46 protein-coding genes and 1 tRNA gene are annotated in these 44,647 nt (G+C 33.8%); 24 read left to right on the top strand and 23 right to left on the bottom strand.

The genetic code is table 11. The features are described from left to right. Positions 1–7: 7 nt before the first annotated feature. Positions 8–112, top strand: coding sequence for an IS3 family transposase (locus tag IPZ78_RS17385; RefSeq protein ID WP_225554781.1), 105 nt, complete (start codon positions 8–10; stop codon positions 110–112). 44 nt (positions 113–156) lie between these two features. Here IPZ78_RS17385 and IPZ78_RS14880 read toward each other — a convergent pair whose 3' ends face one another. Together IPZ78_RS14880 and smc are read right to left on the bottom strand one after the other, a co-directional pair. Continuing rightward, positions 157–450, bottom strand: a complete 294-nt coding sequence (locus IPZ78_RS14880) for a hypothetical protein (protein WP_225554780.1) — start codon at positions 448–450, stop codon at positions 157–159. A 144-nt stretch (positions 451–594) separates the two neighbouring features. Continuing rightward, positions 595–4,134 (bottom strand): chromosome segregation protein SMC, encoded by a 3,540-nt coding sequence (gene smc / locus IPZ78_RS14875; RefSeq protein WP_225554779.1) that lies wholly within the window; start codon positions 4,132–4,134, stop codon positions 595–597. Between the two features lie 175 nt (positions 4,135–4,309). On the opposite strand from smc, the gene IPZ78_RS14870 reads away from it, so the two are divergent. After that, a complete protein-coding gene (locus IPZ78_RS14870) occupies positions 4,310–4,945 on the top strand; it encodes a peptidylprolyl isomerase (protein WP_225554778.1) in 636 nt (211 codons plus the stop codon). Positions 4,946–4,981: 36 nt separating this feature from the next. On the opposite strand, the gene IPZ78_RS14865 is transcribed toward IPZ78_RS14870, so the two are convergent. The 5 genes from IPZ78_RS14865 to IPZ78_RS14845 all read right to left on the bottom strand — a co-directional run bounded on the left by IPZ78_RS14865 (position 4,982) and on the right by IPZ78_RS14845 (position 8,617). Further along, on the bottom strand, positions 4,982–5,545 hold the full coding sequence (locus IPZ78_RS14865) for a DUF4287 domain-containing protein (protein WP_225554777.1): 564 nt from the start codon (positions 5,543–5,545) through the stop codon (positions 4,982–4,984). A gap of 62 nt (positions 5,546–5,607) precedes the next feature. Beyond that, positions 5,608–6,225 (bottom strand): deoxynucleoside kinase, encoded by a 618-nt coding sequence (locus IPZ78_RS14860; protein WP_225554776.1) that lies wholly within the window; start codon positions 6,223–6,225, stop codon positions 5,608–5,610. A gap of 8 nt (positions 6,226–6,233) precedes the next feature. Next, positions 6,234–7,232, bottom strand: a complete 999-nt coding sequence (gene trpS / locus IPZ78_RS14855; protein ID WP_225554775.1) for a tryptophan--tRNA ligase — start codon at positions 7,230–7,232, stop codon at positions 6,234–6,236. A gap of 86 nt (positions 7,233–7,318) precedes the next feature. After that, positions 7,319–7,744, bottom strand: coding sequence for a putative signal transducing protein (locus IPZ78_RS14850; RefSeq protein WP_225554774.1), 426 nt, complete (start codon positions 7,742–7,744; stop codon positions 7,319–7,321). Positions 7,745–7,768: 24 nt separating this feature from the next. Then, entirely contained in the window at positions 7,769–8,617 is an 849-nt protein-coding gene (locus IPZ78_RS14845) for a restriction endonuclease (protein WP_225554773.1), read from the bottom strand. 115 nt (positions 8,618–8,732) lie between these two features. Here IPZ78_RS14845 and IPZ78_RS14840 point away from each other — a divergent pair, with 115 nt between their 5' ends. Together IPZ78_RS14840 and IPZ78_RS14835 are read left to right on the top strand one after the other, a co-directional pair. Then, the gene (locus IPZ78_RS14840; RefSeq protein WP_225554772.1) at positions 8,733–9,035 is read left to right on the top strand and encodes a YgaP family membrane protein; all 303 of its coding nucleotides are present in this window, start codon (positions 8,733–8,735) and stop codon (positions 9,033–9,035) included. Between the two features lie 68 nt (positions 9,036–9,103). Continuing rightward, the gene (locus IPZ78_RS14835) at positions 9,104–9,793 is read left to right on the top strand and encodes an SIR2 family NAD-dependent protein deacylase (protein WP_225554771.1); all 690 of its coding nucleotides are present in this window, start codon (positions 9,104–9,106) and stop codon (positions 9,791–9,793) included. A gap of 189 nt (positions 9,794–9,982) precedes the next feature. Here IPZ78_RS14835 and IPZ78_RS14830 read toward each other — a convergent pair whose 3' ends face one another. Together IPZ78_RS14830 and gdhA are read right to left on the bottom strand one after the other, a co-directional pair. Continuing rightward, positions 9,983–10,228 carry a hypothetical protein gene (locus IPZ78_RS14830; protein ID WP_225554770.1) on the bottom strand — a complete coding sequence of 82 codons (246 nt, stop codon included), beginning with the start codon at positions 10,226–10,228 and terminating at the stop codon, positions 9,983–9,985. A 148-nt stretch (positions 10,229–10,376) separates the two neighbouring features. Continuing rightward, positions 10,377–11,708: an NADP-specific glutamate dehydrogenase gene (gene gdhA / locus IPZ78_RS14825; protein ID WP_225554769.1), complete on the bottom strand. Its 1,332-nt coding sequence runs from the start codon at positions 11,706–11,708 to the stop codon at positions 10,377–10,379. Between the two features lie 184 nt (positions 11,709–11,892). Between gdhA and IPZ78_RS14820 the strand changes: the two genes are divergently transcribed. Beyond that, positions 11,893–12,891, top strand: a complete 999-nt coding sequence (locus IPZ78_RS14820; protein ID WP_225554768.1) for a D-cysteine desulfhydrase family protein — start codon at positions 11,893–11,895, stop codon at positions 12,889–12,891. Between the two features lies 1 nt (position 12,892). On the opposite strand, the gene IPZ78_RS14815 is transcribed toward IPZ78_RS14820, so the two are convergent. The 4 genes from IPZ78_RS14815 to IPZ78_RS14800 all read right to left on the bottom strand — a co-directional run bounded on the left by IPZ78_RS14815 (position 12,893) and on the right by IPZ78_RS14800 (position 18,224). Beyond that, on the bottom strand, positions 12,893–13,798 hold the full coding sequence (locus tag IPZ78_RS14815; RefSeq protein WP_225554767.1) for a cation diffusion facilitator family transporter: 906 nt from the start codon (positions 13,796–13,798) through the stop codon (positions 12,893–12,895). A 502-nt stretch (positions 13,799–14,300) separates the two neighbouring features. Next, a complete protein-coding gene (locus IPZ78_RS14810; RefSeq protein ID WP_225554766.1) occupies positions 14,301–16,817 on the bottom strand; it encodes a TlpA family protein disulfide reductase in 2,517 nt (838 codons plus the stop codon). A 478-nt stretch (positions 16,818–17,295) separates the two neighbouring features. Then, entirely contained in the window at positions 17,296–17,778 is a 483-nt protein-coding gene (locus IPZ78_RS14805) for a hypothetical protein (RefSeq protein WP_225554765.1), read from the bottom strand. A 5-nt stretch (positions 17,779–17,783) separates the two neighbouring features. Further along, entirely contained in the window at positions 17,784–18,224 is a 441-nt protein-coding gene (locus IPZ78_RS14800; RefSeq protein ID WP_225554764.1) for a MarR family winged helix-turn-helix transcriptional regulator, read from the bottom strand. A gap of 119 nt (positions 18,225–18,343) precedes the next feature. On the opposite strand from IPZ78_RS14800, the gene IPZ78_RS14795 reads away from it, so the two are divergent. From IPZ78_RS14795 to IPZ78_RS14765, 7 genes are all read left to right on the top strand, one after another. After that, a complete protein-coding gene (locus IPZ78_RS14795) occupies positions 18,344–18,673 on the top strand; it encodes an ArsR/SmtB family transcription factor (RefSeq protein ID WP_225554763.1) in 330 nt (109 codons plus the stop codon). Between the two features lie 28 nt (positions 18,674–18,701). Continuing rightward, entirely contained in the window at positions 18,702–19,169 is a 468-nt protein-coding gene (locus IPZ78_RS14790) for a DUF6428 family protein (RefSeq protein ID WP_225554762.1), read from the top strand. Positions 19,170–19,180: 11 nt separating this feature from the next. Further along, the gene (locus IPZ78_RS14785) at positions 19,181–19,804 is read left to right on the top strand and encodes a low molecular weight phosphatase family protein (protein ID WP_225554761.1); all 624 of its coding nucleotides are present in this window, start codon (positions 19,181–19,183) and stop codon (positions 19,802–19,804) included. Between the two features lie 445 nt (positions 19,805–20,249). Next, on the top strand, positions 20,250–20,618 hold the full coding sequence (gene rpsF, locus IPZ78_RS14780) for a 30S ribosomal protein S6 (RefSeq protein ID WP_225554760.1): 369 nt from the start codon (positions 20,250–20,252) through the stop codon (positions 20,616–20,618). Then, the gene (gene rpsR / locus IPZ78_RS14775; RefSeq protein ID WP_149915452.1) at positions 20,618–20,881 is read left to right on the top strand and encodes a 30S ribosomal protein S18; all 264 of its coding nucleotides are present in this window, start codon (positions 20,618–20,620) and stop codon (positions 20,879–20,881) included. Before rpsF ends, rpsR begins: the two co-directional genes overlap by 1 nt. Positions 20,882–20,895: 14 nt before the next feature. Next, a complete protein-coding gene (gene rplI / locus IPZ78_RS14770; protein WP_225554759.1) occupies positions 20,896–21,339 on the top strand; it encodes a 50S ribosomal protein L9 in 444 nt (147 codons plus the stop codon). Between the two features lie 87 nt (positions 21,340–21,426). After that, entirely contained in the window at positions 21,427–21,756 is a 330-nt protein-coding gene (locus IPZ78_RS14765; protein ID WP_225554758.1) for an LPXTG cell wall anchor domain-containing protein, read from the top strand. 35 nt (positions 21,757–21,791) lie between these two features. On the opposite strand, the gene IPZ78_RS14760 is transcribed toward IPZ78_RS14765, so the two are convergent. Both IPZ78_RS14760 and IPZ78_RS14755 read right to left on the bottom strand, forming a co-directional pair. Continuing rightward, positions 21,792–21,950: an Arc family DNA-binding protein gene (locus IPZ78_RS14760; RefSeq protein WP_225554757.1), complete on the bottom strand. Its 159-nt coding sequence runs from the start codon at positions 21,948–21,950 to the stop codon at positions 21,792–21,794. Between the two features lie 27 nt (positions 21,951–21,977). Next, complete coding sequence (locus IPZ78_RS14755; RefSeq protein ID WP_225554756.1) at positions 21,978–22,844, bottom strand: SPFH domain-containing protein; 867 nt, start codon at positions 22,842–22,844, stop codon at positions 21,978–21,980. 127 nt (positions 22,845–22,971) lie between these two features. Here IPZ78_RS14755 and IPZ78_RS14750 point away from each other — a divergent pair, with 127 nt between their 5' ends. Further along, entirely contained in the window at positions 22,972–24,123 is a 1,152-nt protein-coding gene (locus tag IPZ78_RS14750) for a serine hydrolase domain-containing protein (RefSeq protein WP_225554755.1), read from the top strand. 8 nt (positions 24,124–24,131) lie between these two features. Here IPZ78_RS14750 and IPZ78_RS14745 read toward each other — a convergent pair whose 3' ends face one another. Next, the gene (locus tag IPZ78_RS14745; RefSeq protein ID WP_225554754.1) at positions 24,132–24,422 is read right to left on the bottom strand and encodes a hypothetical protein; all 291 of its coding nucleotides are present in this window, start codon (positions 24,420–24,422) and stop codon (positions 24,132–24,134) included. Between the two features lie 95 nt (positions 24,423–24,517). Here IPZ78_RS14745 and IPZ78_RS14740 point away from each other — a divergent pair, with 95 nt between their 5' ends. The 3 genes from IPZ78_RS14740 (at position 24,518) to IPZ78_RS14730 (ending at position 27,341) form a co-directional block, all read left to right on the top strand. Then, the gene (locus IPZ78_RS14740) at positions 24,518–25,177 is read left to right on the top strand and encodes an HAD family hydrolase (RefSeq protein WP_225554753.1); all 660 of its coding nucleotides are present in this window, start codon (positions 24,518–24,520) and stop codon (positions 25,175–25,177) included. 64 nt (positions 25,178–25,241) lie between these two features. Next, the gene (locus IPZ78_RS14735; RefSeq protein WP_225554752.1) at positions 25,242–25,943 is read left to right on the top strand and encodes a sulfite exporter TauE/SafE family protein; all 702 of its coding nucleotides are present in this window, start codon (positions 25,242–25,244) and stop codon (positions 25,941–25,943) included. A gap of 27 nt (positions 25,944–25,970) precedes the next feature. After that, positions 25,971–27,341: an exonuclease domain-containing protein gene (locus IPZ78_RS14730; protein ID WP_225554751.1), complete on the top strand. Its 1,371-nt coding sequence runs from the start codon at positions 25,971–25,973 to the stop codon at positions 27,339–27,341. On the opposite strand, the gene IPZ78_RS14725 is transcribed toward IPZ78_RS14730, so the two are convergent. Continuing rightward, positions 27,318–27,989, bottom strand: coding sequence for a TraX family protein (locus IPZ78_RS14725; RefSeq protein WP_225554750.1), 672 nt, complete (start codon positions 27,987–27,989; stop codon positions 27,318–27,320). The two genes, IPZ78_RS14730 and IPZ78_RS14725, sit on opposite strands and share 24 nt — an antisense overlap. 102 nt (positions 27,990–28,091) lie before the next feature. On the opposite strand from IPZ78_RS14725, the gene IPZ78_RS14720 reads away from it, so the two are divergent. After that, on the top strand, positions 28,092–28,904 hold the full coding sequence (locus tag IPZ78_RS14720) for a metallophosphoesterase (protein ID WP_225554749.1): 813 nt from the start codon (positions 28,092–28,094) through the stop codon (positions 28,902–28,904). A gap of 40 nt (positions 28,905–28,944) precedes the next feature. Here the strand turns inward: IPZ78_RS14720 and IPZ78_RS14715 are convergent, their stop codons facing one another. The 3 genes from IPZ78_RS14715 to IPZ78_RS17270 form a co-directional block, all read right to left on the bottom strand. Then, entirely contained in the window at positions 28,945–30,444 is a 1,500-nt protein-coding gene (locus IPZ78_RS14715) for an acyl-CoA dehydrogenase family protein (RefSeq protein ID WP_225554748.1), read from the bottom strand. Positions 30,445–30,595: 151 nt separating this feature from the next. Beyond that, the gene (locus IPZ78_RS14710) at positions 30,596–31,465 is read right to left on the bottom strand and encodes a helix-turn-helix domain-containing protein (protein WP_225554747.1); all 870 of its coding nucleotides are present in this window, start codon (positions 31,463–31,465) and stop codon (positions 30,596–30,598) included. A gap of 319 nt (positions 31,466–31,784) precedes the next feature. Continuing rightward, a complete protein-coding gene (locus IPZ78_RS17270) occupies positions 31,785–31,916 on the bottom strand; it encodes a hypothetical protein (protein WP_262903883.1) in 132 nt (43 codons plus the stop codon). Between the two features lie 57 nt (positions 31,917–31,973). Between IPZ78_RS17270 and IPZ78_RS14705 the strand changes: the two genes are divergently transcribed. Beyond that, on the top strand, positions 31,974–32,882 hold the full coding sequence (locus IPZ78_RS14705; RefSeq protein WP_225554746.1) for a hypothetical protein: 909 nt from the start codon (positions 31,974–31,976) through the stop codon (positions 32,880–32,882). An 11-nt stretch (positions 32,883–32,893) separates the two neighbouring features. Here the strand turns inward: IPZ78_RS14705 and IPZ78_RS14700 are convergent, their stop codons facing one another. Beyond that, entirely contained in the window at positions 32,894–33,052 is a 159-nt protein-coding gene (locus IPZ78_RS14700) for a hypothetical protein (RefSeq protein WP_225554745.1), read from the bottom strand. Between the two features lie 230 nt (positions 33,053–33,282). Here IPZ78_RS14700 and IPZ78_RS14695 point away from each other — a divergent pair, with 230 nt between their 5' ends. The 3 genes from IPZ78_RS14695 (at position 33,283) to IPZ78_RS14685 (ending at position 39,768) form a co-directional block, all read left to right on the top strand. Next, entirely contained in the window at positions 33,283–34,914 is a 1,632-nt protein-coding gene (locus IPZ78_RS14695; protein ID WP_225554744.1) for an ABC-F family ATP-binding cassette domain-containing protein, read from the top strand. A gap of 220 nt (positions 34,915–35,134) precedes the next feature. After that, entirely contained in the window at positions 35,135–38,266 is a 3,132-nt protein-coding gene (locus IPZ78_RS14690; RefSeq protein WP_225554743.1) for a SusC/RagA family TonB-linked outer membrane protein, read from the top strand. 83 nt (positions 38,267–38,349) lie between these two features. Beyond that, positions 38,350–39,768 carry a SusD/RagB family nutrient-binding outer membrane lipoprotein gene (locus tag IPZ78_RS14685; RefSeq protein ID WP_225554742.1) on the top strand — a complete coding sequence of 473 codons (1,419 nt, stop codon included), beginning with the start codon at positions 38,350–38,352 and terminating at the stop codon, positions 39,766–39,768. A 64-nt stretch (positions 39,769–39,832) separates the two neighbouring features. Here IPZ78_RS14685 and IPZ78_RS14680 read toward each other — a convergent pair whose 3' ends face one another. After that, a complete protein-coding gene (locus IPZ78_RS14680; RefSeq protein WP_225554741.1) occupies positions 39,833–40,552 on the bottom strand; it encodes a class I SAM-dependent methyltransferase in 720 nt (239 codons plus the stop codon). Positions 40,553–40,698: 146 nt separating this feature from the next. On the opposite strand from IPZ78_RS14680, the gene IPZ78_RS14675 reads away from it, so the two are divergent. Together IPZ78_RS14675 and IPZ78_RS14670 are read left to right on the top strand one after the other, a co-directional pair. Further along, positions 40,699–41,940 carry a PQQ-dependent sugar dehydrogenase gene (locus IPZ78_RS14675; protein WP_225554740.1) on the top strand — a complete coding sequence of 414 codons (1,242 nt, stop codon included), beginning with the start codon at positions 40,699–40,701 and terminating at the stop codon, positions 41,938–41,940. 157 nt (positions 41,941–42,097) lie between these two features. Then, a complete protein-coding gene (locus IPZ78_RS14670) occupies positions 42,098–43,324 on the top strand; it encodes a PQQ-dependent sugar dehydrogenase (protein WP_225554739.1) in 1,227 nt (408 codons plus the stop codon). Between the two features lie 28 nt (positions 43,325–43,352). Here the strand turns inward: IPZ78_RS14670 and ispE are convergent, their stop codons facing one another. Then, positions 43,353–44,162 (bottom strand): 4-(cytidine 5'-diphospho)-2-C-methyl-D-erythritol kinase, encoded by an 810-nt coding sequence (gene ispE, locus IPZ78_RS14665; RefSeq protein WP_225554738.1) that lies wholly within the window; start codon positions 44,160–44,162, stop codon positions 43,353–43,355. Between the two features lie 160 nt (positions 44,163–44,322). Here ispE and IPZ78_RS14660 point away from each other — a divergent pair. Next, a tRNA-Ser gene (locus IPZ78_RS14660) sits at positions 44,323–44,407 on the top strand. Positions 44,408–44,647 lie beyond the last annotated feature (240 nt).

Raw genomic sequence — 44,647 nt, 5'->3', positions numbered from 1 at the left:
AAAGGAAATAATAAGTTATATCAATTACTATAATAAGGTTAGAATTAAATCAAATTTAAAAGGAATGAGCCCGATAGAATACCGAGCTCATTATTTCAAAAAGATTGCATAAATTCGTCTAACTTTTTGGGGGCAGTCCAATTAAGATCGCCTTTTTTATTTAAGACTATTGATGTCTCGTTGCTCTTTTAATTTCTCAACATTATTTTTCTCACCAAACTCTTCAGTTTTGTTTTGGAAGTCATCAAGAATAGATTTTATTGCATCCGCATTTTGAGCTGTTCGGGAATAAATTTCTGGAATTTCACTTTCTATTAATTTATCTCCCAATTCAATATTATCTACTTCTATTTTACCTATTTTTTCCAAAACAGCTTGTTGGCTGTTTCTAACATCTTCAAGTTCTCGAGTAATCTTAGCCATCAATTCAAATTTTTTCAATTTATCCATAGTTCTTATATGTTAGTGATATTAAAACAACAAGCCGGCATGGATATTGTTTATCCTTTAACATTATTTAACCCTCCATCAAAAACACAAAAGCCTTTGTTTAAGTAAACAAAGGCTTTTATATGAATTTATAATCAATTAATACTAAGCAACTTCCCGCAAATCAACAGGTACTACACGTGAAATACCTTGTTCGACCATAGTCACGCCATAAATTATATCCGTACTTGCGATCGTACGTTTATTGTGTGACACTACTATAAACTGAGACTGATTAGAAAACTGTTTAATGATGTTATTAAACTTATCAATATTTGTATCATCCAACGGTGCATCTACCTCATCGAAGATACAGAATGGAGCTGGCTTAAGTAAGTATAACGAGAATAATAGGGCAGTAGAAGTCAATGTTTTCTCACCACCTGATAGCTGATTGATAGACAACGGACGTTTACCTTTTGGTCTAGCGATAATATCAATATCTGACTCTAATGGATGACTTGGATCTGATAAGATCAAATCACAACTATCTTCTTCATTAAATAAAGAGCGGAATACTTTAATAAAATTCTCTCGAACAGTATTAAAGGCATGCATAAATTTTTCATTAGCGCTGCCGTCAATTTCTTCAATAGTTGACATCAACGTAGCCTTGGCTTCTAATAAGTCATTTTTCTCTTTGTTGATAAAATCGTAGCGTTGCGTAATCTCATCATACGCTTCTTTGGCCATCGGATTTATTGTACCATATTCATCCAATTGCTTTTTAAGACGTGTACACAACGAGCCTAATTCCTCTTGTGTTTGCTCAATTTCTGGAAGGTCACCTTCCAATAACTCTTTAATATCAATATTAAATTCTACAGAAAGACGCTCTTTCAATGAGTTTAAATCGATTTGCAAAGTTGTCTTTTTATCTTTTACTTCAGTGATTAAGAAATCGAGTTGGTCTTTCGATTTACGCAAAGTAGCAACCTCTTCTTCCAAATCATTCAAACGCTTACGAAATGCATAGAATTCTTCTTCCATATCATGAAGTGCCTTATCTAAGGCTTCACGTTGTTCGTAAAGTTCTTTCAAATCGTTATCATTACTATCCGTAAAAGTCAACGCATCTTTCATATCCACCTTGATTTGTTCCATCTCAGCGTTATTTTTAGAGGTACGTAACTCTAAAGCCTCTTTTTGACTTTCGCGGTATTCCAAATCTTTCTGAATACCCGAAACTTTATTTTGTTGTTGATGAAGACGAATATTTTCTTGATTGTACGTTGTTGATTTCTCTTGTACAATCTCATTCAATTCTTGATAAGCAGATTGTAAGTCCGCTAATTGTTTTTGACGTTCATCAACTTCAACTTTTAAGATCTTCAGTTCTGGCTCTGCTTTCGTGAGCTCATCTGAGATTTCATTAAGACGTCTTTCAATATCTTGTTTTCGATTTTGTGAGTTAGAGATGAAAGCTTGATATTGTTCTTGCTTTGTTTTTACAGAAGTCCATTCATTCTGAATACGTGCCAATTGAATACGTATTTCATCAATGATTTCTTTCTGTGACTGCAATTTCAAAGAAGTGATTTTATCGACTAATTCAGCTTCTGTGTGCTGTAATTCAGCGATTCGCTCATTTAAATCTTTGATCTCTTTAGCTAAGCTTTCTAAATTTTTAGCGCGACCAATGCGCTTGCCCTCAAACAGACCTACAGAACCACCACTAATACCCAATTTATGCTTACTGAATTTTCCTTCATGATGAAGTATAATCATATCTTCATGAGGTAGTTCAATATCTAAAGCCTTCGCATCGTCTGATTTTAATAAATAAACATTACTTAATAATTGAAGACATAGCTTCTCATATTTTTTATCTACTTTGATAACCTGCATCGCAGGTACCATATTTTCAGGAACTATAAAATTATTACTTTTATTATCTATAACAGATTCTAAAACAAAGAAATTAGCACGCCCTCTTGAAGAATCACTTAATAACTGAATAGCCTGTACAGCATCTTGCTTAGTATCGACCACATAATGATTCATAACTGATTCCAGGTAGTTTTCAATAGCTACACGATATTCTTCTTGACAAAATAAAATATCAGAGAATAAAGGGTAGGATTTCGGCCAACCAGCATTCTTACGTAAGAATTTAATAGATTCAGGGAAACCTTCTAAGTTATCCACCAGCGATTTAGTCAAGTTGTACTCGTTTTGTTTGGCATCCACCAAACGAGATTCTTTACTCAATAAAGCACGAGTCTCTTGCAATTGAGATTCTGATTGATCGATTTGACGATTCAAATCATTTTCAATTCCAATAGCTTCATCGTAATGTTGTTGTTGAGTGTCTAATTTACCTTGCAATTCTGCAACCGCAATATTAAATTGAGACAATTCTTCTGCTTTGGATGAAGCATCTGAAGCATTGCGAAGTGACTCCTGTTCTAATGATTCCTTCTGAATATTTAGAACAGCGATATCTTTTTCTACTTTATAAATTTTGTTTTGAAGCTCATTGTTATCCTGAACAAATCTATCCAATTTGTTTTTCGCGGTCTGCTGCTGCCCTTTAAGCTCTTCGACCTCAGTTTTGTTTTTTTGTATATCATCCTGAGCTACATCTAGTTTAGCTTGCTCTTCATAAATTTCTTCATTAAGCCTTTTGATGGTATACTCAACATTAGTTAACTGCTGTTTATCTAAATTAAATTCGGCTGTAATACGTGACTCACGCTCTTTAAGATGGTGTAGACGTTCGTTTTTAATTTTCTTTTCAGACTCGTATGCACGAATTTTATTATTAAACTCATTCGTAGTTTTTTGTTGCGCGCCTAAGCTCTTTTCTTTGGAAAGAATCTCTTCACGACCAGCACGAAGTTCTTTCTCTTTAATATCTATTTGTTCGAGTGTAGTTCCTAACGATTGCTGTAAATCCTTCTCCTTATCCGCTAAGGCTCCTAAATCAGAGCTAAAGCTATCCAAACGATAATAAGCCAATCCAATACTAGATTGTTTGTATTCTTCTTTTAATTGGAAATATTTATCTGCTTTCTTGGCTTGATTTTCTAAAGATTTAAGGTTTTTCGTAATCTCGAATAACAAATCATCAACACGTGATAAATCTGCTTCGGTATCTTTTAACTTGCTAAGTGTTTGTTTTTTACGGACTTTATATTTTGAAATACCAGATGCTTCCTCAAATAATGCACGTCGAGAATTATCCTTGTTCGCAATAATCTCGTCAATCATCTTGAGCTCAATAATAGAGTAGGTGTCCGCACCAATACCTGTATCCAAGAATAAATCAGTAATATCCTTTAGACGACATTTCACATCATTTAAACGATATTCAGACTCACCTGTACGATACAGTTTGCGTGTAATCGATACAGTCGTAAATTCTGTAGGTAAGATATTTTTATTGTTGTTGAATGTTAAAGAAACTTCAGCAAGATTGGCTGGTTTACGTGTTTTCGTTCCGTTGAAAATAATGTTTTCCATCTTTTCCGAACGAAGATTTTTTGTGCTTTGTTCACCCAATACCCACCGAATTGCATCCACCACATTGGATTTACCACAGCCATTTGGCCCTACAATAGCAGTAACACCTTCATTAAAATTTATTGTGATTTTATCACCAAAACTTTTAAATCCTTTGATCTCAAGTTTAGTTAGTTCCATTCACTTAGCTTTTGTTATAACGTACGAAAATAAGGATAAAAAAAGAGATTGTACGGGTGAGTTTTTGCACATTTTTAGAGATTTCCACATTTCCTTAAGAACTAATGATTTATACTTTCAGCGACACATTTTTACGAATATAAATTTCTATCTTAGAACAGTCTAAACACTATATATGCGACTAATTTATCTATTTACTATCTTCGTTATTACTTGTCAATTTTCAAATGCTCAAACACACAAAATAGCCTTTAAAACAGATTATGGAATATTTAAAGTTTTGCTTTATGATTTCACACCAAAGCACCGGGACTTGATGTTGAGATCCATAGAGGATTCGACATATCAAGGAGCTTTATTCAATCGTATTATTGAGAACTTTGTCGTGCAAGGAGGTGAACATGACGTCGATATTGAAAGGCGAGAAGCTACTGATCCGACAGGGAAGAAACCAAGATTAAAAGGAGAATTTGATTCGCGCGCATTTCATAAAATTGGCGCATTAGGTCAAGGACGTGATGATAATCCTGACAAGGCTTCTTTTTTGAACCAAATCTATTTTGTTGCTGGAAAGAAAGTTACAGAACAGGATTTAGAAGCTTTAGAAATCAAGAAAGGAATTAAGTTTACTCCAGAACAACGTAAAGAATATTTGAAAAATGGCGGTCTTCCTCGTTTGGATGGCGACTATACAGTATTTGGAGAAATTTATGAAGGTTTAGAGATCATTAACGCAATTAGTCGATTCAAGACTGACAAAGCTGATTATCCAACTTCTCCTGTCAAATTTTCTATTCAAATTATAGAATAAAAAAGCAAATGATGTCTCAACATTAATCTTGAGACATCATTTAAATGCGTTACTATAAGACATTGTAATCCAAGTCAACAACTCTTCATCAATATCTTCAATTTTTGACAAATTAACTTTATGCGTACACATTGCATCTTCCTTCTCCGCAATTAATCGTTCTGTTGCTGGAAAATTTTTCAAGAATAAACCAACTTCAAATCTAGTCTTCGTAGCAGGCCCTATAAGAACAAATTGTTTAGCTCGTCGAAAACTAACATTCGCTTTCTTGGGAGCAATTTCAATATCATTTCCTAAACCTAAAACCTTTACTTTCAGCGCTTCGTAAATAGGCCTTAATGCTTCTTTTCCTTTATATTGTTGCGCTATCAAATCGTCTTTATCAGGTGCTGAAGCAGCGTCAGATGATTTACTTCGATGACCAATTAAATTTGCATAGCCATGTGTAAGTTGATGCTGTTCTTTCAAAAATTTAACTATTTCACCATGCTTATTGAAATTTTCATTCTTTACAATCGTTATCCATTCATCTAATGTTTTGCCCGTAATCTTATACAGATTCTCAATCATAGATTCAAAGGCTTTATCTATTTTATCCATAGCTTTTCAATACGTAAAAACTAATTTAAACAAAAAATGCTCAACTGAATGAGCATTTTTTGTTATTTAAACAATCCGTATAATTCGGCATCAATTTTTTCTTTTATAAAACCCAAATCTTCAGGATTATTAGCAAAATCAAGATTATCCTTGTCCAAAATCAACAATTTACCATCTGTATAATTGTTAATCCATTTGTCATACTTATCGTTTAATTTTGATAAATAGTCCAGGCGAATAGCTGATTCATAATCACGACCACGTTTTTGGATATTGTTTACTAACGTCGGTACTGAAGCTTTCAAGTAAATCAACAAATCCGGCGGTTTGATATAGTGAATAATACTTTGAAAAATATTGCTATAATTATCGAAATCACGTGCACTCATTAATCCCATATCGTACAAGTTTTCTGCAAAAATGTAAGCGTCTTCATATATTGTACGATCTTGAATCATATTAGTACCCAATTTTTGTTGCTCTACAATATGTCTAAAGCGACTATTCAAAAAGAATATTTGCAGATTGAAAGCCCATCTCTTCATATCGCTGTAAAAATCCTCTAAATATGGATTATTGTCTACCGCTTCGAATTGCGGTTCAAAATTTAAATGTTGTGCCAATAATTTTGTCAAAGTGGTTTTACCAGCTCCTATATTCCCTACAATTGCAATATGCATATCTAATTCTAATATAGTTTTTTAAGTCCTATTATCTCTCTTACTTCTTTAATTGTTTTTTGTGCACTAGCTTGTGCCTTTTCAGCTCCCATTTTGATGACTTTTTTTATGTATTCCTCATCGTTTTCGATTGATGCAATACGTGAACGAACAGGCTCTGTAGCTAGCACCATATCTTCCGCTAATTGCTTTTTAAAGTCACCATAACGAATCTCGCACTTATTATATAATTCATCAAAATGTGATAATGTATCAGGAGTGGAGACAACATTCATCAAATCAAATAAATTCTGAATAGACTCGGGTTTTTCTTGATTTGGTTCTGTCGGTCCTGAATCTGAGACGGCACGCATGATCTTTTTACGAATTACTTCTGGCGCATCTGATAAATAGATACAATCGGCTTCACCATTGGATTTACCCATTTTTCCTTGACCACTTAATCCTGGAACTTTTACTAATTTATCTGAATAACTGAATGCAAAAGCTTCTTTAAAATATTCTGTTTGGTATAAGTGATTGAAACGGTTTCCAAACGTACGTGTCATTTCCAAATGCTGCTCTTGATCCTTACCAACTGGAACTTTAGTTCCGTGATGAAGTAAAATATCACAAGCCATCAAAACTGGATAAGTTAATAATCCAGCGTTTACATTGTTTGGATTTGAACGTATTTTATCTTTGAATGATGTGGAGCGCTCTAGCTCACCCAAGTAAGCATTCATATTCATATACAGATATAGCTCCGCAACTTCTGGAACATCTGACTGAATGTATATAGTTGATTTCTCAGGATCGATACCAGCTGCCAAATATTCTACAACTACATTACGTACAGTAGCCTGTAGATCGTGTGGATTAGGGTGAGTAGTCAGTGAATGCAAATCCGCTATAAAAAAGTAGCAATTGTATTCATTTTGCATTTTCACAAAATTACTCAATGCTCCGTAATAGTTTCCTAAATGTAATTTTCCGGTACTTCTGATACCGCTAACAACAGTTTCCATATGTTGCAAAATTACACAATTATTCTTTAATATAGGAAACTAAAAAAGCCATCACTTATAGCATTCTTAGGTTTTTAGCTACAATATTAATATTCAATATCAGTTCTATTAAATTCCAAATCGCACGCATTACACTTACATTTGCGCGCGAAGTATATGGGATAAACCATAAAGACTATCGATGCAAAAAACGACACTATACCTGATAAATTTTTGAAATCCCTATAGTTAGTATTTACATCCTCTGAATCACAGCTAAGACATTTTAGAATATCGCGAGTATCACTATAATATTGATTTGAATTTATAGCTTGCAAAACCAAATTCGCCTGATCCAAATCATTTTCTGCAATTTTAACCTTAATACCACCAATTGCATTACTATACAACGGATTCAAACCAATGATATGCTCATCATAAATATAGGCTTCAATATCTTCAGCTTCTAATCTATTTCTAAAATTATGCGCTTCAATGGGATTATCAAAAGTTTTGAAAGTAATAAGTTTCATTGGAATTGGTTTAATTATGAAAATCTACAATTCGGTATGCTCCAAGGGGCTCGCTATTAATTCCTCCGCTTCTTGCAAAATTTTCTTTTGTTTGGTAGCGTCAGTTTGAATAGATAATAAAAATTTAGGATCACGTAGTATATCTTTAACCAATATACATTGTGCTTTCAACAATCTAGCTTTGTCATCTGAATTTAAGGTCGTCAAGCAAGTGATAGGATACTCTCCGTTATTATCTACAATTACTTTAATGCTTTTATCTTTTGGATAATCCCACGCTAATAAGTTCATTTTATAATGTTCACCAAAAGTTTTGGAGTCTGATGTTAAATAAGCATTGGTCACCAACCATCCTTGAGTAACATGAAGTGTTTTATTGAAAAAAGTAAAAGGCTTGTTACTAATATCTCTCACTCTAGACATAAAATACATTGGTGTAGTAACTGATATTTTAGCATCTATATCATTTCTGAATTTACATTCAATAGCTAAAAGTTCATTCCCTTTAGCAGCAATGACATCAATTTCGTGGGTGACAGCATGCCCCTGTATAGTCTGGCTAGTTATCGCTTTGTATCCATCTTCCTGAAAAATTCGAGCTATCCATTTTTCAAAATAGAAACCTTCAGGACCTAAATCTCTTAAAGCTTTTTTAAGACTATAGCGTGCTGCGTATGTATTTCGAACTAATTTTAATTCATCAAACGCAACTTGGTACAGTTCGCGTGTTGAAATACCGTCGTATAATGATGGTTGTATAGAATTAAATACTTTATCTACCTCATCACTAGAGGCCCCAGAACGCGATAATGAATGACGTAAACTTGCTGGATTGAAATCAACTAATTCTCCTGAATGCTTTTTAACTCTCATGTTGTATCGAATAGACATTAAAACAAATGTATAGTCTTTAAATATCAAAATAATTATTTGCTATTAAAAACAAAATATAAAATCAACTGTTTTATTCTGTATAAAATATATTACTATGAACACACTCGTAAATTATGCTATAGATAAAATTAAAAGGAATGTTGATGAAGACTGTAAAGATGGTAATGTAGGTACATCCGAACGTATACTTTCCGTAATCGCAGGTGGTCTCATTCTTAGCGTGGGGATTAAACAGCTCGTAAAACATCCTATTACAGCTATATCTGGTGTAGGGCTGGGAGGCGCTTTAGTATACCGAGGTATAACGGGCAAGTGTACAATTAAAGCAGCTGTAGAGCAAATTTCAAAAGAAAAGGACGAAGTAACAGTAATTGAACATCGCTATTTTGTTAAATAGGTTAATAATCAATTCTTATTGGATAATGGTCGGAAATTTCTAATTTTCGACCATTATTATTTACGGGTATGAAGAGACAAAAAATAGTGGTATTTACAGGTGCTGGTATATCAGCCGAAAGTGGTTTGCAAACTTTTAGAGGTACCGATGGATTATGGGAAGGGCATCGGATAGAAGACGTCGCTACTCCTGAAGCATGGGCAAAAGACCCAAAGACTGTTCAGCGTTTTTACAATATTCGCCGGGCTACATGCCGCAATGCGTCACCTAACACTGGGCATTTGGCCTTAGTAGAATTAGAAAAATATGCTGATGTACAAATTATAACTCAAAATATAGACGATTTACATGAGCGCGCTGGCAGCAAGAGTGTTTTGCACCTTCATGGTGAAATAATGAAATCACAGTCGTCAAAAAATCCAGAATTGGTGTACCCAATAGAGGGGGACGAAATCAAAATAGATGAGAAATGTGAAATAGGTTCACCTTTAAGACCTCATGTGGTTTGGTTCGGTGAGGCAGTACCAAATATGTCGATAGCTAGTAGGATTGTTAAGTCTGCCGATGTGCTTTTAATTGTTGGCACCTCATTGCAAGTTTACCCAGCTGCAAATTTACTCCATGATGTCTCTCCCTTATGTAAAATAGTTTTAATAGACCCTAATTCGAATTCTTTACCAATAAGTGGTAATATAGAGCAGATTACTGGTAAAGCTGCTACAGAGCTTCCTAAATGGATTAAAAGATACGCCGAATAATATTCTGAAAGAAAATGCATTTAATTATATATCAATGATATATATGTTTTATTTAAATAAAAAGTTTAAAATAAACTAGTTTTAGGTAAAAAAAAAACAAAGGTAGCCAAATATAATTCGGTTACCTTTATTTTTAATATATAAATAATTAATTTACAAGTGTTTAATAAAAATAGGTGAATGAAAAGTTTAATTATAATTATTGTACGTATTGATAAAGCAAGTACGCATATCGCTAAAAACATTAAGAACCTTGTTAATAAACTCTTCATCCAATAGTTCGAAAACACCATTCACACCATTCAAAATATCAGCCTTCGCTATCTTATAGGTTTGCTCCAAATTGCCTTGTTCAAACTTTATTATATACTTCTGATTCATTCCAAAAATAGTAATCTTGCATTCTGGATGTGGTAATTCTGCTAATGTTCTCATATATTGTATAACACGTATTTTAATGACGCAAAATAAGTAATTTATCCTTATAAGTAAGTATTGGCCAAAGATACTTTATTGTATAAAAAAAGAACAATAGCTATTTGCTATTGTTCCCTTATATGAATTTTTAAATCTTTGTTTTTCCTTATAATACACCTTGTGCTTTCATTGATTCAGCAACCTTGATAAAGCCTCCTAAGTTTGCACCTTTTAAGTAGTTAATATAACCATCAGATTCTTTTCCATAACGCAAACATGTCTTGTAGATATTTTGCATAATTAGTTTTAATCTATCATCTACTTTAGAAGATGACCATTGTTGACCGATTGAATTTTGAGACATTTCTAATCCAGAAACAGCTACGCCGCCTGCATTTGCCGCTTTACCAGGAGCATATGCAATTTTAGCATTATGAAAGACTTTTACGGCCTCTGCAGTAGAAGGCATATTTGCTCCTTCAGCAACACATATGCAACCATTTTGTATTAATGTCGTAGCATCGCTTTCATCCAATTCATTCTGCGTCGCACATGGTAGCGCTATATCACAAGCAAATTGCCATGGTTTTTCACCAGCATGAAAAGTCGAAGATGGAAATTTAACACAATAATCCGCTAGATTTCTACCTAATTTTGCTATATGAGCCAACTTCTCATGTGTAAAACCGTCTTTATCGTAGATAGTCCCTGTGCTATTTGATAACGTGATAACTTTCGCACCAAAGTTAATAGCCTTTTCAGCTGCATAAAATGCAACATTACCAGCTCCAGAAACTGTTATTACCTTGCCTGCAAGTGTATCTTCATTGTGCTCAAAAATATTTTGAACAAAGTATAATAAGCCGTATCCTGTTGCTTCAGGACGTATGTATGAACCGCCCCATTGCACACCTTTACCCGTTAATACACCCGTAAAGTTATTTTGAATTCTTTTGTATTGCCCAAATAAATAGCCTATTTCACGCCCGCCAACACCAATATCTCCCGCAGGAACGTCTGTTTCGGAACCAATGTGACGATACAATTCGGTCATAAAAGCTTGACAAAAACGCATGATCTCGTTGTCAGATTTGCCTTTAGGATCAAAATTTGATCCACCTTTACCGCCGCCAATAGGTAAACTTGTTAATGCATTCTTGAAAACTTGTTCAAATGCTAAAAATTTCAAAATACTAAGATTCACAGTGGGAGAGAAGCGTAATCCACCTTTGTAAGGACCAATTGCACTATTCATTTGCACCCTATAGCCTCTATTTACCTGAATATTATTCTGGTCATCTAACCACGCTACACGAAAGGACACCACACGCTCAGGTTCTACCAATCTTTCTAAAATTTTAAGATAGGCATATTCAGGATGATGCTCGTTGATATATGGAATTAAGTCTTCTACGACTTCCGTGACCGCTTGTAAAAACTCCGGCTCATTAGGATTTTGTTTCTCTACGTAATCAATAAAGTTTTTAAGATTTAGCATTTTCTATTAACAGAATTGTATTGTTTTGACATAAATTTTAACAAATATAAAATTTTTTCCCTTAATCACAGGTTTTATTCTAGTATTTTTGTTTAAAAATCTAATTTACATTAGCGAAAACACGTATTTTGATAAAAAATTGGAAATATTAGATAAATCAATATTTTACTATAAAGGACATTGTATGACAAGAATAAGTTTGAAAAAGCACCCTAAATTAAAGCTAATAGAATATCCATCAGCTATATATTTTTTGCGTAACATAAGTAATCTTTTAGGTGTAGACTTATACATCAAGCGTGATGATTTGTTTTCCTTAGGCTTTGGAGGAAATAAACTTCGAAAATTAGAGTATCTATTAGGTGAGGCTCAAAAGAAGAATGCTACGCATATATTCACCATAGGTGCGCTACAATCCAATCACGCACGCATGACTGCTATAGCATCCAAAATGCATGGATTCGAAATTGAATTATTCTTAAAAAAATCCGTTCCTGTGACTGAGCAAGCTTATTTTAGTAATGGAAATAAAATACTAAACAATATTATCGACGCAACGATTCACCAAGTTCAAGACAACAACAGTGCATATCAAGCTATAGCTGAACGAACTATACTGTTGGAAAAAGAAGGAGCGAGGCCATACGTCATCCCCGTGGGGGGCTCGAATGCTTTGGGTACATTGGGTTATGTTGATTGTTATTTCGAAATATTGCAACAAGCTAACGACTTGGGTATTCGTTTTGATTTGATCACATCTGCTTCAGGCTCAGGGGGAACACACGGAGGTCTAGTAGTTGGAAATGCATTGTCTTCATCTAAAACAAAAATTAAAGCCTATAATGTTGAGCCTGATGAAGGTCAGCTGGCAGGACACACACTTAAAATTGCCAATGAAGCATTAGCACTATGTGGTGAAAAACCCAACCTAACCCTTGAAAATATTGTACTATCGAATGAATACTCTGGCGCAGCGTATGGTGTTCCAGAAGAATATCATATTGATACCATCAAATTTTTAGCAAAAAATGAAGGCATATTTTTAGATCCTGTATACACATCAAAGGCTTTTACAGGGGTAATTATGGATATACAAAATAATGTAATCAAAAAAGGAGAGAAGGTGCTATATATCCATACCGGAGGTATACCCGGTATATTTGCCTATCCACAATACTTTTAAATTATTGATTGGATAATGATTCATAAACTTGTGGATTAAATGGCTCAATATGGACGAAAACATTTGAAATTTCGGGTATTTGTTGCATCAAATAATCTTTCAATTGATGTGCGACATCGTGGCCTTCTTTTACGGTAAGGTCTCCTGGAACAATAGCATGAATATCTACTAAAAAGAACATGCCATTTTTACGAACGAAACACTTTTCTGTATCCATAACTCTCTTTACATCAAGAGACTTAAGCTTTATTAAATCAACTATGTCGTCATATAGATTTTCATCCATAATTTCACCCAAAGCAGGCCTAAAAATACGATAGCAATTATATAGAATAAATCCTGAAGCGAATAGGGCAGCCCAATCATCAGCACTTTGGTAGCCATCACCCAACAGAAGAGCCATTGAAATACCAATAAACGCTGCGATAGAGGTGATCGCATCGCTTCGGTGATGCCAAGCATCTGCTTTTAAGGAGCTGCTATTTAATTGTTTTGCACGACTCATCACTACATGATAGCTAATTTCTTTCCAAACAATTATTAAACCTAATACGATTAAAGTCCATGACTTAGGTGGCTCATGAGGAGTTTGGATATTAATTAAACTTGTATAAGCGATAATAGTCGCTGAAATAACTAAGAAAATAACGACTATAAAAGTTATTAAAGGCTCAATACGACCATGCCCGTATGGATGTGTTTTATCTGCTGGTCGCTCAGAATATTTAATTCCTAGCAATACCAAAATGGATGCAAAAATATCTGATGTAGATTCTATAGCGTCTGCAATTAGCGCAAACGAATTTCCGAAAAAACCAGCGAACCATTTGATAGTAGCTAATCCAAAACTTCCAAGGATGCTAAAATAGATTGTTTTTTTTGCTTTCTGTGATTGCGGCGTTGACATACTTTTTTAGTTGTGTAGCAAAAGTAAACCAATATAATAGGAATATACCATTAAAGTTTTAAACATGATAATTTGATGGTGAACCTAATGAATAAAGGAGAGTGTAAAATTATCTATTTAACATAATATAAATTATAAGACACAATGAGGGGTAGATATTGCGCCGTTCTTTGAAATATGGATTTTTTATGATTTTCGATAAGCGTTTTAGGTCTTAACAAAAAACATAATATTCCAGTGATTTTTTTTTTCGTCGAATTAGTAAAAGTATTTACCAAAACCTCTGATCTAAGTTGGAGCGACCATATCATTATGGAAATTTATCGCGTTCTGAAAAAACTTTCGCTTAGTGAAGAAAAAGGATTTGGTTTGGAACGTGTTCCGCTCAATGTCCCAACCACTCAAAAAATCAATCTTAAGCGATTGAATTAATTCAAAGCAAAAAGCGTCGGTAGAGTTCCTCTACCGACGCTTTTTGCTTTGAGACTATTAATGTTTCGATTTATTTAGTTAATAACTGATCTATTTCCTTAGTCAAAGCAGCCAAGTCACTAGGTCTTGGTGCTTGCTTATTTACTAAATTCCCTTGTTTATCAAATAACATATATGTCGGGAAATGTGGAACCTCTAACCTACGCTCTACCATAGACTGTTGTTCGTTTGGAAGATTATAGTGATAAACATTTTTACCTTCTAAAGCCTTAGCTTTGATAAAATTCTCCCATGCTGATTTGGAAGTTCCATTGGCTAAATAAATAAACACGACATCTTTGTCTTCCATCGCTTTCTTTGCTGCTGGTGCATAAGCCATCTCCGCTACACAGGGTCCACACCAGGTACCCCAAAAATCCACATAAACGACTTTCCCTTTGTGTGGCGTCAAAATTTCAGCGATAATCTTGTCTGCATCTTTGGATTCTTTCAGGTGATCAGTATTTTTTAAATTATCAGCGTATTTAAATTTACCAGAACTAATTTTTTCTAATTTATGATTTTCCTTATTGATAAATTCTTTCAAGAACTCATTTGATAGACTACCTAACACCTGTTCCAAAAAAACCTTAGATAAAGGGTTTGGATTAGTTTTAAATTCATTCATCATATTTCTTGTATGAAAAACTTCTGCAATGGTAGTATTACCAAATTTTTTATAAGATTTCATTGGATCTAAAACTCTTGCCTTTAAATATATATACGGTTCTATCAATAATCTATTATCAGATAGAACATCATTGAATTCTTTAGATACACCTGAATATTTTTTCTCTATCTCATCAGCTTTAATTCCATTACCTGACCGAATAGCATTTTTATGAAATAAGGCATATTCTTTTACTCTTTCAGACAATTTTAACAAACCTAAATCATTAAATGACAAAAGAACCTCACTTAATTGAGGAAATACTGTGCTATTATGATAATCTAGATAATCTTTCAAAAAAGTATTATTATCACGAACCAACGTTATCGGAGCTACTCCATTCTCATAGAATTTTTGTTTTACAACAGACATATACTTATCCGAAAATTTCTCTTTCTTATTATAATCTAACTGAAATTTTTTCTGCATCAAATCGCTTGCAATACTATAATCAGTAAACTTATTGATAAAATATTTTGTACGAGCTGAAACATTTGATTCTTTTAGAAAATTCTGATCTATATTTTTCAAACTATCTAGTTGCGCTAATTTGAGGTTTAGATATACGGTATCCTTTAGCGAACGTTCGTATTGATATTGCGCTTGATATTCAGCATTTGTTTTAGGTCGAATATTATTCTTGTTTGTATAATCATTATATTTCACAACCTCATTATGTAGTCTTTCATTATCACCTAAAAACAAAGTCTCCCCAGTTGCTAAATCCTTAAAGACAAAATATTTTTCGCCAGGAGTCAATACGTCTATAAAACTAGCTCGACGCCAATCTATAAAAGCTTGTGAAGTATTATATAAGGGCACCTTGACGGTAAAAAAACCTTGCTCATCGATATCACCGTAGAAATTTTCTGCTTCACCGGTCATCCAATTGTTAACACCAACCGTAAAAGGATCTTTCGAAGTATTATTACGCAGGTACCCGCTAATAATAGCCGTATCCATTTTAGAAAATTTGGAATCATGGAAGACTGTCAAATCTTCACCTTTATAAGCTGGAAGAAACTTATTCACCTTTGCGTAAGAATCCTTACCAACAATGACCTTCTCATCTTGAATTTTAAATTTCAGCTTAGACTTTTTATTCGTACCTGCATCAATTAAAGTAATTTCTACATCATTAGCCTTTTTTTTCATCGTATCGTAAGTAAAAACTTTTCCGTTGATGATGGCAAAATCCTCAAAGAAGCCATACTTCCACTTATTCGTTGTCTCATCAAACCAATTTCCGAAGAAACTATACACGAAATCAAATTTTGACTCCTTGGTATAGAAATTTGGTTTCATATCATAAACTAGTTTTAGTTGGCTACCATTTGGGCTGATATAGAACATTTTGTGTTCACCATTACGATTTACTAATGCACGATATTCATTATTTAGCTTATATTTCCCTATCCAATCTACATTCCAATTCTCCTCACCTATAGATAAAGAATTATTAGATACAGATAGACGAGGAAAACCTTCCTGGGAAAGTCTCCAATTATTCCTCAACAAATCGATTGAATTTAGAGCCATGAGCTCGATATCGGGATCTGACTTCAACTGAACAGCTTGAATCGTATCCTTTCTGACATTGAATTTGAATTTACCTTTTGTATCCGCTAAATCAAAAACCGTCAAAGAAATCGGTTCGGCTTCATTTTCTAGTACGATTCGAATTTCACTTCCTTGTTGATCTACAGTTTGCACTTTATAGATTTTATAGAATAATTCGACATAATTTTCACCTATATGAAAAGCATTCCAATTACCGGGTTTATCTACATGAAATTGCCAAAAACCATGAAGTGATTTGGGGACCTGTGCTTGCAATTGTACACAAAAAAATAGAAATAATAAGGTTAATACTCTCATTCTTTTATTAGGATTGGTTAGTTTATAATTAGAAACTAAAATTATAAAATTTTTCTAAAAACGCAAATCAACAAGCTAATTATTAACATTTTATAACACATCAAACCTCTTTCACTTTTATCAAATGAATGAGGTTTTTGTGTAGCCTTTCCATTTTTTTTGACCTCCCTGATCTCCCTCCTAAAAATCGGACGATTTAAGATTAGAGAAATCCTATTGATTAACTAATTTTAAACTAGGAGGAAAACGATGAAAAGATCGAAATTTACAGAAGCTCAGATTGCGTTTGCGAAACAGGGAAGTCTACCAAACAATTTATGCATGCGTAAAAGATAAATTTTATTTTCTCATCAAATGTTATAACAACTCACATAAATGAAAAAGCCAAATACATGGCATGTGCACAAATGACTGTTTATAACAAGATGAGCCCAATATCATATTGAGCTCGTCTTAGTTAACTTAATCATAGTGATGATTATTTTTCACTTACTATTGTTCCTAGCGGAAACAGTTTCCTGAAAACGAATCCAACTAACGGCGCTGCTATTAATATTTGTAATGGATAAGCCATAATAAAGTTTCGCGAAATTGTTATTATTAGTTCTGAAAACCAATTTTTATTAAATTCATTAAACAGTAATGATCCAATTAAAGACATTAGAATTACCATTTGTGCCACAAAGCAAAAAGCACTAATAAAGATTTTTTTTGGCAATGTATCATTCTGTTTTATTAATTTATTAATTAGTGCAAAAGCTGTTTTACTAACGAAAAACCATTCTACAATAAAAGCTATCACAAAAGTTAATGGGAAAATCAACCATGCTTTTCTTATACTTTCGACAGAGATCCCCTCCTTCCATGTGACATTGTAAGTTGTCATGACAGCAGCCATGACAATTACCATCAAAAATGTGTAAACTAAATTTTCCTTTTTGTTTACTGGCAACATACTCATATAATTTATTTTGAAATTAAAATTTTAGCTATTTTTTGAATAGAGTCTAACGCCTGGAAAATCTCGCGAATCTCGTCTGTTGTCAACATTTTAATTTTTTCATTAAAATGTAATCTCATACTATCTTCTACGATTTTGGCCAGCTCCTCTCCTTTTTCTGTAAGTTTCAGAAAAACTTTTCTTTTGTCTGATACTTGTCTCACACGTTCCAATAGTTGCATCTCTGCTAGTTTATCTACGGTTTGTGAAAATGGTCCTTTTTCCAATCCGATAGCTCTAGCAATAGTCACCATGGTTAGGTTACTTGAATTTTTTACTGTCATTAAAATCCTTTCTTGTGTAAGATTTAAATGAGCGATTTCTTTTGGAAAATTATAATCTTTAAAAAGCGCGTGTTTTAATAAATCCACGCCATTTAGTTCAATAGCAATATTTTTTTTATCCATATAGTTATATATATAACTATTGCAAAGGTAATAATTTTCTGTGCTTTTGGAGATTATTTTAACACGAATTTGTAACTCACTATTTAATATCGTAATATTGCGATGTTATTTAAATAATAATGGGAATTACAAAAAAGGAAAGATTTACAGAAGAACAGAATAGACTTTCTGTACTATTCAAAGTGTTAGGTCATCCAGCACGGCTAGCTATTTTGGGGTACATTCAACAACAAAATTCATGTATATGTACAAGTTTAGTAGATGAAATAGGGCTAGCGCAAGCTACTATATCTCAACATCTAAAAGAGTTAAAACAGGCTGGATTAATAAGGGGCACCATCGAAGGTAAATCTGTTTGCTATTGTATTGATGAAGAGGTCTGGGTGAACGCAAAAGATATAATAAATACTTTTTTAAATCAAACTATTCAATTAAATACCTGTTGCTAAATGAAATCTAAAATAAATTAATAAGAATATGAAACTATCACAAATAAAATCCATTTTACCTACCTTAGATAATGTTGAATTTCAACTAGAAAACGGAAGCTTTGTTCCGGAGCATTTTCATGTGACTGAGGTTGGTGAGGTCACTAAAAAATTCATTGATTGTGGAGGAGTTATTCGTCTTGAGAAAATTATTAATTTTCAACTGTGGAATGCTGATGACTATGAGCACCGATTGAAACCTGGCAAACTGCTTAGTATTATCGAGCTATCTGAAAGTAAATTAGGAATAGAGGATGCGGAAATTGAGGTAGAGTATCAATCCACTACTATTGGCAAATACGATTTAGATTTTAACGGCACACACTTTTTACTAAAGAATAAACAGACAGCATGTTTGGCTGAAGATCAATGTGGTATCCCCTCTCAAAAAACTAAGATCCAATTAGTGAATTTATCAAGTCAAAATTCTTGTACGCCAGGCTCAAGATGTTGTTAAATTAGATTGACATGTATGAAAAGTTACTAGATACCATAGCTATAATCCAAGATTTCACTGTCATCTCAGCAGAAAGAAAAATTATTTTGCAGCCTTTAATTGATTATATACAATTGAATATTCATGTTAATCAAGCGACTAATTTAAATTTCATTTGTACACATAATAGCCGTAGAAGTCATTTAGCACAAATTTGGGGGCAATGTGCTGCATACTACTATATAATTCCGTCTGTTTATTGTTATTCGGGTGGCACAGAGGAAACATCTTTATTCCCAATGGTAGTAAAGACTATTCAAAACCAAGGTTTTATGGTGTCTGCGCTAACTAAAGATGATAACACAGTTTACGCCATAAAAATGGATAAAAACACGATGCCCATTATAAGTTTTTCAAAAAAATATAACCATAGCTTTAACCCTGCTGGAAATTTTGCTGCTATTATGACTTGTTCTGAAGCAGATAATGGCTGTCCATTTATCGCTGGCGCAGAAATCCGACTACCTGTTCAATATGAAGATCCAAAAATATCAGATTATACTTCACTGCAAGATAAAGTATATTCAGATCGAAGTTTAGAAATAGCTAAGGAGATGTTTTATGTTTTTTCAAAGATTGATATTCAAAAGTCTTAGTCGCCAAATCTAATAACCAAAACATCCTAAAGTATTACGCTCGATATCACTTTAGGATGCTACATTAACTCTATTTAATTAAAGTTTAACTGTATATTGTTTATGATTATTATTAATTAGGCTTATACTCATACAGAGTACCTAAAAGAGAAATGTGATCCAAAATACATTTTAAGATTGGTATCATGCTGGACGCATTGATGAATGATTGAATTAAAATAAGTAATAGTCATAAAAATAGGTAGATAGTGTTATTATATAATCTCGGTTTATATGCTACAAGTATAAAAATAATTACAAAGTACAAGTTTAGATAGTATATCTTACAAGTGTTCACGCTTATTACATTTTTTTATAAGATAATTTTTTGATAAAAAATATTTTTTACCTACTTTTGCACTTCCGTAAGTACGGAAAATTTAAATTAACATAATTATTTAAAACAATGCAACAGTACGAATCTGTAATCATTCTTACCCCGTTGCTTTCAGAAGATGCTGCGAAAGAGGCAATTGCTAAATTCAAAAACATCTTGACAGAAGGCGGAGCCGAAATTATCGCTGAAGATAATTGGGGTTTGAAAAAATTAGCGTATCCAATCCAGAAAAAATCTACTGGATTTTATCACTTAACTGAATTCAAGGCTCCAGGTGAATTAATTAAAAAATTAGAGCTTGAATACAAGCGTGATGAGCGTGTTATGCGTTTTATGACTATCGCTTTAGATAAGCATGCGATTGCTTACAGCGAGAAAAAACGTAGCGGTGCATTCAACAAGAAAGCTGAAACTAAAACTGAGGAGGTAGCAAACTAATGTCAAAGGAAAACATCCAATACGTGACTGCTCCTAAAGTAGAGGACAACCGTAAAAAATACTGTCGTTTCAAAAAGAATGGTATCAAATATATCGATTATAAAGATGCTAATTTCTTAATGAAATTCGTTAACGATCAAGGTAAAATCTTACCTCGTCGTCTTACTGGTACATCATTGAAATTCCAACGTAAAGTTGCTCAAGCTGTGAAACGTGCGCGTATCGTAGGCTTATTACCTTACGTAGCTGATTCATTAAAATAAGGAGGATACGATAAATGGAAATTATATTAAAACAAGATGTTAAGCACCTTGGTGAGAAAGACGATATCGTAGTAGTAAAACCAGGTTACGGTCGTAACTACTTAATTCCTCAAGGATTTGCTACATTAGCAACTTCATCTGCTAAAAAAGTATTGGCTGAGAACATCAAACAAGCTCAGTTCAAACAAGAGAAAATTAAAAAAGATGCTACTGAATTAGCTGCTAAATTAGAAAACATTAAGTTATCTATCGGCGCTAAAGCTGGTGAGTCTGGCAAAATCTTTGGTAAAGTAAATAGCATCCAAATTGCTGATGCATTGAAAGCTCAAGGTTATGACGTAGACCGTCGTCGCATCACTTTCGAAGTAGAGCCTAAAACTGTAGGTGAATACATCGCAAACTTAAACTTACACAAAGAAGTGAAAGTTCAAGTTCCTTTCGAGGTTGTAGCTGAATAATTATTATTCACTCAAAATATAAAGGAGATAACTCATGGTTATCTCCTTTTTTGTTATGTTTGTGCTACAAATTATTAAGTGAAGAATATGAAACCAAAAACTATAATTATAGCGTTACTATTTGCCTTAGTGGCAATCATACTTTTTAATAATAAGGAAGAAAGTTCTTTATGGCTATTTGGGGATATTCGCACATCAAAGTTATTAATACTTGGTATCTTCTTTATATTGGGAGTTGTTACAGGAGGTATTTTATTTAGACGTAAAAATAAACATCCTAAAGAATATGGAATTAGCAACAACTCTACACATCAACCTCCTATCGCTACTACTGAACAAAGTGAATATATAGAATCTCCATACAAACCAAACGATGGATTGTCTGATGAAGATAGAGAATTCCTGAGAAGGGATTAATTAAAAAAAGCGTCAATAAATGACACTTTTTTTAATTAATCTTTTGAGTTCTTTTTTCGCTTATTCTTTACGAGCGCTTCATGAAGTAAAAATTCAATTTGCCCATTAACACTACGAAACTCATCTTGTGCCCATTTTTCCAGCAACTTAAAAGTTTCTTCATCTATTCGTACCACAAAATTTTTTTTCTTCATATCAAATCACTTTGACACCTCTGCTTATTAATATAATGAACCTGCATTTACAATAGGTTGTGCTGCTTTCTCACCACACAATACAACCATCAAATTACTTACCATAGCTGCTTTACGCTCATCATCCAATTCTACGATATTTTCAGCTGATAATTTCTTCAAAGCCATATCTACCATCCCTACAGCGCCATCAACAATTTTAGCACGTGCAGCGACAATCGCAGCCGCTTGTTGTCTTTGCAGCATAGCTCCCGCTATCTCTGCGGCATAAGCCAAGTGGCTAATTCGCGCTTCTTGAACGACAATTCCAGCTTTAGACAAGCGCTCAGTAAGCTCTGCTTCAAGGATATGATTAACTTCATCTCCACCATTACGTAATGTAATCTCTGCAGTGTCATCTTCTAAATCATCGTAAGCAAAACTTACGGCTAAATGTCTGACAGCTGCCTCAGATTGTGCACGGACATAATCAAATATACGTTCTACGTCATAAGCTGCTTTATACGTGTCTCCTATTTTCCAAACAATTACTGCTCCGATCTCAATAGGATTACCCATCTTGTCATTTACTTTTAATGTTTGACCTTGTAAATTTTCTGAACGCAAAGACATTTTTGATGCTGTAAACAATGGATTCACGAAAAACAAACCATTATCCTTGATTGATCCAACATACTTACCAAAAAAATTAAGTACACGTGAATGATTGGGGTGTACAATTAAAATACCTTTAAAAATAAACATAGCTGCAATAAATAATACAAATGCACCAAAGAAATATACTGGAGCACGATTAATTGCGCCTAAATAAATAGTAAAGCCTGTTAATATTAATAATAGCAACCCTAAAGCAATTGCCAAATAACCAGAAGTAGGTTTAACGATTTTTTCCATAATTACAATTGTTATATTTGATATCATTTTGATATCATAAATATATCAAATATTTTAATTAGTTCAAAATATATTCCTATGAATATTTATTTCATTCACTTATATTTAGCAATTATAAAAGAATCGTATGATACTTAAAGTTTTAAAATGGTTAATTGGAGCAATCATTGTATTGATCTCAGTAATTTCATTAGGATTATTATTTACGGGAAACTCCTATTTACTTAAAGCTGTCCGTACAGTATATTTAACTGGTCATACTTCTGCTTTTCTAGAAGATTATACATACTTTGACAATCGTAAAATTGAAACTGGTAAACCTCAACCTTGGCCTGTATCTACACAGTTCAATACTGCAGAATTAACTCCAACACTTGATTCTATACACAAAAATTACAAAACAGTAGCCTATCTAATCATTAAAAACGATAGTCTTTGGTTTGAAAAATATTATGATGGCTATAATGAAAAATCACTTTCTAACTCCTTCTCTGTTGCAAAAAGTATAACTGGTGCAATACTTGGAAAAGCTATAGAATTGGGGTATATCAATAGCATAGACGAAAAAGTAAAATCGTATTTACCCGAGTTGAAAGGTGAATTTGCAGATAATTTGACCATTAGAGATTTAGTCACTATGCGTTCTGGCTTAAAATGGGATGAAAAATATAGCTCACCACTATCTATTACTACAAAAGCATATTTCTACATTAATCTTAGTGAAGCTATGCTCGAATTACCGATAGCTGAATTACCGAATCAAAAATTTAAATACCAAAGTGGTGACACACAATTACTAGGTATGGTTCTTAAGAAAGCTTTACCCATGACACTTTCCGAGTTTTTATCACAACATTTTTGGAAACCAATGGGAGCAGAAAACGAAGCACTATGGCAAATATCTTCGGAAGATGGGATGGAAAAAACTTATTGTTGTATCGCTAGCAATGCACGTGACTTCGCACGCTTTGGAAAACTATATGCAAATAAAGGAAAATGGAACGGTACACAATTATTAGATTCCATTTATGTTGAAAATTCAACTACACCAGCTGCAGAAAACTCTCCAGAATATGGATATAGTTGGTGGCTCGGTGAATATAAGAATAAAAAAACTGTCATTATGGATGGTCATCTAGGTCAATTTATCATTTCAATACCCGAGGATAAGGTAATAATTGTACGTCTAGGGCACCAACATGATAAGAAGGGGAAAATAAATAAAAACGGAAATTTTTATAAGTTTATTGATGAGGCCTATAAAATGATGGGAAAGTAAAATAACAGTTAATCTTCATATCTACGTTGTAAATTCAGCTCAAAAGTTCCTTTTGTCTTGTTAACTATAGAATCGTACTTCAACATTATTTTATCACCAGTCTTTAACTTACCGTCACGTATATTTCTATATCTGACTTTACTTTCAAATCCCTCAACATAAAAACCTCTATGCTGTCTTTTGCCTCCACGCTTGATTTCACGTATAGTAAATTCTCGCTCTTTTGTATGCGTCTCATAGGTATCATTATCACAAGATAACAAAAGAAGAGCTACAAGTATTAGGTTTAAATATTTCATGTCCTACTAAATTATAAATAATTTTTATTTGTCAAAAAAATCATCAACGGCTCTAAAGATATTTTTTACCTCTATGAAATGGTTATATTTGCCCAATGAATCAATACGCAGTATTATTTGACATGGATGGTGTGATCTGTCATACGAATCCGCATCACGCCAAAGCATTCGAAATTTTTTTTGACAAACACGAAATTGCTTACACTGAACAGGAGTTTGAAGAACATATGTACGGCAAGCATAACAGTCATATTATGACATATTTCTTCAAAAGACCAATTCATAGTGAAGAATTACTTCAATTGGAATTCGAAAAAGAGCAACTATTTAGAGACATATACAAAGACAAAGTAGAAACTATTCCATACTATAAATCTTTCTTAGCAGATCTTAAATCAACTAATTTTTTGACTGCTGTCTGTACTTCTGCACCTAGAGCAAACATGGATTTGATAATTGATCAATTAGATATTCGCAACCAAATGCAATCTTTGATGGGTAGTGAAGATGTTGTTTTACATAAACCACATCCAGAAGTATACGTAAATACGGCAAAGCGATTAGGTGTTGATCCACAAAATTGTGTAGTTTTTGAAGATTCTTTCTCTGGGATCACCGCAGGATTAAATGCAGGAATGAAAGTTGTTGCAGTATTAAGTTCGCATACCAAACAGCAGCTACCGAAATGCTCGTATTATATTCAAGATTATTCAGAAATATCGGCAAATAAAGTACTCGATATAATAAAATCGTAACATGTCTGAGGCGCTACAGTTAATTTCAAGTCCATATGGATGGGTATTGTACTTCACATGCGCCATGCTAATTGGTATTTCAAAAACTGGTATACAAAATATAGGTACACTAACTGTACCTATATTTGCCTTACTATTTGGCGCTAAATATTCAACAGGTATAGTTTTGATATTGCTGTGTTTTGCAGACTTGATAGCCGTGATTTACTACCGCAAAAAATTCTTGTGGAATGAAGTGAAAAATCTTTTGCCTTTAGCTTTTGTAGGGCTTGTCACTGGTTTATTATTAGGAAATTACATTGATGACAAAACATTTAAAATATGTATCGGTGCCTGCATCATCGTTGGTGTATTTATCATGCTATGGATGGAAAAATCTTCCTTGCAAAAACAAACAGCATTAACCAATAAAAAATGGTATTCACCCCTATTTGGATTTATACTGGGGTTTTCAACAATGATTGGTAATGCTGCAGGGCCTGCCTTATCGGTATATATGCTTTCCAAACATTTGGATAAAATTACTTTTGCAGCAACATCAGCATGGTTTATTTTTATTCTCAATCTCAGCAAAATTCCCTTGCAAGTATTTGTTTGGAACAACATAAGCTGGAGTGGAATAATATTAAATTTAATGGCGATACCATTCATACTACTAGGTGGTATCATAGGAATAAAAATCATTAAAATTCTACCCGAAAAAACCTTTCGACATATCATTATTTCTCTAGTAATTATAGCTTCTATTTTATTGATAGTTCTTTAAACAAAAAGTTGTTTGTACTTTTGCACTATGGAATATGCGATAGTGGATATAGAGACGACTGGTTCATATGCGGCTGGAAATAGAATTACAGAAATAGCTATTATCATCCATAATGGGACACATATTTTAGAAAAATTTCAATCACTCGTAAATCCTTTAGTTCCTATCCCCTTTCATATCCAAGCATTGACGGGAATTTCTTCGGAGATGGTTGAAATTGCACCTGCATTCAAAGATCTTGCAACTGATATTTATGCATTATTAAACAAGCGCATATTTGTAGCACATAATGTTAATTTCGATTACTCATTTATTGTAGAAGAGCTTAAGCATGCAGGAATATCTTGGCGAGCACCTAAACTTTGTACAGTAAGATTATCCAGAAAAATCATCCCAAATCAATCTTCCTATAGTTTAGGAAAACTGTGTCAAAATTTGGGCATCAAGATTCATGATCGTCACCGTGCGATGGGTGATGTCGAGGCTACAGTCACGTTGTTTGAAAAATTAATACGTGAAGACAAAGAAAACCTCATTGAATCTACCTTAAAAAAAACAAGAGAACATCGTCTTCCGACACATATTAATGAAGATGATTTTCTAAAATTACCAGAAACAACAGGTGTGTATTTATTTCAAAATGCTTCAGGTAAAATTATATATGTAGGTAAGGCAGTAAATATCCGAAAACGTGTATTAAGCCACTTTACAGGATCTAATGGAACACAAAAAAGACAGGCTTTCATAAACGATATTCATCATATCGATTACCTAGAAACAGGTACGGAATTGATGTCATTATTGACAGAATGTAAATTGATAAAGCAACATTGGCCAATACATAATCGTGCCTTAAAGAAATTTGAACCTAAATTCTCATTAATCCAATACACTGATCAAAATAATTACATAAGATTGGTAGTATCACCATACGACAAGCATGCTAATGCCATCCAACATTTTGAACGGCCATATGAAGCTAATCAAATGCTTCTACAGCTAATGGATGAATTTGAATTGGGCAATAAATTATGTTATTTCTATAGTGTCACTAACGATCCTAAACCCAAAATAGACTACACAAATCTGGATCCAGCGTCTACGTACAACGAAAAAATTGAATTGGCATTGCACAAAGTTCAACAACAGTCGCAATCATTCATGATTCTTGACCAAGGACGAAACTTAGATGAAAAATCCTATATCCTATTCAAAAACAACAACTTATACGCTTTTGGCTATTTCGATATTGATTTGGGGTTATCTAATTATTACGAACTGATAAAAGAGGATGATAAATGTGTAAGTAATTACTACATGAATTCATTGGTCTTGCAATACGTAGAAAGATTTCCAAGCAAAGTCAAACGGTTATCACATCAAAATTCGTTTGATTAACCAAAATAGAAGCAAATGTGCAGGATAAAAAATATAATATAAAAGCCCAGTTTTTTTTCCTCGTTGTCCATTATAAAAATATAAAGGTATAAATGCCAAAATTGCTGCCGCCTGTGTTGCAATTTTAAACATATAAAAAACATTAAGTATCCCAATTGTAAGTACTTTCTTCCACCACGAAGAACGAAATATATAAAAGCATATTATCTGCAATACACCAAGATAATAATAATCAAAATGAAAAAGATTCGCAACAGTAACTAAAGCAGCAATTAAAAGTACCTTCGCGTCTGTTGCAACTTTCTTGGAATCAATGATCAGTAATGAAACCAATCCTGCGGACAAAGAGAAAAACACATTTTGCCTTTGCGGATCAAATAAAGTATTTCCAAAAGCCAAATCATACGGTATCTCGGATAGTAAAGTAAAGAGCAATAAGCGGAGCAAATATTTACCTGTATGCCGACTGTGTACAAAACCTTCGACAAGGAGAAAAGAATACAAAATAAACGCCAATCGACCTACTACCTTAAAAACATAAATATCGGGGTAAATAACGCGCGTAAAATGATCCAAGAACATAGTTATTAATGCTATCATTTTCATATGATAAGCGTTCAGCGAAAATGGCTTAATCCCTACATTCATATTAAAAGTTAATTGTTTTTTAGAACAGTATCGAGGATTTGTCTAAATTTATAAAAAAAAGACAATATTAAATTGACCATATTAAAATATATATCATTAACAATGATCTTCATAATAATTCTATTAGGATTATATGTTTGGAGAATTGAACCACGTTGGGTACGGTGGAATAAAATTGACATGCCAATTCAACATTTACCAGAAGGGTTGATAAATAAAAAATTGGTACAGATCTCCGATATTCACATCGGTGAAACTGTAAATGAAGATTATATTATTAATCAATTTAAACAAGTAAATAAATTAAAACCTGATATCGTAGTCTATACAGGAGATTTTATTAGTCCTATAAATATTGATCAAGCCCCTTTTGAACAACTTGAAAGAACATTGCAACATGCTGCAAAAGGTCAATTAGCTACCATAGCTATCTTAGGAAATCATGATTATGGTATATTAGGTCGCAATGCCGCTCGTGCTGATTCAGTAGTGCAAATTTTAAAAAATCATGGTATAAGAGTCTTACGAAACGAAAATGTAAAAATTAAAGGCTTAAATATAATTGGCATAGATGATTGTTGGGGTACAAATTTTTATCCATTAAAAGCCATGCGACAATTCAAGGACTCATTAGCAAACATCGTTCTAGTGCACAATCCAGATGTGTGTGATATAGATATTTGGAAAGGATATAATAGTTGGATACTTTCGGGACATACACATGGAGGTCAGGTACGTTTTCCTTTTCAGAAAGCTTCAAGATTGCCTGTCGAAAATAAAAATTACGATGAAGGATTGAAAAAGCTGTCCAACGATAGGACACTTTATATCAACAAGGGACTTGGTCATTCCATTCGTGTTAGACTCAATGTAAGACCTGAGATTGCGATTTTTACTTTAAAAAAGAAAGGGTAGAAAATGATGTCTACCCTTCCAAATATTATTGGGATGTTTATTATGCAAAATTCATCCAATCAGAATTATCTTGGTATTCAAATATTGGACTTGATGTATTTTGAGACAAATATTGTCCAACAAACATCGTAATATCGGAAACCATGTGCTGACGAGTTAATTCTACTAATTCAGTATTGAAACCGTTCATATTTAATACAAATTGGAAGCTTATAACACGAGCAATGATACGACCTAAAGTAACTGCATCACGCTGACTAACAGCTTGATCAATAGTGAAGTTTAATAAGTTTGCGAAATACTTTATACTTTCTTGTGTATTTGAATAGCCTGCTAAAAAGTTAGCTAAACTTGTTTCTTTAGTTTTACGCATTAATTTTAAGACAGCATCTGCAATTTGACCGTATAACATTTCGTTAGATCCTTCAAAAATTTGGAATGGTCTGCTATCAACCACTGCTCTACCTGCGATATGATCCAATCTATAACCATTTGCACCGGCTAATTGTAATGCTATCTGCGCTGATTCTTGCATTAAATCAGTAATTAAAGATTTCAATGCATTTGCTTCTATTGAGGCTGTGGCTAGATCTTTATCTATGCCGCTATTACTGGTGCTATAAGCACACATGCCCGAACAAATCGTGTAAGCTGCTTGAATACGTGATAATTGATATTTAACAGCATCTAAATTTGCTAAAGGTGCACCACCTACAATTCTATTTTGACAATGTGCTAAGGATTCATCCATAAGGCGTTTGATAAAACCTAATCCCATACCAGGGAATTGCAAACGACTTCTATGTAACATATCCAACATCAATTTCAACCCTGTACTTTCTGGTTGCAACTTTTGATTTTCTGGAACTGTAATATCAATTTGATTGATGCCATATGGAATAGCATACAAACCCAAGTTATTGTAACGCTCAACCATCGGAATATGTTGAGCCGGATTGCTATCGTCTGTGACAAAAAAGTCAATATCACGAGCTAAATCACCATTTTCATTGGCTTTACGCGCGGTTACCAACCAAAAGTCTGCAGCGCCACTCAAACCTTGCCAATGTTTCTCCCCCTGAATTTTAAATCCACCATCAATTTCACGACATGATGTTTTCATATTCAAAGCATCACTACCGTAAGCTTTTTCTGTGATCATTAGCCCCCCCATCGCTTGCTCTTCCAAGAATTTTTTGAATATACGCTCTTGGACAGCATAATTACCGTATTTAGCTAAAGGTTCCAAAAACAGGGCTATATTAATTCCAAACATCAACGATAAAGACAATGATTCGTATGATGCTGCAGCAAGTACACCAAGACATTCTTTAACATTCACGCCACGACCACCATGCAATTCAGGAATAGCCACGGCAAGTGGATTTTTAGCCATGATTTTAGCTCTAAAATCTGCTGGTAAATCACGCTTTAAACTGATTTGATTAAAATCATACTCATTTCTAAAAAGCTCATGTAAGTGTTTTGAAAAGTCATCAATGTATATCTTAAAATCTACATGCTCCACAATTTGACTCATATCTTTTATAATTTAATTATCTATTTGAGAATTTGCACTATCAAATAGTCCCTAGACTACTGATATTACATTCGTAAAGTTAGGTGATACGAGAAAAGATGACTATTGAAAACAAGACAAATAATAGGACAAATCGTGCATTAACAAATTTTTACACTGTACTATTACGGTATTCCTTTGGGGTAACCCCCACTAATTTTTTAAATAATCGAGCAAAATATGAGGGATCCTCAAATTCCAATTCGTATGCTATTGTTGCGATAGGTTTATTTGTTTCTATCAAGAGTAATTGACTATGCATAATAGCGACCTCTAAAATAACCTGTTTAGCAGACTTCTTAAATACATCTGAAACACAGCGATTAAGATAATTAGTTGAGACCGACAATTTATCTGCATAATAACCTACAGACTTCTCTTTGAAAAAATCCAGATACACCAATTGCTTGAATGCAATAGCAACTTCTTGTTTCCGAAGCAATGTCTTATTGGCATCTGAAAGCTTAATAATACGTAATAGTATTGTTTTAAAAACACTTTCGTAATAGGACTTATAAGGATTCTTATCGTAAATTTCTTTATATAGTAAATGTAACAATACATTTAAATCCTCGCTATCCTGTTCTTTCAGATTAAGCAAAGGCGCAATATTGAAAATATTTAAGGTCTCCTGATCCCTCAATATGGATGTCATTGCTTGCTCCTTGATCAACACACAGTGTCCCTCTGCATTTTTATCAACTTCATTTATCGCTGAAATATGTCCATAGTTAGCAATAATAACTGCAGGTGCCTTTACCATAAATTTGGTAGACTCTATTTGATGTTGAAATTGACCTTTAGTCAAATGAATCAACAGATTGTACCCAAACAATATAGGCGGAATAGGAGTTCGTAAATGAGGTGCAATATCTTTAAGTGCGAAAATCTTAATTGGCGTCTGAATGTATTTCAAATGCTGCAAACTGCCTTCCATAAACTTGGAGACAAACTCATCTGCATATATCTTGGTTTTATTCATCCAGTCAAAACTTATAATCTACAACCTAAAACTAATACTAATTTAATATTAGACAAAATTTATAGCTCATAATCTCTACGGAAGTGACAAAAATCATACTGCAATAAATTACATTGCAGGTACTATTCCATCACATTTTTTTCTCCATAAATAATTATTATATTAGTCTACTCCTCTACAAAAAAAACGCTGTCTATTCTCAGTTACTAATGCGCAGTTAAGCTCTTTCACATCATAGTAGTAGCCTTATGGGTAATGTTGCATACGTGATATAAGCCTATGTTTTTCAAGCTTGTTTAATAGCTTTTCGCTGTGAATTTTAATTGCGTCTGATCTCCAAATTATTTGGACTAACCAAACCAGCGCCTACTAAAGCTTCACTTGCACCAGCTTTTGCTGCCTCTCTTAATAATTTGAAAAATCCAATCTCTGACATTTTATAATAATTCATAGTGACAATTACATTGTAATTAATAAATTTGTCGCTATTAATCAATACAAGATAATTATGAAGAAACTATTTTTCTCCCTAATGATTGCGGGTACTTTATTTACCTTCTCATGTTCAAATGATAAAGTAGTTGAACCCGAGGTTTTGCCGTCTGAAAATATTAAAATAAAACTAGACAGAGAAATAATAGGTGTAAATCAAGCAGTTACTTATTCAGTAAACGTTCCAAACTGGGCAGGAAATATTGTTACCTACAAATGGGTAATAACCTCCCCAAGCGGAGTAATTAAGGTAAAGGTACAAAGTGAAAATGTTCTTGATTATCTTATTGAAGAAAAAGGAGAATATCGAGTACAGGTATATTTGGCATCATCAGGAAAAGAGGATAAGGCAACAATAAAATTCACAACGATTAATACAGATTTTGAGTCGGGAATTTTTGGAGATTCTAAGGAGGTTATTTTAAAATCAAAATTTCTCCAAGGAAAAAGCCCAGAGACTGGAATAACTCAAGAATATTACTGGCCATTCAGCACTCCTAGGCCCACAGATGTCATTTCCTTTAAAACAGGGAATAGCTATGAGAAATACTACTTCTCAATTAATAAATTACTAGGAGGAAGCAGGGATTTAATTAATGAAAAGCATAATACGGTCTCTAACGGGGTATTACGCAATTTTAGTTACACGAACTATCTTAATGTACATAATCATTTTAAAGGAATCACAGGTGTTTATAATGATCCAGTAATACAGTGGAGGTTTGCTGCGACTGAAGTCGTAAAAATAAAATATGAAACCACTTATGCTACAAAATACGATGGTTACGGTTGGGCTATTATGAATAAGGATATTACTCAGGTTACATCAGATTTAAGCAGCAGTATTGTAGAAGCAAAGGGGTATTTAAAATCGATGGGAGACAACTCCTTTTATGAATACCATTTCGCAATAAGGAAAAAGTAAAATTGTTTTCATTAATTAATCATAGAAGTTATTAATTGAATAGTTTCTATGGTTAACATTTCATTTGGCTGCCCTCTAATCAACTTCCATCCTTTCAAAACTAATAGGTTATTCTTTTCCATATCGCGAGGAATTCCGGTAACAGAAGAATGACCACCATTGCCTTTCATAAATATTCCTCCTCCTGTTCAATAGCTATTTTAAATTCAAGGATTGTGTAATCAATTCTAAATTGTCTCTCAGTACAAAACTTATAATCACAGCCTAATACTAATTTAATATTGGACAAAATTTATAGCTCATAATCTCTACGGAAGTGACAAAAATCATACTTCAATAAATTACATTGCAAGAACTTTAACGCTATAGAAATTAATGAATAAAAGCTTATCTTTGCGCCATGATTAATGTATCCAATCTATCCCTTCGCTTTGGCAAACGTGTGCTATTCGAAGATGTTAATTTAAAATTTACTTCCGGAAATTGTTATGGTATTATTGGTGCTAATGGTGCTGGTAAATCTACTTTTTTAAAAATTATATCAGGTGAGATTGACCCTTCTACTGGATCTGTAGCTTTTACACCAGGCGAACGCATGTCGGTATTGAAACAAAATCACTATGAGTTCGACGAATTTACTGTTCTTGAAACTATAATGATGGGTAATCAAGAACTGTACAAAATCATGAAAGAGAAAGATGAAATCTACATGAAAGAAGATTTCACGGATGCTGATGGTGAACGTGCAGGTGAATTGGAAAGCTTATTTGCCGAGATGGACGGTTGGAATGCAGAAAGCAATGCGGCTACACTATTGAGCAACTTAGGTATCAAAGAAGAGCAACACTATAAACAACTAAAAGAACTAGACGGTAACGAAAAAGTACGTGTGTTATTAGCACAAGCACTTTTTGGAAAACCAGATATTTTGATTCTCGATGAGCCTACCAACGATTTGGACATTAACACTATCGCTTGGTTAGAAGATTTCTTGGCTTCTTACGAAGCAATCGTATTGGTTGTATCCCATGACCGTCACTTCTTGGATCATGTATGTACACACATTGTGGATATCGACTTCAGCAAAATGACGATTTACTCTGGTAACTATACATTCTGGTATGAGTCATCACAATTGGCGTTGAAGCAACGTACAGATCAAAATAAGAAAATGGAAGACAAAGTAAAAGAGTTGCAAGAATTTATTCGTCGCTTCTCTGCAAATGCTTCCAAATCAAAACAAGCGACTTCCCGTAAGAAAGCGTTAGATAAAATCAATTTGGATGAAATCAAGCCTTCTAACCGTAAATATCCAGCGATCATGTTCAACACGTATGACAGAGAGCCTGGTGATCAAATTCTAAATGTAGAAGGATTGAGCAAAACGGTAAATGGCGAAGTGTTCTTCAAAGATATCACCTTCATGATGAACAAAGGCGATAAAATTGCTGTATTGAGTCAAAACAACTTAGTAACGACAGCATTTTATGAAATCTTAACAGGTCGCGACAAAGATTACACAGGTGATTTCAAATGGGGTATTACCATTACACCTACAGATATGCCGATGGATAACGCTTCTTATTTTGAAGGAAATAATGAGAACTTAGTAGACTGGTTACGTAACTATACGACTAAACCTGATTCTGACGAGCAATTTATCCGAGGATTCTTAGGCAAGATGTTATTCTCTGGTGAAGAAGTAATGAAGAAAGTATCAGTATTATCAGGAGGTGAGAAAATGCGTTGCATGTTCTCTAAAATGATGTTACAAGGTGCTAATTTCTTGATTTTCGACGAACCTACTAACCACTTGGATTTGGAATCTATTACTGCATTAAACAATGGCATGAAAGATTTCAAAGGTTCGATGTTGTTTACATCACGTGACCACGAGTTGACTGAAACAGTAGCCAACCGTATCATCGAATTAACACCAAACGGTATTATCGACAAATTGATGACTTACGACGAATACATCAATTCTGATGTGGTAAAGGCACAACGCGAAGAAATGTACAAAGTGAAGTAATTTTTATTTTAGTATATGCAGAAATCCCCAATTGGCTTAGCTAGTTGGGGATTTTTAGTATACTCTAATACAATTCTTTCTCTAGCAAATAATTATTCCAAATATATTTAGAAAGAATAAAACATATTGTTTGTCAATAAAATATGTGTTTTGTAAATTTGATGACTAATATCACATTAAGTCATTTTGACACTTATTCAAGTCTACTAAACAAAAACCTATGATTTACAAATTCCAAGTTACCTTGGTGATAATGCTATGTCTATTACATACTGCAATAGCTCAAGAGCGAAATCTGGTTGGCAAAATTGTATCTTCAGAAGATGGCAAGCCAATTTCAGGAGCGTCAATACATATAACCGGTGGGAAAACAGCTTCACAGTCAGGTAGTGACGGAAATTTTACTATTTCTACAAATAGTTTGCCCGTTACCTTAAACTTTTCTATTCTCGGCTATACTTCCCAAAGTGTTGTAGTAAGTAATCAAAACAGCTTATATATAACCCTTTTAGCAGAAAACAATACAATTGATGAAGTAGTAATAACTGCATTAGGTATTAAAAAAGAAAAGAAATCGGTTGGATATGCTGTTCAAGATGTAAAATCTGAAGATTTAAGAAATTCAAGAGAGCCCAATTTAATTAATGCATTAGCTGGAAAAGTTGCTGGTGTACAGATAACAAGTTCTGGGGGACAAGCCGGTTCTTCTGCCTCTATTACTATAAGAGGCAATAGCTCATTGACAGGAAATAATGAACCGCTATTTGTAATTGATGGAATTCCTATGGATAACTCATCCAATGAAGGTGACAACTCTGTAGATGCATTATTCACAGGGACGGCGACCAATCGTATGGCTGATTTAGATCCCAATACTATAGAAAGCATCTCTGTACTTAAAGGTGCTGCAGCTAGTGCATTATATGGTTCACGAGGTGCGAATGGTGTGGTAATGATTACGACAAAAAAAGGAGGTGCCATCAACCAAAGAAAATTTCCTAATGTAACATATGCTTCTAGCTTAACTCTAGATGAAGCTTTTACTGATGGATTTCAATTAGATTATCTGCAAGGGACACAAGGAAAATACCGCAATGGACTTCCTTTACACTTGGGAGGTTATGCCGAAGACGGTCCTAATGTAAATCCTCAAACTACGCTAGTTTGGGGCCCACATAAAGACAATATAAGTCAAGAAGTTATCAACGCCATAGGACAACCAAAATTAATTGATCCAAGAAAACAATTTTATCAAACTGGTAAAATGTGGAATAATGCATTGTCAATCAGTGGAGGATACAACCAAACAAGTTATATTCTTTCATATGCAAATACCAATCAAAATGGTATAGTGCCAAATAACACTTTTAAACGCAACAACTTCAGTGGAGGATTTTCAACAAAACTTAGTGAAAATGTAACTTCTGCTACTTCGATACAGTATGTAAACACAAAAAACAACAAATTAATCGAAGGAAACGGAGTACAATCATTTCTATATGGACTAAACTTTACTCCTATCAATTTTGATATGGAACAAACGTATAATGACTATGGAAATGTATCTTGGCAAGCTTCAGATATATCTACTTCTGGTTATAACAATTCCCTGTGGTTAGTCAATAATAATTCTAGACCAAGTAATGTAAATCGTTTTGTGGTATCAAACGAAATAAATGTCGATTTATTACCATGGTTAAAATTAACGAATCGCATCGGAATGGATACTTATACAGACTTATCCGAAGAAAAAGTAAATATCGGCACCAAAGGTATACCAAAGGGTAGATATTATTCTGGGTTAATCCAATACAAACAATGGAACAACGATTTGATACTATCGGTACAACAAAGTATTAACGAAAACCTACAAATTTCAGGTCTATTAGGAACAAATTATAACGACCGTTCGTACCACAGAAGAACAGTGCGTGGTCTTGATTTAAATATTCCTTCATTTTTTGACATTTCATCGATGTCTACGCAACAAGCACTCCAAAATGACTATCAACGTAGACTAGTCGGAGTTTACGCTTCTGCGACATTAGATTACAAAGGATACTTATATATCAATGCTACAGCACGTAATGATTGGTCATCAACATTACCAAAAGATGCACAATCATTCTTCTACCCTTCGCTTTCTAGCTCTTTTATTTTTTCTGATGCATTTAAGCTTACAAATAATATTTTCTCCTTTGGTAAAATTAGAGCCTCAATAGCTATGGCAGGAAATGATGCTCCTGTATATTATACGGCTCAAACATATGCACAAGCACATCCTACTGATGCTACAAGAGGTGAATTATTATTTCCTTATAATGGACAAAACAGCTTTTTATTAATTAATTCCTTAGCGAATAATAACCTAAAACCTGAATTAATAACTGAATACGAATTAGGAACGGAATTGAAATTTTATAAATCTAGAATAGGATTTGAATTCTCATACTATAACAAGACAAGTAAAAACCAAATTCTTTCACAACCAATTGCTGGTAGTTCTGGATTCACAAGTAGAGTCGCTAATGCTGGTGAGATTGTAAATAGTGGTGTGGAGATGGTTCTTGATCTCGGAATAATAAAGCAACAAGATTTTACTTGGAATATGTTGGTGAATTTTGCCAGCAATAAATATAGATTAAAGTCAATAGCAGATGGTGTTGATAATATTTTTATTGGTGGATTTACATCACCGCAAATACGAATAGATAAAAATCATGGCTACGTAGTATGGGGACAAGGATTTAAGAAGAATGAAAATGGTGATTTATTAATTGGTGACAATGGTTTGCCACTTTTAGCCGAAAATCTTGGACCTATTGCCGATATAATGCCGGACTGGACTTCAGGTATTAGAAACACCATTCGCTACAAAGACTTTTCACTATCAGCTTTAGTAGACATTCGTCAAGGTGGTGAAGTAATGAATTGGGACTTGTACTATTCAACATACTATGGTGTATCATCTCTTACAGCAGATCGTGGCAGCAAAATGGTCTATCAAGGTATTCGTGAATCGGATGGATTGCCTAATACAACAGAAATAACTAAAGACCAAAGTTATTATCAAAACTGGTTTGCTACTGTAGATCAAAATTATGTTGAAGATGCCGGCTTCATAAAATTACGTGAATTAACATTATCATACAAACTACCTAAAACGTGGTTAAAAAGACTAAAAATTGATGATGTAGCGATGTCCGCAACAGGTCGAAATTTATGGATCAAATCTGATTTTACTTACAAAGATCCAGAAGGTTCTTTATTAGGAAGTTCAGCACCAGGATTCTATCATGCAGTGACTCCAAATTCTAAAGGTTTTACGGTAGGTGTTAATTTTAAATTTTAACTATTATGATTCAATTTAATAAACTAAAAAATACAAGTGTATATTTAGTAATACTAGCAATATTATTTTCTTGCAATAAGAACTTGGATATTAATATAGACCCTAATAAGCCAACGAATGTTCCCGAAAACATGATCTTACCAGGCTTACAATCCAATTTTTCATTTGAAGTCATAGGTGGTTATGCACCTCGTGTTACCAGTTTATGGACTAAACACTTAGCCTACGCTACAGATGGCCCACATGAAGGATTATATGCGTTGACGGCGAATGATGTCGATAATTTATGGACGAGCTATTCATATGCGAATGTGATGAACAATGCGTCAGATTTAATTCAGAAAGCTAATGAAAATGGCAACTTACACTACAGTGCTATAGCTAAAATAATTTTAGCTTGGAATATCTCAATAATCACAGATTTGTTTGGAGATGCACCATTAAGTGAAGCGATGCGAGCAAAAGAAGGAATATTTACACCTTCTTATGATAGTCAAGAAGAAATATACAAACAAATCCAAAAATTATTAGATGAAGCAATCGTAGAGAGTCAATCTTCGAACAATAAACTAATGCCAACTTCAGATGACTTAATCTATGGTGGCAATATGAGTAATTGGAAGAACTTAGCACACTCCTTAAAAGCAAGATTCTATCTTCGATTAACAAATGCGCCTACTTATAATGCAGCAACGCAAGCCATCTTAGCATTAGAAGAATTGGCTAAAGGACATATCTCTATAGATTCACAGCCTTTATTTAAACATTACTCAAGTACAGGGGCAGAAAACCCGTGGTATCAATATGCAATAGATGGCAAATGGACTAAAATGGTTCGTCCATCACAGTATTATGTCAATCTGTTATCTGCCAATAATGATCCTCGACTTGCCGTACAAATCGAAGCTATCAAAGAGGCAAACAATGTATTACCAGATAATATTGGTAAATATATAGGTGTGGTAAATGACCTTACTCCAATAGCAATAGATAACTATTCGGAGATAGGAAAATTTCATAGTGAAAAAGATGCACCGCTAAATTGGTTTAACTATAGTGAAGTTGAATTTATAAAAGCCGAAGCAGAATTTTTAAAATCTAATAAAATAGTAACAGAAACTGTAAAGTCAGCTTACAATAAAGCGGTCAAATCTGCTATGGATTATTATGCTATTCCATCAGATGTTTCAGCATTATACCTATCTAATAATCTATTAGATCCAAACACAGCTTATGCGCAAATTATGACACAAAAGTATATTGCGAATTATCTGCAATTGGAATCATACAATGACTTTAGAAGGACGGGTTATCCCAATCTGAACATCAATAATGAATCTTATCCAAATACCACATTGAGTTATGAACCTCGTTTAGACAAAATCCCTGTAAGATTCCCTTATCCATCTTCGGAAAGACAATACAATCAATCTAATATTCCTAGTGAGATATCAATCGATCCGCTAAAAGCTATGCTCCAAGAAGTATGGTGGGATAAATAAGAAAAATAAAACAAGAATCCCCAAATGGCTTAGCTACTTGGGGATTCTTGTGTATTATAAAAACTTATTCCTTAAACCCTACAAAACTAGCAAAACATAAATTCTTGTGAAGGATATCAACTTTCGAAAACCCTACTTCGCGCAATAAATCCAATTGATAAATCAGGCTACGTAGTGAATCTTCCTTTTCGATATAGTCAAATACATGATCACGGTAAACTTCATCTTTCAATGATGTCAAATATTCCCCATAGCGTTGCGTATAAATAAAATCCTGCAAAGTTTCAGAATCTTGTGTGATTAAATCAAAAATCCAAATACTTCCACCCTTTTTTAACTTACGATACAGCATGGCAAATGTATTTTCCCAATCCGTATCATCACGTAGGTGGTGTAGTACCGCTGTTGCAATAATTACATCAAAAGAATTATCATCAACAGACAATTTTCTAAAATCACCTTTTATAATCTGGCAAGAACCTTCATTATTGAGTGCCTCTACCCTTTCTTTCGCTTTATCCAACATTGGTTGACTCAAATCACATAGCGTTATGTGTAAGGGTGATTTGCGTTGCAATAAGCTCACATCATAGTTTCCTGCACCACATCCAATATCTAACACCTGCGTAATATTTGGATTTGTACGTAAAATACCTTCCGTTATCAATTCCATATTAAACTTGGCATCCAAAGTAGTCATTTGGCCAGTATTCAAGTTTGAAAACCGCTCTACATCATTGTCAAAACGTTTTTCTATTTCATTCAATGAATATTTTTCTGTCATATCATAGCTTTTACAAATACAATATAAATAGATATCCTTAGGAATAAAACACTCAGGAAGAACTTTTTAGAAATCCGTATGTTAGTAAATAAATATATATTCTAATTAATTTAATAACTTAGATAAAGAAACATACAATGTGCATTATGAATAAACTATTTATCTCTACATTATTAGGAACAGCATTACTTGCCTCGTCATGCAATAATGAAAAAAAAACAACTGACAATAATGATATTCAGATAACAGACTCACTTCCTCCTGTAGAATCAGGTAAAGCTAACACAAATTACAAACCTGCTTTCGAGGGACAAACACGTATGAATGGCGTTAAAACATCAACACCATACGAAAGCAAAGTCATCACGAATAAACTTAAATCTCCATGGGGAATAGCTGTATTACCTGACGGAAGATTACTTATTACAGAAAAGGCAGATGGTGTGCTTAGAATTGTTTCTATAGATGGCTCCGTAAGTGAAGCTATCACAGGTTTACCTGCTGTAGACAACGATGCTCAAGGCGGCTTACTTGGTATTACGTTGGATCCTGATTTTGCCTCAAATAAAACTATCTATTGGGCATTTAGCGAACCCGTAAGTGCAGGTAATCACACAGCTGTAGCTAAAGGTGTTTTAGCTGATGATGAGAAATCTATTGTTAACGCAAAAGTGATATACCGTACCACGCCAACATATAAAGGCAAATTACATTATGGTGGACGACTAATTTTTGACAAAACCGGACATCTAATCTTAACAAGTGGTGAGCGTTCGGATATGGAGACTCGTCCATTAGCACAAGATTTAAAATCTACATTAGGTAAATTAATTCGTATTACTAAAGAAGGACAACCTGCCGCAGACAATCCGTTTTTTGGCCGTGCAGACGTATTGCCAGAGATCTTGTCTTATGGTCACCGCAATCCTCAAGGAATAGCATTTCACCCTGAAACTGGAGATCTTTGGGAAGCCGAGTTTGGACCTCGTGGCGGTGATGAATTAAATCGTATTGCAGCAGGTAAAAACTATGGATGGCCAACTATTACATATGGTATTGAATACGGTGGAGCTGAAATTGGCACGCCTCCTATCCAAGCTAAAGAAGGAATGGAACAACCAGTATACTATTGGGATCCCGTTTTATCACCAGCAGGTATGACATTTTATACTGCGGATGCTATTCCAGAATGGAAAAACAATCTGTTTATTGGTGGCTTGAGCAGTACGCATATTGCGCGATTGATCATAAAAGATAATAAAGTCGTAGGTGAAGAAAGATTGTTAGCTAAAGAAGGTGAACGCTTCCGCGACGTAGTACAAGGAAATAATGGCGAACTATTTGCTGTAACAGACGGCGGCAAATTATATAGTATAGCTAAAAAATAACTGGTAGTTATCGTAAAATATTGATTACAATATTCTTAAAAAGTCTTCTAATCGATTAGATTAGAAGACTTTTTAATTTATAAATAACACTTACTTAATCATTCGCCGATTTTATATGACATATTTAATATATTAGATTCTTCAACCAATAATTATTATGAAAAACTTAATCATTACAGGTAGTTTAGTTTCTAGTATTTTGTTATGCACGTCTAACACTCTATCATATGATACTAAAAATGTCATTGATACCATAGCACCTGTAGAAAGAAATAAAGCAAATGCTGCCTACAAGCCATCATTCAAAGGTCAAACACGCGTCTCTGGTGTTAAAACTAAAACCTTATATGAAACAAAAGTTATAGCTAAAGGCTTGAAATCACCTTGGGGAATAGCGGTAATGCCTGATGGAAGATTGTTAATAACTGAAAAAGAAGGTGTTCTTAGATTAGTAAATAGTTCTGGTCACATTGGTGAGGCAATAACAGGATTGCCTAAAGTTGATTTTAGAGCTCAAGGTGGCCTTTTAGGTCTCGTATTAGACCCCCAATTTTCAAAAAATAACACTTTATATTGGGCTTATTCTGAACCAGGAGCGAATGGAAATCACACAGCAGTAGCAAAAGGAAAGCTTTCTAAAGATGGAAAAAAAATCGAGAACCCTACCGTTATCTATCGATCAACTCATTCACACAAAGGAGCTTTACATTATGGTGGTAGATTAGTCTTTGATAAAAGCGGGAATCTACTAGTCACAATAGGTGAACGCTCCGATAGATCAACACGTGTTCTTGCACAAGACCTTAAAAGTTCATTGGGTAAAATTATCCGCATAACAAAAGATGGTAAACCTGCCTCAGGAAATCCTTTTATTGGTAATAAGAGTGTCTTACCAGAAATTTATTCTTATGGACATCGTAATCCACAAGGTATAGCATTCAATCCTCTTAATGGCACCTTATGGTCCTCGGAATTTGGTCCACGTGGAGGTGATGAACTTAACTTAATTCAAACAGGAAAAAACTATGGATGGCCTGTTATTACCTATGGTATTGAATATTCTGGTAAACCAATAGGTGAGCCAATTATTCAAGCTAAAAAAGGTATGGAGCAACCCATATATTACTGGGATCCTGTTCTCTCGCCTTCAGGTATGACTTTTTATTCAGGTAAAGGTATTCCTGAATGGAAAAACAATTTATTCATAGCTGGATTGAGCAGTACACATATAGCACGATTAGTTCTTAGAAACAACAGGGTTATAGGTGAAGAACGTCTATTATCACGAGAAGCAGAAAGATTTAGAGATGTAGTTGAGGGTAAAAACGGTGAACTATATACTATTACTGATGCTGGAAAAATATACGTTATACGTAAAAAGTAATACTACTTCTTACGTATAACGTATATTTTTAAATTTCAGTAGGATAATAAATTTTACCTAGGTGGCTTAAGTCGTCTAGGTTTATTTTTTCTTCGAAAATACCATATACAGCAGAACCTGATCCAGACATAGAGGCATATAACGCTCCTTTTTCGTATAGTAAATTCTTTACTTGTTGAATAATTGGGTGTTTGTCAAATATTCCGATCTCAAAGTCATTGCTGATGTAGTATTTCCATTCTTGTATTGGAAGCTGTATCGCTCTTTTCAAATCCACTTTAGGAATTTGAGGAGTTATATTACTGTATGCTTCAGCAGTTGAAATATGAATTTCAGGTTTCACAATTACAATAAAATATTGGGATAAATCAACCTTAACTTCACTAAACTTTGTTCCTATGCCTTCTGCAAATAATGGTTTATTCTCTATAAAAAATGCACAATCTGCTCCCAACCTGTTTGCGTAAGATTTTAACTGTTCACTAGTTAAGTTTAACTTTCTTAATACATTCAATCCCTTTAATACAAAGGCAGCATCAGAGGATCCCCCACCCAAACCTGCCCCTACTGGAATATTCTTTAGTAATTTAATAGATAAAGTAGGGATATTTGGGAAATCTTTTTTTAGTAAATCATATGCTTTAGTACACAGATTATCTCCTCCATCGGGTATGTCAATTCCATAAGCTTCAAATGAAAATTCCGGTGCTTCGTTGTACTCCAACACATCATACAACTGAACCGGATAAAAGATGGTTTCAATATTATGATAGCCATCTGGGCGCTTTTCAGTAATAGAAAGTCCTAGATTTATTTTTGCATTAGCGAATGAAATCATAGCACAAAATAACTAAATAAAGCCAAAAATTAAAAACATTTATCGTGTCAAACCCTCTTAAAAACAATAATATCAAATTAATTAAGCTCATTTTCAACACTTAAAGGCATAAGCTCAAAATAATTTTTGTAGATCTAGTTAGAATTTCTACTTTTGTGGCGGAGAGCTGGCAGAGTGGTCGAATGCGGCAGTCTTGAAAACTGTTAACTGTCACAGGTTCGGGGGTTCGAATCCCTCGCTCTCCGCTGAGAGGGTCTTCATCAAGAAGACCCTCTTTTTTTTCGTAACTCAACAATCCTTTATCCCTCATTTTTAAATGGTTATGAGACAGAAAATCTAGGGATCAATCTGAATTCTTGGGGGAGTGTTAAAAATTTCTTAGTTTAGTATCCTTAATACAGATATCCCTTGCAAGAAGCCGAACGTAAATTACTATCCTTATTGATGCCCGAAGGGCTTTTGGAATATTTTCAGATTTTAGAAGT

The sequence above is a fragment of the Sphingobacterium bovistauri genome (assembly GCF_020295405.1).
Taxonomy (GTDB): Bacteria; Bacteroidota; Bacteroidia; order Sphingobacteriales; family Sphingobacteriaceae; genus Sphingobacterium; species Sphingobacterium bovistauri.
The sequence above is the reverse complement of the archived record's forward strand: the minus strand, read 5'-3'. Positions and strand labels throughout refer to the sequence as shown.

Coding starts and splice junctions, on each gene's coding strand:
- IPZ78_RS14760 (WP_225554757.1), bottom strand. CDS start 21,950: ATGAAGAAAAAAAATTTTGTGGTACGAATAGATGAAGAAACTTTTAAG.
- rplI (WP_225554759.1), top strand. CDS start 20,896: ATGGAAATTATATTAAAACAAGATGTTAAGCACCTTGGTGAGAAAGAC.
- IPZ78_RS14845 (WP_225554773.1), bottom strand. CDS start 8,617: ATGAGAGTTAAAAAGCATTCAGGAGAATTAGTTGATTTCAATCCAGCA.
- IPZ78_RS14850 (WP_225554774.1), bottom strand. CDS start 7,744: ATGAAACTTATTACTTTCAAAACTTTTGATAATCCCATTGAAGCGCAT.
- IPZ78_RS14785 (WP_225554761.1), top strand. CDS start 19,181: ATGTATGAAAAGTTACTAGATACCATAGCTATAATCCAAGATTTCACT.
- IPZ78_RS14675 (WP_225554740.1), top strand. CDS start 40,699: ATGAATAAACTATTTATCTCTACATTATTAGGAACAGCATTACTTGCC.
- IPZ78_RS14795 (WP_225554763.1), top strand. CDS start 18,344: ATGGGAATTACAAAAAAGGAAAGATTTACAGAAGAACAGAATAGACTT.
- trpS (WP_225554775.1), bottom strand. CDS start 7,232: ATGGAAACTGTTGTTAGCGGTATCAGAAGTACCGGAAAATTACATTTA.
- IPZ78_RS14790 (WP_225554762.1), top strand. CDS start 18,702: ATGAAACTATCACAAATAAAATCCATTTTACCTACCTTAGATAATGTT.
- IPZ78_RS14725 (WP_225554750.1), bottom strand. CDS start 27,989: ATGAATGTAGGGATTAAGCCATTTTCGCTGAACGCTTATCATATGAAA.
- IPZ78_RS14700 (WP_225554745.1), bottom strand. CDS start 33,052: ATGAAAGGCAATGGTGGTCATTCTTCTGTTACCGGAATTCCTCGCGAT.
- IPZ78_RS14710 (WP_225554747.1), bottom strand. CDS start 31,465: ATGAATAAAACCAAGATATATGCAGATGAGTTTGTCTCCAAGTTTATG.
- IPZ78_RS14840 (WP_225554772.1), top strand. CDS start 8,733: ATGAACACACTCGTAAATTATGCTATAGATAAAATTAAAAGGAATGTT.
- IPZ78_RS14740 (WP_225554753.1), top strand. CDS start 24,518: ATGAATCAATACGCAGTATTATTTGACATGGATGGTGTGATCTGTCAT.
- ispE (WP_225554738.1), bottom strand. CDS start 44,162: ATGATTTCATTCGCTAATGCAAAAATAAATCTAGGACTTTCTATTACT.
- IPZ78_RS14830 (WP_225554770.1), bottom strand. CDS start 10,228: ATGAGAACATTAGCAGAATTACCACATCCAGAATGCAAGATTACTATT.
- rpsR (WP_149915452.1), top strand. CDS start 20,618: ATGTCAAAGGAAAACATCCAATACGTGACTGCTCCTAAAGTAGAGGAC.
- IPZ78_RS14860 (WP_225554776.1), bottom strand. CDS start 6,225: ATGCATATTGCAATTGTAGGGAATATAGGAGCTGGTAAAACCACTTTG.
- IPZ78_RS14715 (WP_225554748.1), bottom strand. CDS start 30,444: ATGAGTCAAATTGTGGAGCATGTAGATTTTAAGATATACATTGATGAC.
- IPZ78_RS14870 (WP_225554778.1), top strand. CDS start 4,310: ATGCGACTAATTTATCTATTTACTATCTTCGTTATTACTTGTCAATTT.
- IPZ78_RS14695 (WP_225554744.1), top strand. CDS start 33,283: ATGATTAATGTATCCAATCTATCCCTTCGCTTTGGCAAACGTGTGCTA.
- IPZ78_RS14865 (WP_225554777.1), bottom strand. CDS start 5,545: ATGGATAAAATAGATAAAGCCTTTGAATCTATGATTGAGAATCTGTAT.
- IPZ78_RS14755 (WP_225554756.1), bottom strand. CDS start 22,844: ATGGAAAAAATCGTTAAACCTACTTCTGGTTATTTGGCAATTGCTTTA.
- IPZ78_RS14705 (WP_225554746.1), top strand. CDS start 31,974: ATGAAGAAACTATTTTTCTCCCTAATGATTGCGGGTACTTTATTTACC.
- IPZ78_RS14800 (WP_225554764.1), bottom strand. CDS start 18,224: ATGGATAAAAAAAATATTGCTATTGAACTAAATGGCGTGGATTTATTA.
- IPZ78_RS14835 (WP_225554771.1), top strand. CDS start 9,104: ATGAAGAGACAAAAAATAGTGGTATTTACAGGTGCTGGTATATCAGCC.
- IPZ78_RS14730 (WP_225554751.1), top strand. CDS start 25,971: ATGGAATATGCGATAGTGGATATAGAGACGACTGGTTCATATGCGGCT.
- IPZ78_RS14880 (WP_225554780.1), bottom strand. CDS start 450: ATGGATAAATTGAAAAAATTTGAATTGATGGCTAAGATTACTCGAGAA.
- IPZ78_RS14745 (WP_225554754.1), bottom strand. CDS start 24,422: ATGAAATATTTAAACCTAATACTTGTAGCTCTTCTTTTGTTATCTTGT.
- IPZ78_RS14690 (WP_225554743.1), top strand. CDS start 35,135: ATGATTTACAAATTCCAAGTTACCTTGGTGATAATGCTATGTCTATTA.
- rpsF (WP_225554760.1), top strand. CDS start 20,250: ATGCAACAGTACGAATCTGTAATCATTCTTACCCCGTTGCTTTCAGAA.
- IPZ78_RS14680 (WP_225554741.1), bottom strand. CDS start 40,552: ATGACAGAAAAATATTCATTGAATGAAATAGAAAAACGTTTTGACAAT.
- IPZ78_RS14670 (WP_225554739.1), top strand. CDS start 42,098: ATGAAAAACTTAATCATTACAGGTAGTTTAGTTTCTAGTATTTTGTTA.
- IPZ78_RS14810 (WP_225554766.1), bottom strand. CDS start 16,817: ATGAGAGTATTAACCTTATTATTTCTATTTTTTTGTGTACAATTGCAA.
- IPZ78_RS14750 (WP_225554755.1), top strand. CDS start 22,972: ATGATACTTAAAGTTTTAAAATGGTTAATTGGAGCAATCATTGTATTG.
- IPZ78_RS14735 (WP_225554752.1), top strand. CDS start 25,242: ATGCTAATTGGTATTTCAAAAACTGGTATACAAAATATAGGTACACTA.
- smc (WP_225554779.1), bottom strand. CDS start 4,134: ATGGAACTAACTAAACTTGAGATCAAAGGATTTAAAAGTTTTGGTGAT.
- IPZ78_RS14820 (WP_225554768.1), top strand. CDS start 11,893: ATGACAAGAATAAGTTTGAAAAAGCACCCTAAATTAAAGCTAATAGAA.
- IPZ78_RS14805 (WP_225554765.1), bottom strand. CDS start 17,778: ATGAGTATGTTGCCAGTAAACAAAAAGGAAAATTTAGTTTACACATTT.
- IPZ78_RS14765 (WP_225554758.1), top strand. CDS start 21,427: ATGAAACCAAAAACTATAATTATAGCGTTACTATTTGCCTTAGTGGCA.
- IPZ78_RS17270 (WP_262903883.1), bottom strand. CDS start 31,916: ATGAATTATTATAAAATGTCAGAGATTGGATTTTTCAAATTATTAAGA.
- IPZ78_RS14815 (WP_225554767.1), bottom strand. CDS start 13,798: ATGTCAACGCCGCAATCACAGAAAGCAAAAAAAACAATCTATTTTAGC.
- IPZ78_RS14720 (WP_225554749.1), top strand. CDS start 28,092: ATGATCTTCATAATAATTCTATTAGGATTATATGTTTGGAGAATTGAA.
- gdhA (WP_225554769.1), bottom strand. CDS start 11,708: ATGCTAAATCTTAAAAACTTTATTGATTACGTAGAGAAACAAAATCCT.